The sequence below is a fragment of the Streptomyces sp. NPDC007901 genome, from assembly GCF_042959465.1.
Lineage (GTDB): Bacteria > Actinomycetota > Actinomycetes > Streptomycetales > Streptomycetaceae > Streptomyces.
In genome coordinates, this window is the sequence record NZ_JBIBKW010000019.1 from 1 (window position 1) to 57,235 (window position 57,235).

The 57,235-nt window shown below is 71.2% G+C and carries 47 protein-coding genes, 1 rRNA gene, 1 pseudogene and 1 riboswitch (1 of these 50 cut by a window edge); of the genes and pseudogenes, 35 read left to right on the plus strand and 14 right to left on the minus strand.

Annotated features, from left to right (window positions below; translation table 11 throughout):
- The 11 genes from rrf to ACFZDK_RS41735 form a co-directional block, all read left to right on the plus strand.
- Nucleotides 1-95: ribosomal RNA gene (gene rrf / locus ACFZDK_RS41685) — 5S ribosomal RNA — on the plus strand; the annotation flags it as partial.
- Between the two features lie 112 nt (nt 96-207).
- Nucleotides 208-816, plus strand: coding sequence for a CDP-alcohol phosphatidyltransferase family protein (locus tag ACFZDK_RS41690; RefSeq protein WP_390980709.1), 609 nt, complete (start codon nt 208-210; stop codon nt 814-816).
- A 126-nt stretch (nt 817-942) separates the two neighbouring features.
- Nucleotides 943-3,438: a sugar phosphate nucleotidyltransferase gene (locus ACFZDK_RS41695; protein ID WP_390980711.1), complete on the plus strand. Its 2,496-nt coding sequence runs from the start codon at nt 943-945 to the stop codon at nt 3,436-3,438.
- 106 nt (nt 3,439-3,544) lie between these two features.
- The gene (locus ACFZDK_RS41700; protein ID WP_390980713.1) at nt 3,545-4,456 is read left to right on the plus strand and encodes a DUF881 domain-containing protein; all 912 of its coding nucleotides are present in this window, start codon (nt 3,545-3,547) and stop codon (nt 4,454-4,456) included.
- On the plus strand, nt 4,453-4,785 hold the full coding sequence (locus ACFZDK_RS41705) for a small basic family protein (protein WP_046727248.1): 333 nt from the start codon (nt 4,453-4,455) through the stop codon (nt 4,783-4,785). The genes ACFZDK_RS41700 and ACFZDK_RS41705 overlap by 4 nt, the downstream gene beginning before the upstream one ends.
- A gap of 5 nt (nt 4,786-4,790) precedes the next feature.
- Nucleotides 4,791-5,627 carry a DUF881 domain-containing protein gene (locus ACFZDK_RS41710; RefSeq protein ID WP_390980715.1) on the plus strand — a complete coding sequence of 279 codons (837 nt, stop codon included), beginning with the start codon at nt 4,791-4,793 and terminating at the stop codon, nt 5,625-5,627.
- A 190-nt stretch (nt 5,628-5,817) separates the two neighbouring features.
- The gene (locus ACFZDK_RS41715) at nt 5,818-6,648 is read left to right on the plus strand and encodes an FHA domain-containing protein (RefSeq protein WP_390980717.1); all 831 of its coding nucleotides are present in this window, start codon (nt 5,818-5,820) and stop codon (nt 6,646-6,648) included.
- A gap of 41 nt (nt 6,649-6,689) precedes the next feature.
- Nucleotides 6,690-7,427 (plus strand): MerR family transcriptional regulator, encoded by a 738-nt coding sequence (locus tag ACFZDK_RS41720; protein ID WP_390980719.1) that lies wholly within the window; start codon nt 6,690-6,692, stop codon nt 7,425-7,427.
- A 91-nt stretch (nt 7,428-7,518) separates the two neighbouring features.
- On the plus strand, nt 7,519-7,992 hold the full coding sequence (locus ACFZDK_RS41725) for a bifunctional nuclease family protein (RefSeq protein WP_026253112.1): 474 nt from the start codon (nt 7,519-7,521) through the stop codon (nt 7,990-7,992).
- Between the two features lie 268 nt (nt 7,993-8,260).
- Entirely contained in the window at nt 8,261-8,905 is a 645-nt protein-coding gene (locus ACFZDK_RS41730; RefSeq protein ID WP_390980722.1) for a MerR family transcriptional regulator, read from the plus strand.
- Nucleotides 8,906-9,006: 101 nt separating this feature from the next.
- The gene (locus tag ACFZDK_RS41735) at nt 9,007-10,383 is read left to right on the plus strand and encodes a DNA polymerase IV (RefSeq protein WP_390980724.1); all 1,377 of its coding nucleotides are present in this window, start codon (nt 9,007-9,009) and stop codon (nt 10,381-10,383) included.
- A 141-nt stretch (nt 10,384-10,524) separates the two neighbouring features.
- Here the strand turns inward: ACFZDK_RS41735 and ACFZDK_RS41740 are convergent, their stop codons facing one another.
- Nucleotides 10,525-10,905, minus strand: a complete 381-nt coding sequence (locus ACFZDK_RS41740; RefSeq protein WP_390980726.1) for a PRC-barrel domain-containing protein — start codon at nt 10,903-10,905, stop codon at nt 10,525-10,527.
- Nucleotides 10,906-11,019: 114 nt separating this feature from the next.
- Nucleotides 11,020-11,114, plus strand: a riboswitch (glycine riboswitch).
- A 175-nt stretch (nt 11,115-11,289) separates the two neighbouring features.
- On the opposite strand from ACFZDK_RS41740, the gene gcvP reads away from it, so the two are divergent.
- On the plus strand, nt 11,290-14,175 hold the full coding sequence (gcvP, locus tag ACFZDK_RS41745) for an aminomethyl-transferring glycine dehydrogenase (protein ID WP_390980728.1): 2,886 nt from the start codon (nt 11,290-11,292) through the stop codon (nt 14,173-14,175).
- A 54-nt stretch (nt 14,176-14,229) separates the two neighbouring features.
- Here the strand turns inward: gcvP and ACFZDK_RS41750 are convergent, their stop codons facing one another.
- From ACFZDK_RS41750 to modA, 3 genes are read right to left on the minus strand one after another with little or no spacing between them, the layout of a single operon-like run.
- Nucleotides 14,230-15,444, minus strand: a complete 1,215-nt coding sequence (locus ACFZDK_RS41750; RefSeq protein ID WP_390980730.1) for an ATP-binding cassette domain-containing protein — start codon at nt 15,442-15,444, stop codon at nt 14,230-14,232.
- A 55-nt stretch (nt 15,445-15,499) separates the two neighbouring features.
- Nucleotides 15,500-16,348 (minus strand): ABC transporter permease, encoded by an 849-nt coding sequence (locus ACFZDK_RS41755; protein WP_390980732.1) that lies wholly within the window; start codon nt 16,346-16,348, stop codon nt 15,500-15,502.
- The gene (gene modA / locus ACFZDK_RS41760; protein ID WP_390980734.1) at nt 16,345-17,175 is read right to left on the minus strand and encodes a molybdate ABC transporter substrate-binding protein; all 831 of its coding nucleotides are present in this window, start codon (nt 17,173-17,175) and stop codon (nt 16,345-16,347) included. The genes ACFZDK_RS41755 and modA overlap by 4 nt, the downstream gene beginning before the upstream one ends.
- A 204-nt stretch (nt 17,176-17,379) precedes the next feature.
- On the opposite strand from modA, the pseudogene ACFZDK_RS41765 reads away from it, so the two are divergent.
- The 3 genes and pseudogenes from ACFZDK_RS41765 to ACFZDK_RS41775 form a co-directional block, all read left to right on the plus strand.
- Nucleotides 17,380-17,820 (plus strand): annotated as a pseudogene (locus ACFZDK_RS41765) (molybdopterin-dependent oxidoreductase); the annotation flags it as partial.
- 53 nt (nt 17,821-17,873) lie between these two features.
- A complete protein-coding gene (locus tag ACFZDK_RS41770; protein ID WP_390980736.1) occupies nt 17,874-18,407 on the plus strand; it encodes a hypothetical protein in 534 nt (177 codons plus the stop codon).
- Between the two features lie 346 nt (nt 18,408-18,753).
- Complete coding sequence (locus tag ACFZDK_RS41775) at nt 18,754-19,017, plus strand: helix-turn-helix domain-containing protein (RefSeq protein ID WP_390980738.1); 264 nt, start codon at nt 18,754-18,756, stop codon at nt 19,015-19,017.
- 30 nt (nt 19,018-19,047) lie between these two features.
- Here the strand turns inward: ACFZDK_RS41775 and ACFZDK_RS41780 are convergent, their stop codons facing one another.
- The 4 genes from ACFZDK_RS41780 to ACFZDK_RS41795 form a co-directional block, all read right to left on the minus strand.
- A complete protein-coding gene (locus ACFZDK_RS41780) occupies nt 19,048-19,443 on the minus strand; it encodes a helix-turn-helix transcriptional regulator (protein ID WP_355714591.1) in 396 nt (131 codons plus the stop codon).
- Nucleotides 19,444-19,492: 49 nt separating this feature from the next.
- A complete protein-coding gene (locus tag ACFZDK_RS41785; protein ID WP_390980741.1) occupies nt 19,493-20,014 on the minus strand; it encodes a hypothetical protein in 522 nt (173 codons plus the stop codon).
- Nucleotides 20,015-20,126: 112 nt separating this feature from the next.
- Entirely contained in the window at nt 20,127-22,082 is a 1,956-nt protein-coding gene (locus ACFZDK_RS41790) for an amino acid transporter (protein ID WP_390980743.1), read from the minus strand.
- A gap of 334 nt (nt 22,083-22,416) precedes the next feature.
- The gene (locus ACFZDK_RS41795; protein WP_390980745.1) at nt 22,417-23,985 is read right to left on the minus strand and encodes a Na+/H+ antiporter; all 1,569 of its coding nucleotides are present in this window, start codon (nt 23,983-23,985) and stop codon (nt 22,417-22,419) included.
- 183 nt (nt 23,986-24,168) lie between these two features.
- Here ACFZDK_RS41795 and ACFZDK_RS41800 point away from each other — a divergent pair, with 183 nt between their 5' ends.
- Both ACFZDK_RS41800 and ACFZDK_RS41805 read left to right on the plus strand, forming a co-directional pair.
- Nucleotides 24,169-26,667, plus strand: coding sequence for an ATP-binding protein (locus ACFZDK_RS41800; RefSeq protein WP_390980747.1), 2,499 nt, complete (start codon nt 24,169-24,171; stop codon nt 26,665-26,667).
- 172 nt (nt 26,668-26,839) lie between these two features.
- Entirely contained in the window at nt 26,840-28,660 is a 1,821-nt protein-coding gene (locus tag ACFZDK_RS41805; RefSeq protein WP_390980749.1) for an NAD-binding protein, read from the plus strand.
- Here ACFZDK_RS41805 and ACFZDK_RS41810 read toward each other — a convergent pair.
- Nucleotides 28,638-29,138, minus strand: coding sequence for a hypothetical protein (locus tag ACFZDK_RS41810; RefSeq protein WP_390980751.1), 501 nt, complete (start codon nt 29,136-29,138; stop codon nt 28,638-28,640). The two genes, ACFZDK_RS41805 and ACFZDK_RS41810, sit on opposite strands and share 23 nt — an antisense overlap.
- Nucleotides 29,139-29,370: 232 nt before the next feature.
- On the opposite strand from ACFZDK_RS41810, the gene ACFZDK_RS41815 reads away from it, so the two are divergent.
- The 7 genes from ACFZDK_RS41815 (at nt 29,371) to ACFZDK_RS41845 (ending at nt 39,138) form a co-directional block, all read left to right on the plus strand.
- Nucleotides 29,371-31,137 (plus strand): amino acid permease, encoded by a 1,767-nt coding sequence (locus ACFZDK_RS41815; protein WP_390980753.1) that lies wholly within the window; start codon nt 29,371-29,373, stop codon nt 31,135-31,137.
- A 241-nt stretch (nt 31,138-31,378) separates the two neighbouring features.
- A complete protein-coding gene (gene kdpF / locus ACFZDK_RS41820; protein WP_016434100.1) occupies nt 31,379-31,468 on the plus strand; it encodes a K(+)-transporting ATPase subunit F in 90 nt (29 codons plus the stop codon).
- Nucleotides 31,469-31,475: 7 nt separating this feature from the next.
- Nucleotides 31,476-33,140 (plus strand): potassium-transporting ATPase subunit KdpA, encoded by a 1,665-nt coding sequence (kdpA, locus tag ACFZDK_RS41825; RefSeq protein WP_390980755.1) that lies wholly within the window; start codon nt 31,476-31,478, stop codon nt 33,138-33,140.
- Complete coding sequence (gene kdpB, locus ACFZDK_RS41830; RefSeq protein WP_390980757.1) at nt 33,137-35,263, plus strand: potassium-transporting ATPase subunit KdpB; 2,127 nt, start codon at nt 33,137-33,139, stop codon at nt 35,261-35,263. Before kdpA ends, kdpB begins: the two co-directional genes overlap by 4 nt.
- Before the next feature lie 5 nt (nt 35,264-35,268).
- Nucleotides 35,269-35,901, plus strand: coding sequence for a potassium-transporting ATPase subunit C (locus tag ACFZDK_RS41835; RefSeq protein WP_390980759.1), 633 nt, complete (start codon nt 35,269-35,271; stop codon nt 35,899-35,901).
- Nucleotides 35,902-35,912: 11 nt separating this feature from the next.
- Nucleotides 35,913-36,596: a response regulator gene (locus tag ACFZDK_RS41840; RefSeq protein WP_390980761.1), complete on the plus strand. Its 684-nt coding sequence runs from the start codon at nt 35,913-35,915 to the stop codon at nt 36,594-36,596.
- 1 nt (nt 36,597) lies between these two features.
- Nucleotides 36,598-39,138: an ATP-binding protein gene (locus tag ACFZDK_RS41845; protein WP_390980763.1), complete on the plus strand. Its 2,541-nt coding sequence runs from the start codon at nt 36,598-36,600 to the stop codon at nt 39,136-39,138.
- A gap of 25 nt (nt 39,139-39,163) precedes the next feature.
- Here the strand turns inward: ACFZDK_RS41845 and ACFZDK_RS41850 are convergent, their stop codons facing one another.
- A complete protein-coding gene (locus ACFZDK_RS41850; RefSeq protein ID WP_390980765.1) occupies nt 39,164-39,700 on the minus strand; it encodes a universal stress protein in 537 nt (178 codons plus the stop codon).
- Between the two features lie 301 nt (nt 39,701-40,001).
- Here ACFZDK_RS41850 and ACFZDK_RS41855 point away from each other — a divergent pair, with 301 nt between their 5' ends.
- The 8 genes from ACFZDK_RS41855 to ACFZDK_RS41890 all read left to right on the plus strand — a co-directional run bounded on the left by ACFZDK_RS41855 (nt 40,002) and on the right by ACFZDK_RS41890 (nt 49,666).
- A complete protein-coding gene (locus ACFZDK_RS41855) occupies nt 40,002-40,349 on the plus strand; it encodes an SAV_915 family protein (protein ID WP_390980767.1) in 348 nt (115 codons plus the stop codon).
- Between the two features lie 38 nt (nt 40,350-40,387).
- Complete coding sequence (gene lysA / locus ACFZDK_RS41860; protein WP_390980769.1) at nt 40,388-41,758, plus strand: diaminopimelate decarboxylase; 1,371 nt, start codon at nt 40,388-40,390, stop codon at nt 41,756-41,758.
- Nucleotides 41,759-41,846: 88 nt separating this feature from the next.
- Nucleotides 41,847-43,664 carry an amino acid permease gene (locus ACFZDK_RS41865; protein ID WP_390980771.1) on the plus strand — a complete coding sequence of 606 codons (1,818 nt, stop codon included), beginning with the start codon at nt 41,847-41,849 and terminating at the stop codon, nt 43,662-43,664.
- A gap of 117 nt (nt 43,665-43,781) precedes the next feature.
- The gene (locus ACFZDK_RS41870; protein WP_390980772.1) at nt 43,782-45,281 is read left to right on the plus strand and encodes a family 43 glycosylhydrolase; all 1,500 of its coding nucleotides are present in this window, start codon (nt 43,782-43,784) and stop codon (nt 45,279-45,281) included.
- A gap of 158 nt (nt 45,282-45,439) precedes the next feature.
- Complete coding sequence (locus tag ACFZDK_RS41875; protein WP_390980774.1) at nt 45,440-46,735, plus strand: extracellular solute-binding protein; 1,296 nt, start codon at nt 45,440-45,442, stop codon at nt 46,733-46,735.
- An 8-nt stretch (nt 46,736-46,743) separates the two neighbouring features.
- A complete protein-coding gene (locus ACFZDK_RS41880) occupies nt 46,744-47,739 on the plus strand; it encodes an ABC transporter permease subunit (RefSeq protein WP_390980776.1) in 996 nt (331 codons plus the stop codon).
- On the plus strand, nt 47,736-48,572 hold the full coding sequence (locus ACFZDK_RS41885; RefSeq protein WP_390980778.1) for an ABC transporter permease subunit: 837 nt from the start codon (nt 47,736-47,738) through the stop codon (nt 48,570-48,572). Before ACFZDK_RS41880 ends, ACFZDK_RS41885 begins: the two co-directional genes overlap by 4 nt.
- A gap of 29 nt (nt 48,573-48,601) precedes the next feature.
- On the plus strand, nt 48,602-49,666 hold the full coding sequence (locus ACFZDK_RS41890) for an endo-1,4-beta-xylanase (protein WP_390980780.1): 1,065 nt from the start codon (nt 48,602-48,604) through the stop codon (nt 49,664-49,666).
- A 107-nt stretch (nt 49,667-49,773) separates the two neighbouring features.
- Here the strand turns inward: ACFZDK_RS41890 and ACFZDK_RS41895 are convergent, their stop codons facing one another.
- Together ACFZDK_RS41895 and ACFZDK_RS41900 are read right to left on the minus strand one after the other, a co-directional pair.
- Nucleotides 49,774-49,980 (minus strand): DUF5999 family protein, encoded by a 207-nt coding sequence (locus tag ACFZDK_RS41895; protein ID WP_355714643.1) that lies wholly within the window; start codon nt 49,978-49,980, stop codon nt 49,774-49,776.
- 398 nt (nt 49,981-50,378) lie between these two features.
- Nucleotides 50,379-50,963, minus strand: a complete 585-nt coding sequence (locus tag ACFZDK_RS41900) for a hypothetical protein (RefSeq protein ID WP_390980782.1) — start codon at nt 50,961-50,963, stop codon at nt 50,379-50,381.
- Between the two features lie 556 nt (nt 50,964-51,519).
- Between ACFZDK_RS41900 and ACFZDK_RS41905 the strand changes: the two genes are divergently transcribed.
- A complete protein-coding gene (locus tag ACFZDK_RS41905) occupies nt 51,520-53,040 on the plus strand; it encodes a glutamate--cysteine ligase (protein WP_390980784.1) in 1,521 nt (506 codons plus the stop codon).
- A gap of 127 nt (nt 53,041-53,167) precedes the next feature.
- Here ACFZDK_RS41905 and ACFZDK_RS41910 read toward each other — a convergent pair whose 3' ends face one another.
- Nucleotides 53,168-54,928 (minus strand): substrate-binding domain-containing protein, encoded by a 1,761-nt coding sequence (locus ACFZDK_RS41910; protein WP_390980786.1) that lies wholly within the window; start codon nt 54,926-54,928, stop codon nt 53,168-53,170.
- 120 nt (nt 54,929-55,048) lie between these two features.
- Between ACFZDK_RS41910 and ACFZDK_RS41915 the strand changes: the two genes are divergently transcribed.
- Nucleotides 55,049-55,849 carry a type II CAAX prenyl endopeptidase Rce1 family protein gene (locus ACFZDK_RS41915; protein WP_390980788.1) on the plus strand — a complete coding sequence of 267 codons (801 nt, stop codon included), beginning with the start codon at nt 55,049-55,051 and terminating at the stop codon, nt 55,847-55,849.
- On the opposite strand, the gene ACFZDK_RS41920 is transcribed toward ACFZDK_RS41915, so the two are convergent.
- Nucleotides 55,839-56,651, minus strand: a complete 813-nt coding sequence (locus ACFZDK_RS41920) for a PhzF family phenazine biosynthesis protein (RefSeq protein WP_390980790.1) — start codon at nt 56,649-56,651, stop codon at nt 55,839-55,841. The two genes, ACFZDK_RS41915 and ACFZDK_RS41920, sit on opposite strands and share 11 nt — an antisense overlap.
- 144 nt (nt 56,652-56,795) lie before the next feature.
- Between ACFZDK_RS41920 and ACFZDK_RS41925 the strand changes: the two genes are divergently transcribed.
- A protein-coding gene (locus ACFZDK_RS41925) for a phosphotransferase (protein WP_390980792.1) crosses the window boundary here: on the plus strand, nt 56,796-57,235 show its beginning. Its footprint extends 463 nt past the window's final position; only the first 440 of its 903 coding nucleotides appear in the window; the start codon lies at nt 56,796-56,798; the stop codon falls past the right edge of the window.

The following is a 57,235-nucleotide window of genomic DNA, read 5'->3' on the forward strand; positions in this document are numbered from 1 at the left end:
AAACGCCCGGTTACATTCCGAACCCGGAAGCTAAGCCTTACAGCGCCGATGGTACTGCAGGGGGGACCCTGTGGGAGAGTAGGACACCGCCGAACTCCTTTTAGAGCTCTGGCTCTTGGGCAACAAGCCCAAGAGCCAGAGCTTTTTTGCGTTGAGGTAGGGTCAGGGAGCAAAGTTGGCTCGTTTCCCACCACAGGAGGCCCCCGGGTGGAGGTCCAGGAGACGCGTGTCCAGACGGACCGGGTCCTCACCATCCCGAACATCCTCAGCATGGCGCGCCTGGTCGGCGTACCCGTCTTCCTGTGGTTGATCCTCAGGCCCGAGTTCGGCGGGCCGAAGAGCGACGGCTGGGCCCTGCTGGTGCTCCTCTTCAGCGGCGTCAGTGACTACCTGGACGGCAAGCTCGCCCGGCGCTGGAACCAGATCAGCAGCCTGGGCCGGATCCTCGACCCCGCCGCGGACCGGCTCTATGTGCTGTCGACGCTGGTCGGACTCACCTGGCGGGAGATTCTGCCGCTCTGGTTGACGGCAGCGCTCCTGCTGCGCGAACTGATGCTGTTGGTGATGGTGGGGATCCTCCGCCGGCACGGCTATCCGCCGCCGCAGGTGAACTTCCTTGGCAAGGCCGCCACGTTCAATCTGATGTACGCGTTCCCGCTCCTGCTGCTGAGTGACGGAAGCGGCTGGATCTCGTCACTCGCTGCTATTTTCGGATGGGCGTTCGCCGGATGGGGTACAACGCTGTATTGGTGGGCAGGAGTGCTCTACGTGGTGCAGGTCCGTCGCCTGGTTCGCGCGGACGCCACAGCCGATTGAGCTCGGCGATTGTCCGGACGTAGTGGCCCTCGATTGCTCTCGATGGCCCGCGGCGGAAAAGTGCGGGACAATCTGGACGGGTGAAGTCGGCTAGACCGTCGTCTCTTAGAGGAGGACGCTTCCGACATGAAGGCCGTCGTGATGGCCGGTGGTGAAGGCACACGCCTTCGCCCCATGACCTCAAGCATGCCCAAGCCGCTCCTTCCGGTGGTGAACCGCCCGATCATGGAGCACGTGCTACGGCTGCTCAAAAGGCATGGGCTCACCGAGACCGTTGTCACCGTTCAGTTCCTGGCATCACTGGTCAAGAACTACTTCGGGGACGGCGAGGAGCTCGGCATGGAGCTCACCTATGCCAACGAGGAGAAGCCACTCGGTACTGCCGGAAGCGTCAAGAACGCCGAAGAGGCGTTGAAGGACGATGCTTTCCTCGTCATCTCCGGCGATGCGCTGACCGACTTCGACCTCACCGAACTGATCAACTTCCACAAGGCGAAGGGCGCGCTCGTCACGGTCTGCCTGACGCGTGTGCCCAATCCCCTGGAATTCGGCATCACCATCGTCGACGAAGAGGGGAAGGTCGAGCGGTTCCTCGAGAAGCCGACCTGGGGGCAGGTCTTCTCCGACACGGTGAACACGGGCATCTATGTCATGGAGCCCGAGGTGTTCGACTATGTCGAGGCCGATGTTCCGGTCGACTGGTCCGGCGACGTCTTCCCGCAATTGATGAAGGAAGGCAAGCCGGTCTACGGCTATGTCGCCGAAGGCTACTGGGAGGACGTCGGTACCCACGAGTCGTATGTGAAGGCACAGGCCGATGTCCTGGAGGGCAAGGTCGACGTCGACATCGACGGCTTCGAGATATCCCCGGGCGTGTGGGTGGCCGAGGGCGCCGAGGTGCATGCGGACGCCGTGCTGCGCGGGCCGTTGTACATCGGCGACTACGCGAAGGTCGAGGCCGGCGCGGAAATCCGCGAGCACACCGTCGTCGGGTCCAATGTCGTCGTGAAGAGCGGCGCCTTCCTGCACCGGGCCGTCGTCCACGACAACGTGTACGTCGGGCAGCACAGCAACCTGCGGGGCTGTGTCGTCGGGAAGAACACCGACATCATGCGGGCCGCCCGGATCGAGGACGGCGCCGTCATCGGTGACGAGTGCCTGATCGGTGAAGAATCGATCGTTCAGGGCAATGTCCGGGTCTATCCCTTCAAGACCATCGAGGCCGGCGCGTTCGTCAACACGTCGGTGATCTGGGAGTCCCGCGGGCAGGCGCATCTGTTCGGTGCCCGGGGTGTGTCCGGGATCCTGAACGTCGAGATCACGCCGGAGCTGGCGGTGCGGCTGGCCGGTGCGTACGCGACCACGCTGAAGAAGGGCTCGACCGTCACGACGGCCCGTGACCACTCCCGTGGTGCCCGTGCGCTCAAGCGGGCGGTCATCTCCGCGCTCCAGGCCAGCGCGATCGACGTACGCGACCTGGAGAACGTGCCGTTGCCCGTGGCCCGGCAGCAGACCGCTCGGGGCAGCGCCGGCGGCATCATGATCCGGACCTCGCCGGGGGTGCCGGACTCCGTCGACATCATGTTCTTCGACGGGCAGGGCGCGGACCTCTCGCAGGCCAGCCAGCGCAAGCTGGACCGGATCTTCGCGCGGCAGGAGTACCGGCGCGCGTTCCCCGGCGAGATCGGCGACCTGTACTTCCCGGCCAGCGTCTTCGACTCCTACACCGGGTCGCTGCTGCGGAACGTCGACACGACCGGGATCGCCGATTCGGGCCTCAAGGTCGTCGTGGACGCCTCCAACGGCAGTGCCGGGCTCGTCCTGCCCAGCCTGCTGGGCAAGCTCGGGGTGGACTCGCTGACCGTCAACCCCGGTCTGAACGAGGCGAGGCCCACGGAGACGGCCGATCAGCGGCGATCCGGTCTGGTGCGCCTCGGCGAGATCGTGGCGTCCTCCCGGGCCGCCTTCGGCGTGCGGTTCGACCCGGTCGGCGAGCGGCTCTCGCTCGTCGACGAGAAGGGCCGCATCATCGAGGACGACCGGGCGCTGCTGGTGATGCTCGACCTGGTCGCCGCCGAGCGGCGCAGCGGCCGTGTGGCGCTTCCGGTCACCACGACCCGGATCGCCGAGCAGGTGGCCGCGTACCACGGCACCCAGGTGGAGTGGACGACCACCTCGCCCGACGACCTCACCCGCGTCGGGCGTGAGGAGGGCAGCATCTTCGGCGGTGACGGAAAGGGCGGTTTCATCGTCCCCGAGTTCAGCAGTGTGTACGACGGTACGGCGGCCTTCGTACGGCTCATCGGTCTGGTGGCGCGGACGCAGCTCACGCTCAGCCAGATCGACGCGAGGATCCCGCGGGCGCATGTCCTCAAGAAGGACCTGGCGACTCCCTGGGCTGTCAAGGGCCTGGTCATGAGGCGTGTCGTCGAGGCGGCCGGTGAGCGCTTCGTCGACACGACCGACGGAGTGAGGGTCGTGGAGACCGATGGGCGCTGGGTGATGGTGCTGCCCGACCCGGCGGAGGCGGTCACCCATCTGTGGGCGGAAGGGCCCGACGACGCCTCCGCGCAGGCGCTGTTGGACGAATGGTCGGCGATCGTGGACAGCGCCGGACGGTAAAACCGCTGCACGCGTGCGTGCCGGACAAGTGTCCCCCAGGGGGCCGGTCCGGCACGCCGGTGGGGCCATTCGGAGGTACCGGTCGCAACGTGCGACGATGTGCGGCATGCCGCAGCAACCCCCCGTTCGGAGCAGCGCCTCCCGGCCGTCGCGCCCGGACGCCTCCATGTCGTTGATCACCAACGTCATGGACCACAGCCTGGACGACGGGTACGCCGAGGCGGCCGCGCGCAAGCGGGCGCGGGGCGAGGACAGCGGCATGCCGAAGACCCTCCGGGCCAGGCTGGGCCTCGCCGGCGGTCTGGTGCTGGCGGCGCTCGTGGTGACCGTGGGAGCGGCGCAGGCGCGGGTCACGGCACCCGTCGTGGCCAAGGAGCGCCAGGAGCTCATCGACCGCATCGACCGCGAGACGGCGAGCGCCGACAAGCTGGAGACCAGCGTCGACAAGCTGCGTGACGACGTCAGCGCCCGCCAGCGCGCGGCACTGAAGGAGAGCGGCGGCAGCGGCCAGGCGGATCTGATGGGCATCCTGTCCGGCGCCACCGCGGTGCACGGCCCCGGGGTGAAGCTGGTCGTGAACGACGCCAAGGAGGCGTCCTCCGGCGGTGGCGGCACCAACCCTCGCGAGACCTCCGGTTTCTCCGACACGGGAAGGGTCCGTGACCACGACATGCAGCGCGTCGTGAACGGGCTGTGGGCCTCGGGCGCCGAGGCGATCTCCATCAACGGGCAGCGGCTGACGGCCCTGTCCGCGATCAGGGCCGCGGGAGACGCGATACTGGTCGACAACAGACCGCTGGTACCGCCGTACACGGTGCTGGCGGTGGGGGACGGGGAGAGGCTCGGCTCCAGGTTCCAGGACAGCCCGGACGGGCTCTACCTGCACGCTCTGGAGCAGAACTTCGACATCAGGGCGACGATCTCCACGGAGAGCGACGTCCGGCTGCCCGCCGCACCGAGTGTGATCGTACGTACGGCAGAGCCGTACACGGAGAAGACTGAGAAGGGCACATCGTGATCGCCGTACTTGGCCTCGTCGTGGGCGTCGTGGCCGGACTGTTGGTCCGTCCTGAGGTTCCGGCGGTCGTCGAGCCGTATCTGCCGATCGCCGTCGTCGCGGCGCTCGACGCCGTCTTCGGCGGGTTGCGGGCCATGCTCGACGGGATCTTCGACGACAAGGTATTCGTGGTGTCGTTCCTGTCGAACGTGGTGGTGGCCGCGCTGATCGTCTTCCTGGGCGACAAGTTGGGTGTGGGCTCGCAGCTGTCCACGGGGGTCGTCGTGGTCCTCGGTATCCGTATCTTCTCCAACGCCGCGGCGATCCGGCGACACGTCTTCCGGGCGTGAGCGGCATGAGCGAGCACGACGAGCGGCCGGAGAACGGGCTGCGCAGAGAACTTCCCGCCGAGGTGGCACCCGCGGCGCCGAACCCCGATGCCGCCGCCGAGGCGAAGCCGGACGCCGGGCTCACCGGCCGGCGCCGGCTGGTCCAGGGGCTGTGGCCGCCGCGGGTCAGCCGCGCGCAACTGATCGTCGCCGTGCTGCTGTTCGGGCTCGGATTCGGGCTCGCCGTGCAGGTGGCGTCGAACAGTGACAGCGACAGCGCGCTGCGCGGGGCCCGTCAGGAGGATCTTGTCCGCATTCTCGATGAACTGGATTCCCGTACTCAGCGTCTTGAGGACGAGAAGACAGGACTCGAGAAGCAGCGCCAGGAGTTGCAGAGCAGCTCCGACCAGGCGGCGGAGGCACGGAAGCAGACGGCCGAGAAGGAGAGGCAACTCGGCATTCTGGCGGGCACCGTCGCGGCGCAGGGTCCTGGCATCACGATGACGGTCGACGACCCGAAGGGCACGGTGCAGGCGGACATGCTGCTCGACGCGATCCAGGAACTGCGCGCGGCCGGCGCGGAGGCGATCCAGGTCAACGGGGTGCGAGTGATCGCCGGCACCTACCTCACCGACTCCGGGAAGAGTGTGAGCGTCGACGGGAACAAGATCACCCAACCGTTCGTTTTCAAGGTGATCGGCAAGCCGCAGGATCTCGAACCGGCTCTCAACATCCCCGGAGGCGTGGTGCAGACCCTCGAGAAGGAACAGGCGACTGTGAGCGTCGAGCGGTCGGCCAAGATCGTCGTGGATGCCTTGCGACCGGCGAAGCAGCCTGACTACGCTCGGTCGTCCTCACAGTGAACCGGCGGTGCATGGGGGACATCGGGCGGGGGCATGAGGATGCGGGGGGTCGGCGCACCGGGGAGCCGGTGCGTGGTGGAAACTGTCTGGTGGATACGGACGTTGTGTGGTTGTCCGGGTCGGCCGGTTTATTCAGTCAGGGTTCGTCCTGCCCCACGGGCGGGTCTGTTTCGGTCAAGGGGAATCGCCCGTGAAGTTGTTTGCGAAGTTGTTCGGCAAGAGCGCGCGAGAGGGTAGCGACAACGCGACCGCTCGCCATCGGGCACAGCCCGACGCGGAGGGCCAGCGCCCGCTGTTCCGGGACCAGGTGGCTGGTCCGGGGGGTGACATTTCGGGAGGTCAGGGCGCGCCGTCAGTTGACCCGTCCCAGTCCGGCGGCATAGGTTTCGGGCAACCGTCAACCTCAGGTGCGGGTGGAGGGTTTGCCTCCGACCCGTACGCGTCCAACGCCCCGGCGGGGCAGCCGCGGCAGGAGGATCCGTCCATGTCGGCCCTGGTTTGTACGAGGTGCGGTAACCGCAACGCGGAGAACGCCCGCTTCTGTTCCAACTGCGGTGCCCCGCTGCGCGCGGGTGCCGTCCCCGAGCGGGCGTCGGAGACGACGTCCACGATCTCGATTTCCGGCCTGGAGGCCTACGACGCCGAGGTCACCGGGCAGACCCAGATGCCGTCGCTCTCGCCCGAGGCGCAGGCCGCGGTCGACGCGCTGCCGCTGGGCTCTGCGCTGCTGGTCGTGCGCCGCGGTCCCAACTCGGGCAGCCGCTTCCTGCTGGACAGCGACCTGACCACGGCCGGCCGCCACCCGCAGAGCGACATCTTCCTGGACGACGTGACGGTCTCTCGTCGCCACGTGGAGTTCCGCCGCCAGCCGGACGGCTCGTTCACGGTGGCCGACGTGGGCAGCCTCAACGGCACGTACGTCAACCGGGAGCGCATCGACCAGGTCGCTCTGTCGAACGGCGACGAGGTCCAGATCGGTAAGTACCGGCTGGTCTTCTACGCGAGCCGGCAGGGCATCTGACCCTCCGGACCTCGTCCGGGGGATCCCAGGGAAGAAGGCCCATGCTGCACACGCCGAGCGGCGGTACCGGTCACGGCACCGCCGCCACGGAAACCGGGCTGATGAGTATCGGCACGGTGCTGAACGTGCTGCGCGACGAGTTCCCCGAAGTCACCATCTCCAAGATCCGCTTCCTGGAGTCGGAGGGGCTGATCGAGCCGCGCCGGACCCCTTCCGGGTACCGGAAGTTCAGCGCCAAGGACGTGGAACGCCTCGGACACGTCCTGCGGATGCAGCGGGACCACTATCTGCCGCTCAAGGTCATCCGGGAGCACCTGGACGCCATGGAGCGCGGTGAGGCCGCCCCGCTGCCCGTCGTGGGGCGGCAGCGGGACGGCGAGGCCGTGCCGATGGTTCCCGAGGTGCCGACGGTGGCGCGGATCGGGCGGGACGAGCTGCTCGCTGCCGCGGAGATCTCCGAGAGCTGTCTGGAGGAGTGGGAGTCGTACGGGCTGATCGCTCCCCTGGAGGACGGCGTGTACGACGCCGAGACGGTCACCGTGGCCGTGCTCGTCGCGGAGCTGGGCCGGTTCGGGATCGAACCGCGCCATCTGCGGGTGATGAAGGCCGCCGCCGACCGCGAGGCCGGGCTGGTGGACCAGGTGGTGGCGCCGCTCAAACGCCACCGCAACCCGCAGACCAGGGCCCATGCCGAGGCCCGCACGAAGGAGCTGGCGGCGCTCACGGTGAAGCTGCACGCCGCACTGGTGCAGACCGCACTCGGGGTGCGGCTGCCGTGAGTACCACGACAGGACCCGGGCTGAGGCCGGATCGGGCGCGCGTTCCGGGCCCGACTACCCAAACGTCCCGGGCACGGCCTAGGGTTGCTGTGTGAACGAGCTCGATGTCGTAGGTGTCCGGGTGGAAATGCCCTCCAACCAACCGATCGTGCTCCTGCGCGAAGTGGGAGGCGACCGTTACCTCCCCATCTGGATCGGGCCGGGGGAGGCGACGGCGATCGCCTTCGCCCAGCAGGGCATGGCCCCCGCGCGACCGCTGACCCACGACCTGTTCAAGGACGTGCTGGAGGCCGTCGGTCAGGAACTCACCGAAGTACGCATCACGGACCTGCGTGAGGGCGTCTTCTACGCGGAGCTGGTGTTCGCCAGCGGCGTCGAGGTGAGCGCCCGTCCGTCCGACGCGATAGCGCTGGCGCTGCGCACCGGAACGCCGATCTACGGCAGTGACACGGTGCTGGACGACGCGGGCATCGCGATCCCGGACGAGCAGGAGGACGAGGTGGAGAAGTTCCGCGAGTTCCTCGACCAGATCTCGCCCGAGGACTTCGGCACCAGCAGTCAGTGAGGCACCGGGAGCGGCCCGTTACCTACCGGAAGGTCGGTGACGGGCCGGTTCGTGACCGGTCAAAGCCGCGATTCATGGGCAATTGCCAGCGGCCATTGAGAGCGTCCTACGGCTTCCCGCCAGAGCATTCGGCTAGCCTTTCCCCGCGGTGGGGCACGGGAAACCACTCCTAGGGTGATTATCACTCGGCGTGCCGAGTGTGGCGATCGTTGACGCACCCCTGGTGACTGCCTACCGTCGAGAAGGCAGGTCAAGGACGGAGGTCGGCGTGAGAAGCAGCGGCGACGGTACGGCTGGGGGTGCCCCGGGGCACGGTCTCGGGGAGATTGGTCCGTACCCGCTTCACAGCAACACCGCCGGTCAAGCTCCGCAGCGGCCGACGGCAGTGCCGAGCGGCGGAGGGGCGGCGTCCATGGCGACCGAGGAGATCGGCTACCGCGGGCCCACGGCCTGTGCGGCGGCCGGCATCACCTACCGGCAACTCGACTACTGGGCCCGCACCGGCCTGGTCGAGCCCAGCGTGCGGCCGGCCTACGGGTCGGGTACGCAGCGTCTGTACAGCTTCCGGGACGTCGTCGTCCTGAAGATCGTCAAGCGGTTCCTGGACACCGGGGTGTCGCTCCAGAACATCCGCACCGCGGTCCAGCACCTGAGGGAACGCGGTTTCCGGGACCTGGAGCGCATGACCCTCATGAGCGACGGTGCCACGGTCTACGAGTGCACCTCCCCGGACGAGGTGCACGCGCTGCTCCAGGGCGGTCAGGGCATCTTCGGGATCGCGGTCGGCGTGGTGTGGCGGGACGTGGAGAGCGCTCTCTCCCAGCTGCACGGCGAGCGCGTCGACACCGGCGAGACGCTCGTCGGGCACAACCCCGCGGACGAGCTGGCCCGGCGGCGCAACCGGGCGGTCTGAAAGCCTGGCCCGAAGGCCCTTGGGCCCTCCGAGCCCCTTGTGATGCCCCGGCACGGGTCCGTGCCGGGGCATTGTCAGTGGCGTGGTGCAGCATCGGAGATGTGAGAAACGCGCCCACGATCCTGCATCTCGACATGGATGCCTTCTTCGCCTCGGTGGAGCAGGCGTCCAAGCCGAGCCTGCGCGGGAAGGCCGTGGTCGTGGGCGGGCTCGGACCACGCGGTGTGGTGGCCACCGCGTCGTACGAGGCCCGGGTGTTCGGGGTGCACTCCGCGATGCCCATGGCCCAGGCGCGGCGGCTGACGCCGAACGCCGCGTATCTGGTGCCCCGCTTCGCCCTCTACCGGTCGATCAGCGAGCAGGTGATGGGACTGCTGCGCGAGCTGTCGCCGCTGGTGGAGCCCTTGAGCCTGGACGAGGCGTTCGTGGACCTGGAGGCCGGTGAGGCGGCCTCGGACGCGGCGTCGGCACGCCTGGCGGGGGAGAGGCTGCGCGCGGACATACGGGCCGTCACAGGGCTCTCCGGGTCGGTCGGCCTAGCCGCCTCCAAGATGCTGGCGAAGATCGCCTCCGAGCAGGCCAAGCCGGACGGTCTGGTGCTGATCGAGCCCGGCACCGAGCGGGCCATGCTGGGGCCGATGCCGGTGCGGACCCTGCCGGGGGTGGGGCCGGCGACGGGGGACCATCTGCGGCGGGCCGGGATCACCACGGTCGAGGAACTCGCCGAGGCGGGGGAGGACGAGCTGGTACGGCTGCTGGGCAAGGCCCACGGGCACGCGCTGTACGCGATGGCGCTCGCGCACGACGAGCGGCCGGTGGTCGCGGAGCGGGAGACCAAGTCGGTGTCGGTCGAGGACACGTACGACGTCGACATCCATGACCGGGTGCGGGTGGGTCTTGAGGTGCAGCGGCTGGCCGACCGGTGCGTGCGGCGGCTGCGGGGGGCCGGGCTGTCCGGACGGACGATCGTGCTGAAGGTGCGGCGGTACGACTTCTCGACGCTGACCCGGTCCGAGACGCTCCGGGGGCCCACCGATGATCCGGCGGTGGTGCGGGAAGCGGCCGCCCGGCTGCTGGACTCGGTGGACACGACGGGGGGTGTGCGGTTGCTGGGGGTGGGGGTGTCGGGGCTGGCCGACTACACGCAGGAGGATCTGTTCGCGCAGGCGGCGGCCGGGGAGGCGGGGGAGCCGGTGATGGAGGAGGACGTCGCGGAGCCGGTCGCCGAGCACGAGGCGGCGGCCGAGCGGCGGTGGCCCGCGGGGCACGATGTGCGGCATGCCGAGTACGGGCACGGATGGGTGCAGGGGAGCGGCCTGGGGCGGGTGACGGTGCGGTTCGAGACGCCGACGTCGGTGGGGCCGGGGAGGGTGCGGACGTTTCGGGTCGACGATCCTGCGCTGGAGCCTGCGGAGGCGTTGCCGTTGGTGGCGGGAGGGGGGAGACGGGGGGTTGCGGTGGACGGGGTTGGTGCGTGACCCGGGTGGGGGGCTGGGGCGGGTGTTTCGCTTACCGGCGCTGGCAGGGTGCCCCCCATGCCCACCCGTGCCGCCCTGGGGGCACCTCCCAGGCCCTTCAGGCACTGGGGGAGGCGCGCATGCCCGCAGCCGGGTCTGCTCCTACGCGTCCGCGTCCTCCGTGCCTGCCAGTTTGCCGAAGTGGTGGTCGGGGTGGGGTGGGGGTGGGGTGGTCGTGTCGAGGCCGTAGTGGTGGTAGAGCTGGAGTTCCTGTTCGGGGGAGAGATGGCGGCCGACTCCGAAGTCGGGGGCGTCTTTGATCAGGGCGCGGTCGAAGGGGACCTGGAGGGTGCCCTCGACCAGTTCGCTGGGCTCCAGGGGCACGAAGGCGTCCCGGGAGAACAGGCCGGTGCGTATGGCCGCCCACTCCGGCACACCCGTCGCGTCGTCGAGGTACACCTCGTCGATCGTGCCGATCTTCGTGCCGTTGCGGTCGAACGCCTTGCGGCCGATCAGGTTGCGCGGATCGATGTCGGTCTGCACGGGCCCTCCACTTGGTCGCAACTCATCCGTAAGCACTACAAAAGAGCACATTCAAGGAGGCGGCCACTCGAAGGCCCCGGTGTTGCCCTCGCTGGTAGGCTGACAAGTGGCTGCTGACCCCGTGCGGGAGAGTCCTCCGGACATTCCGGGGGCGCCGAAGGAGCAACTCCTCCCCGGAATCTCTCAGGCTCACGTACCGCACGGACGAGGTCACTCTGGAAAGCAGGGCGGATGTCGACACGTTCGCTCTCACCGACGGTGAAAGCCGGGAGTCCGCAGGGCGCCCGGTGAAGCTCTCAGGTTGAGATGACAGAGGGGGAGGCCGTCGGGGTACCCGCGCCGGGGTACCCCTCGAAGGTCGCTTCAGACCAGGAGGCCTCCGCAATGACCGTCCACCGCCCTTCGCTCTCCGAACTCGAACAGGGGATTCCGTTCGAGCAGCGTCATATCGGGCCCGACCAGGAGGCGCGGGCCAAGATGCTCGCGCAGGTCGGGTACGGCTCGCTGGACGAGCTGACGGCCGCCGCCGTGCCGGACGTGATCAAGAACGCCGACCGCCTGGAGCTGCCGGGCGCCCGCACCGAGGCCGAGGTACTGGCCGAGCTGCGTTCGCTGGCCGATCACAATCAGGTGCTCGGCTCCATGATCGGACTGGGGTACCACGGCACCTTCACGCCGCCCGTCATCCTGCGCAACGTGATGGAGAACCCCGCCTGGTACACGGCCTACACGCCGTACCAGCCGGAGATCTCCCAGGGCCGCCTGGAAGCGCTGCTGAACTTCCAGACCGTGGTCGCCGACCTCACCGGGCTGCCCACCTCCGGCGCCTCGCTGCTCGACGAGGGCACGGCCGCCGCCGAGGCCATGGCCCTGTCGCTGCGCATGGGCAAGAACAAGAAGGGCGTCTTCGTCATCGACGCGGACGCCCTCCCGCAGACCATCGCCGTGATCCAGACGCGCGCGGAGCCGACCGGTGTGGAGGTCGTGGTCGCCGACCTCACCGACGGCATTCCGGCGGACCTCGCCGCGCGGGAGATCAACGGTGTGCTCGTCCAGTACCCGGGCGCCTCCGGGGCCGTACGCGACATCAAGGCGCTCGTCGAGCAGGCGCACGGGCTGGGCGCCCTGGTCACCGTCGCCGCCGACCTGCTCGCGCTGACCCTGCTGACCTCGCCGGGCGAGCTGGGCGCCGACATCGCCGTCGGCACCACCCAGCGGTTCGGTGTGCCGATGGGCTTCGGCGGGCCGCACGCCGGGTACATGGCGGTCCGCGAGAAGTTCGCCCGCAGCCTGCCCGGGCGGCTCGTGGGCGTGTCCGTGGACGCGGACGGGAACAAGGCGTACCGGCTGGCGCTGCAGACCCGTGAGCAGCACATCCGCCGGGAAAAGGCCACCAGCAACATCTGCACCGCGCAGGTCCTGCTCGCCGTGATGGCCGGCATGTACGCCGTCTACCACGGGCCCGAGGGGCTGCGGGCGATCGCGCAGCGGACCCACCGGTACGCCACGATCCTCGCCGCGGGACTGAAGGCCGGCGGGGTCGAGATCGTGCACGGCGCCTACTTCGACACCCTCACCGCGCGTGTGCCCGGCAAGGCCGCCGAGACCGTCGCCGCCGCCCGCGCGGGCGGTGTCAACCTGCGGCTCGTCGACGCCGACCACGTCTCCATGGCCTGCGACGAGACCACCACCCGCGCCCAGCTGGGTGCCGTGTGGACGGCCTTCGGAGTCGAGGGCGACGTCGAGGCGCTGGACGCGGTCGCCGAGGACACCCTGCCGGAGGCGCTGCTGCGCAGCGACGACTACCTCACCCATCCCGTCTTCCAGCAGCACCGCTCCGAGACCGCGATGCTGCGCTACCTGCGCCGGCTCGCCGACCGGGACTACGCCCTGGACCGGGGCATGATCCCGCTCGGATCCTGCACCATGAAGCTCAACGCGACCACCGAGATGGAGCCGGTCACCTGGCCCGAGTTCGGTCAGCTGCACCCCTTCGCGCCCGCCGAGCAGGCCGAGGGCTATCTGACCCTCATCCGTGAGCTGGAGGACCGGCTCGCCGAGGTCACCGGGTACGACAAGGTCTCGCTGCAGCCCAACGCCGGGTCACAGGGCGAGCTGGCCGGGCTGCTCGCCGTACGCGCGTACCACCGCGCCAACGGCGACGCGCAGCGGACCGTGTGTCTGATTCCGTCGTCCGCCCATGGCACCAACGCCGCCAGTGCGGTGATGGCGGGCATGAAGGTCGTCGTCGTGAAGACCGCCGAGGACGGCGAGATCGACGTCGAGGACCTGCGGGCGAAGATCGAGCAGCACCGGGACGAGCTGGCGGTGCTGATGATCACGTACCCGTCCACCCACGGGGTGTTCGAGGAGCACGTCGCGGACATCTGCGCTCAGGTGCACGAGGCCGGCGGCCAGGTGTACGTCGACGGCGCCAACCTCAACGCGCTGGTCGGACTGGCCAAGCCGGGGCACTTCGGCGGAGACGTCTCGCACCTCAACCTGCACAAGACCTTCTGCATCCCGCACGGCGGCGGTGGGCCGGGCGTCGGTCCGGTCGCGGTGCGCGCGCACCTGGCGCCGTACCTGCCGAACCACCCGCTGCAGCCCGCCGCCGGGCCGGAGACGGGCGTCGGGCCCATCTCGGCCGCGCCGTGGGGCTCCGCGGGGATCCTGCCGATCTCCTGGGCCTACGTCCGGCTCATGGGCGGCGAGGGGCTGAAGCGGGCCACGCAGGTGGCCGTGCTCAGCGCCAACTACGTCGCCAAGCGGCTGGAGCCGCACTTCCCCGTGCTCTACACCGGGCCCGGCGGGCTGGTCGCGCACGAGTGCATCATCGATCTGCGGCCGCTGACCAAGGCGACCGGGGTGAGCGTCGACGACGTCGCCAAGCGGCTCATCGACTACGGCTTCCACGCGCCGACGATGTCCTTCCCCGTGGCCGGCACGCTGATGATCGAGCCGACCGAGTCCGAGGACCTCGGCGAGCTGGACCGGTTCTGCGAGGCGATGATCGCCATCCGCGCGGAGATCGACAAGGTCGGGGCCGGGCAGTGGGACGCCGACGACAACCCGCTGCGGGGCGCGCCGCACACCGCGGCCGCGCTGGGCGGGGAGTGGAAGCACGCGTACACCCGTGAGGAGGCCGTCTTCCCGGGCGGGGTGTCCGCCGCCGACAAGTACTGGCCGCCGGTGCGCCGGATCGACCAGGCCTTCGGTGACCGGAACCTGGTCTGCTCCTGCCCGCCGCTGGACGCGTACGAGGACTGAGTCGCAGTACGGACGAACCGAGGAGGCCCCGCTTCGGCGGGGCCTCCCGTGCGTCTACGCCGGGTACGCGTGCGTCTGGGTCGCCTTCACCGTCGCCCAGACCGGGGCGCCCGGATGCAGGTCCAGGTCGGCGGCGGCGACCGTGGTGAGGTCGGCGGCGAGGGGGAGCTCGCCGGTCAGGTCGGCGCGGATCTGGTCGCCGTGGGTCTCCAGGCCCGCGACCTCGCAGCGCCAGAGGTTGCGGGCGCTGGCGCCGGTCGGGCGGTCCCGGAAGAGGGTGACGGCGCTCGGCGGGAACGCGACGAAGACCTCACCGGTGAGGTCTTCGGTGGTGGTGATCGCGGGGCCCGGGTCCAGCTTGACCGTGTGGCCCTCGGCCCGGCCCCGGTAGAGGTTCAGGCCGACCAGGTGGGCGATGTAGTCGGTGCGCGGGTGGCGGGCGATGTCGGCGGGGGTGCCCTCCTGGACGACCCGGCCCTCCTCGATGACGACCAGCCGGTCGGCCAGCACCATGGCGTCCAGCGGGTCGTGCGTGACCAGGACGGCCACGGCCTCGAACTCGGCCAGATGACGGCGGAGTTGGGACCGTACGTCCAGGCGGGTGCGGGCGTCGAGGGCCGCGAGGGGCTCGTCCAGGAGGAGGAGGCGAGGGCGGGTGGCCAGGGCGCGGGCCAGGGCTACGCGCTGGGCCTGGCCGCCGGAGAGGCGGCGGGGTTTGACGCCGACGTGCTCGGTGAGGCCCATGCGGTCCAGCCATATGGCCGCCTGGGCGCGGGACTCGGCCTTTGTCGCGCCGTGGCAGCGGGGGCCGAAGGCGACGTTGTCGAGGGCCGTGAGGTGGGGGAAGAGGAGGTAGTCCTGGAAGACGACGCCCACCGGGCGGGATTCGGGGGGTGTGCGGTCCAGGTCCGTGCCGTCGAGGTGGAGATGGCCGGCGGTGAGGTCGGTGAGGCCGGCCAGGGCGCGCAGGGCGGTGGTCTTGCCGGCGCCGTTGGGGCCGAGGAGGGCGACGACCTCGCCGGGGGCGGCGGTGAGGGTGATGTCGAGGCGGAAGGCGGGGCGGGTGACGACGAGGTGGGCGTGCAGGCCGGTGTGATTCGGGTGCGGGTGCGGGTGCGGGTGCGTGGGGTTGGGGTTCCCACCCGCACCGCACGTGGGGGTATCAGGGGCGGGTGGTGGCCCCTGTGGGGGCTGCGCGCCGTCGGCGGCCGCGGGTAGTGCGCGGGAAGGACGTGCGCCGTCGGGAGCTTCGGGCTCGGGGGGTGTCATCGGGGGGATGTCCAGCGGGAGGTCGTCGAGGGTGCCGTCGTCCGGCGGATCGTGCTCATGATGCCGTCATCCACCGGTCCCGCAGCCCCGCGAGGACCGCGATCGACACGGTTAGCAGGACCAGGCTGAGGGCGATGGCCGCCTCGGGGTCGTTCTGGAGGGCGAGGTAGACGGCGAGGGGCATGGTCTGGGTGCGGCCGGGGAAGTTGCCGGCGAAGGTGATGGTGGCGCCGAACTCGCCGAGGGCGCGGGCCCAGGCGAGGACCGCGCCGGCCGCGATGCCGGGGGCGATGAGGGGGAGCGTGACCCGGCGGAACGCCGTGAAGCGGGAGGCGCCCAGGGTGGTGGCCGCCTCCTCGTAGCGGGGGTCGGCGGCCCGGAGGGTGCCCTCGACGCTGATCACCAGGAAGGGCATGGCCACGAAGGACTCGGCGACCACCACACCGGCCGTGGTGAAGGGGAGGGTGATGCCGAACCAGGCGTCCAGCCACTGGCCGACCACCCCGTTGCGGCCCAGGGCGAGCAGCAGGGCCACGCCGCCGACCACCGGGGGGAGGACCAGGGGGAGGGTGACCAGGGCGCGGACGAAGCCCCGGCCGGGGAACTCCGTGCGGGCCAGCAGCCAGGCCAGGGGGACGCCCAGCACCAGGCTCACGGCCGTCGCCGCCGTCGCGCTGAACAGGGAAAGCTGGAGGGCCTGCCAGACTTCCGTGCTGGTCAGCAGGGACGGGAGGCTGCTCCAGGGGGCCCGTACCAGCAGGGCGACCAGCGGCAGCAGCAGGAACGCCAGAGCTGCCGCTCCGGGGAGGAGGAGCGGCAGCGGCACGGACGTGCGGACGCGCCGGCGCCGCGGGCCGCCCGTGAGGGTGTCGGCCGCGGCGCCGGGCGCGTCGTACTTCGTCACGGCTTGAGGAAGCCGGCGTCGGTCAGGACCTGCCGGCCCTCGGCGGACTGGACGAGGGCGACGAACGCCTTGGCCACGGCCGGGTTCGGGGCGTCCTTGAGGAGGGTGATCGGGTAGTCGTTGATGGCGTTCGCGGACTCGGGGAACTCCACGCCCGCGACCTTGCTGCCCGCGGCCTTCACGTCGGTCTTGTAGACGACGGCCGCGTCGGCCTCCTTGAGGACCACCTTGTTGAGGGCGGACTTCACGTCCTCCTCGTAGGAGACCGGGGTCAGCTTGAGCTTGCTGGCGTCCAGGGCCTTCTGGGCGGCGGCGCCGCACGGCACCGCCTTGTCGCACAGCACGACCTTCAACGAGGAGTTGGTGAGGTCCTTCAGGGAGGAGATCTTGTCGGGGTTGCCCGGCAGGGTGGCGATCTCCAGCTGGTTGCGGACGAAGGTGGCCGGGGTGGTGGCGTTGTCCTTCTTGTCCGTCACGATCGCCATGGTCTTGGGGCTCGCGGAGGCGAAGACGTCGGCCGGCGCACCGCTGGTGATCTGCGCGGCGAGGGTGTCACTGCCGCCGAAGCTGAAGTTGACCGTGGTGCCGGGGTGGGCCTTCTCGAAGTCGGCCTTCAGCGTGGTGAAGCTCTCCTTGAGGGAGGCCGCGGCGAACACGGTGATCGAGCCCGACAGCTTGGGCGACGCGGACGACGAGGTGTCCGACTTCGTCGTCGCGGACGAGTCGTCGCCGGAGGACGAGCAGGCGCTCAGGGCCAGCAGGGCCGCGACCGAGGCACCGGCCAGCTGGAGCGTCCGCCGGGTCCGGCGGACGGAACGGGTCGTCACGAGTGAACTCCTCTGAATCCATGGGGAAAAGCTGTCGCGCCCTGCTGCGACCTGTGTATCAGCCGCCAGGCGATGATACTGCCGCATTTGCCAGGCGTAAGTCTTCTGTCACATCGCATGAGCTGCATACTTATGACGTGGGCCTGGCATGTGCGTTTGTACGGTGAGGCGCGGTGGGTACCGTCATCCCGGAGGTGGCCGCACATGACGCTCGGGGAACTCGCGCTCACCGGAGATCTGGCCCGGCCGGCCCGGCTCACCGTGCCCGACCTCCTGCGCCGGCCCCAGCACCGGGTGCGGGTCAGCTTCGAGTGCGCCACCAGCGGCACCCAGCACCACGGCTTCACCGGACCGCGGCTGTACGACGTCCTCACCGACGCCGGCCCCGGCTTCGACCCCGTCCGGCGCAAGGACCGGCTGCGCTTCCTCATCGCGGTCACCGGCGCCGACGGGCACCACGCCCTGCTCTCCTGGGCCGAGATCGACCCCGATTTCGCCCATGCCCCGGTTCTGCTGGGCGTCAGCATCGACGACACCTCGCTGGACCGGGCGGCCCCGCAACTGGTCCTGCCGCAGGACCGCTGCGGGGCCCGGCACATCAGCGGCATCACGGCGATTCGGGTGGACGGGGCCTACGGCGGCTGGCATCCAGTGCCCGCCGCACCCGGTCGCGCGTCAGCGGCAGCTCCGCGCACATCATGTTCCGGGCGATCACGGACACCGTGTATCTGCGCCAGTGGGGCGAGCTGAGCCGGCGGCAGGCGCTGCCGGAGAACGCGCGGGTACGGCTGAGCCGGCTGCTGGCCCAGGAGGCGAGCCCGGCGGAGGTCCTCGCGGCGGCCTTCGCGCATCTGGACCGGATCGCCGCGTATGTGTTCACGGCGTCGGGGCGGACCGTGGCGGCCACGCCGGCCGCGGCGGGCCTGCCTTCGCGGGAGGCGGCGGCGCTGGTCGCGGACGGGCGCGGGATGACCGTGTCCGTGGCCGCCGACAGCGTCTCGCCGTACGAGCGCCGGCTGCTGTACCTGCCCGACCCCGACGGAGCGCCGGCCGGGATGCTGCACGAGGTGGCCGCCGCGCTGGGGCGCTCTCAGGAGACGGTGGTCCGGCTCCGGGCGGCCGAGCACCAGGCGGCCGACGAACTGGGCGCGCTGCTGGCCGGGCCGGGGAGGCGGCGGTCGAGGCCGCGGTGCGGGAGTGCGGGCTGCCGGGCGAGGGGCCCTACCGGGTGATCGTCGCCGACACCGGGGCGCGCCGGCCGGGGCTCGCCGAGGGGGCGCTGACGGAGGTCGCCGGGCATGCGGCGGCGACGGCGGCGGTGGGCCGGCCGCCCGACGGAACGGCCTTCGCCGCGCTGCCGGCGGGCGGCCTCGGTGACGTCTGGGCGCTGGTCGCCGGCGGTGAGCCCGGCGTCCCGCTGCACGGCGGTACCGGTACCGCGGCGGCCGGGACCGCCGGCCTGACCGGCCGCCGGCGCAGGCGCGTTACGCGCTCGCCTCCGCCCGCACCACCGCCCCGGACGCCTCCGCCCTCACCGACGCGGCCGCGCTCACCAGCCTGGAGGCGCTGCTCACCGGGGTGCCGGCCGATGTCCGCGAGGCCTACCGCCGTACCGTCCTCGGCCCGCTCCTCACCGGCGAACGGGCCGCCACCGCGGCGCTGTTGAGCACCCTGGAGACCTTCCTGGCCTGCGACGGCTCCTGGGCGCGGACCGCCGACGCGCTGCATCTGCACGTCAACACCGTGCACTACCGGATGCAGCGGGTGGCGCACTTCACCGGGTGCGACCTGTCCCGGCTGAGCGACCGGCTGGACCTGTGGGCGGCGCTGCTGTGCCGCTGAGTCACCCCGGTCGGACCTGGCGCGAAACGGTCAGACCCGGTCGATGTGCACGTTCGTGGACTTCACCCGGGCGGTGGCCTCCATGCCGACCTCCAGGCCCAGTTCCTCCACGGCCTCCCGGGTCAGCAGGGAGACCAGGCGGTGCGGGCCGGCCTGGATCTCGACCTGGGCGGCGACGTCGCCGAGCTTGATCGCGGTGACGATGCCCGGGAAGGCGTTGCGGACCGAGGTGTAGGAGGCGTCCTCCTCGCCCGAGCCCGCCTTGGCCAGTTCGACGGAGAACGCGGCGAGGTCCGTGCCGTCGATGAGCCGCCGGCCGCCCTCGTCACGGTGGGTGGCCATCCGGCCCGCGTCGGCCCAGCGGCGGGCGGTGTCCGGGCTGACGCCGAGCAGCCGTGCCGCCTGGCCGATCGTGTAGGAGGGCATGCGCTCACGATAGGGCCAGGTGGCGGGGGAGCAGGACGTGGGGCGGCGGTCAGGTGAGTCCGGACGCGTCGAGGACCGCGCGCGCGTTCGTGTCGTCGATCTCGTGGCCGAGCCGCGCCAGCACGTCGGCGCCCCGGCGCAGGGTGCCGCGCTCCACGGAGCGGCGGACGCCGGTGTCCAGCTCGTGCCAGAGCAGGGGATTGGCGTGCAGTACGCCCAGGTCGAGTTCCAGGCGGCTGCCGTGGGTGTCGCGCAGGACCAGATGCGCCGCGACGTCCCCGTACTGGCCGACGTAGACGAGCGAGTCGGTGCGGACGGTACGGCGGCGCAGCGGGCTGCGGACGGCCAGCCAGCCGGGGCCCGCCGTGACGCGGGCCGGCAGCAGCATGCTGAGAATCGCGGCCGACAGGGCGACCCAGAGCAGGGCGCGGGCCGGGGTGAGGGTGCCGGCGTCCCAGTCCACCAGGAGCGTCAGCCCGCCGAAGCCGAGGGCACAGCCGACGGCCAGACGTGCGCTGTCCCGCCAGGTGCGGTCGCCCGCCGCCCGGCCCCTGCGTCTTATGTCCTCCATGAGGCCGACGGTAGGGGCCGGTGGGCGCGCAGGACCGGCCGCTGACACGGTTCTTATGCGGACCCACCGGTTATTGACGGGATTCTTACGACGAGGACGGGCCCGCCAGCGCTCAGCCGGTGTGGACGCGTGGCCGCCGGGGGCGGTCCGGCTCCGCCTCGCGCAGCACCTCGCGGGTGACCGGGGCGACCTCGCCCTGGCCGAAGAGGAAGAAGCGCAGGAAGTTGGCGAACGGGTTGCCCTCGGTCCACTCGAAGTAGATGTGCGGGATGCAGCGGGTCTCGTCCCGGACGTGCAGCAGCAGTGCGGCCAGGGCGTTGGGGATGGAGGCCGACTCCAGGGTGAGGACGCGGTAGCGGTTGTGCAGGACCTCGCCGCGGACGGTCAGGCCCGCCTCGAACTCGGAGGGGTCGGTGAGCGTGACCTCGACGAAGACGAAGTCCTCCTGCTCGGGCATGTCGTTGTCGGCGCGGATCTGGTCGATCTTGTCGCGGTACTCGGCCTTGTCGCGGGCGTCCGGCTCGTTGGCGATGAACCGGATCTTGCGGCTGGCCATGTCGCGGACGAATCGTTCCGCCATGTCATCGAGCGTCACGCTCGTCACGCGCAGTTCGAAGGCGCGGGCCAGCCGGGAGAGGAGGGAGACCAGGATGATGCCGACGATGAAGCAGGCACCGATCTTCACACCGTCCGGGCGCTCGACGACGTTCGCGACGGTCACGTAGAGCAGGACCGCCGAGACGACCGCGAAGCCGATGGTCCACCCGCGTTGCGCGGCCCTGCGGGCGGCGATGGTCACCGCGATCGCGGCGGAGGACATCAGGACTAGCACGCCGGTGGCGTAGGCGCCGCCCTGTGCGTCGACGTTGGCGTCGAAGAGCCAGGTGACCAGGAAGGCGATCAGGGTGAAGACGATGACCATCGGGCGCACGGCGCGGGCCCAGTGCGGAGCCATTCCGTAGCGGGGCAGGTAGCGGGGCATGAGGTTGAGCAGGCCGGCCATCGCGGAGGCGCCGGCGAACCACAGGATGGCGATGGTCGAGAGGTCGTAGACCGTGCCGAAGGCGTTGCCCAGGTACTCGTGCGCGAGGTAGGCGAGCGCGCGCCCGTTGGCCTGGCCGCCGGGTTTGAACTCGTTCTCCGGGATGAGCACGGTCGTGATGAAGCTGGTGGCGATCAGGAAGACGCTCATGATCAGCGCGGCGGTGGTGAGCAGCTTTTTGGTGTCGCGGATGCGGCCCCTGGGGTTCTCCTCGGTGTCGTCCGGGTCGCCTTGGACGTGCGGCATCACGGCGACACCGGTCTCGAAGCCGGACAGGCCGAGGGCGAGCTTGGGGAAGACCAGCAGGGAGACGCCGATCATGGCGAAGATGTTGCCGTGCTCGGTGGTGAGGGCGCTGGTCCAGTCGGTGACCACGTGCCCGGCGGTGAGGACGTGCCACATGCCGACGATGACCACGATGGTGTTGAGCGCCAGGTAGGCGGCCACCAGGGCGACGGCGACGCCGATGGCCTCCAGGAAGCCCTTGAGGAAGACCGCGCCGAGCAAGGCCACCAGCAGCAGGGTGATGATCATCTGCTGGCCGTGCAGCGTGCTCGTCAGGTGCGGGTTCTCGATGAGGTGGGTGGAGGCGTCCGCAGCGGACAGCGTGATGGTGATCAGGAAGTCGGTGGCGGCGAAGCCGAGCAGGGTCAGCACGAAGAGCTTGCCCTGCCAGAAGGAGAGCAGCCGCTCCAGCATCGCGATGGAGCCCTCGCCGTGCGGGCTCTCCTCGGCGACGCGGCGGTAGACCGGCAGGGCGCCGGCCAGGGTGACGATCACGAGCACGATCGTCGCGATCGGCGACAGCAGACCGGCCGCGAGGGCGGCGATGCCCGGCTGGTAGCCGAGGGTCGAGAAGTAGTCCACACCGGTCAGGCACATCACCCGCCACCAGCGCTGGCCCTTGTGCGCGGCCTCGGGCTGTGCGTCGGGCCCGGTGTGACCGCCGCCCTTGCCCATGTCGGACAGCCCCTCCAGCATCCAGGCGCGCAGGCGGCTGGGAGGGGGATGTTCGGTCGTGGCCATGGGGTGGGCTCCTGGTGTCCGGCGCGGTCTGGGTGCGGCGCAGTTCGATTCCGGCCATCACGCGGACGGCGGCACCAGCGTAAGCAGAGAGTGACGCGTGGGCCCACGGATAGGCGCGGGCTGGGCGTCAAGCTTGCGTTAAGAACAGCCTGGCAGGCGGTGGCCGAGCATCGGGAAAGGGCGGCCCGGAGGACGTGACGAGGCGTTCGGCTGTACGGGGGACGGCGAGCGGGCGAGGGAAACCGGACACCGAGCGTTATCCCCTACGACGGTCATGTCCCGACCCTCGCACGGCCGCGCGCCCCGCCGTTCCCGCACGAACGGGTCGCCTCCGTCAGGCGTCCGCCAGCCGTGCCTCCTCCAGGTCCAGCGACCGCTGCAGCCGCCGTCGTGTCGTGTCGCTGATCGTGTGTTCGTCGTACAGCCGCCGCAGCTCCGCCGCCTCCACCGCGATCAGGTCGCGGCGCAGCTGCCGGTAGACCAGGTCGGCCGACTCGGTCGGCTCGGCCCTGCGGTCGGCCAGCCGGTCGCGGGCGTCGTCGAGGCGGGCGTGGAGACCGCGCCGGAGCCGGTCGAGGACCACGTCCGGTACCGCCTCCAGTTCGGACAGCTCCTCCAGACGCCGGATGCCCGCGTCGGCCAGCCGGCAGCGGGCGGCGGCCTCCTCGCGCTCGGTGTGGTCGGGCTCCAGGGCGATGCCGGAACGGCGCACGACGGAGGCCAGGGTGAAGCCCTGGACGACCAGGGTGACGACCACGACCGAGGTGGTGAGGACCAGGACGAGCGGGCGTTCGGTGAGCACGGAGCCGTCCTTCGCCGCCACCGGGATCGACAGCGCCGCCGCCAGCGGCACCACGCCCCGGGTGCCGGCCCAGGTCAGCACCACCGGCACCCGCCAGTTCGGCCGTTGGACGCCGCCCTTGCGCTGCACCACCGCCGACAGCGGCGCCAGCCACAGCAGCCGTACCGCGATCAGCGTGCTGGCCACGGCGAGGGCGTACAGCGGCCACGCCCGGTCGCCGTCGGACAGCGCCCGCACCTGGGCGGGCAGCGCGAGCCCTATCAGGCTGAAGACCACGCTCTCCAGCAGGAACACCACCGTTCCGTACACGGCGTGCAGCTGGAGCCTGATCCGGGCGTCGGTGAGCCGGTCGCCGCGGCCGCCCAGAACCACGCCCGCCACGACCACCGAGGTGACGCCCGAGGTGTGGGCCGCCTCCGCGAGGACGTAGGCCGCATACGGCGTCACCAGCGATATCACCGTCTCCAGGACCGGGTCCTCGGTGCGCCGCCTGATGACCGCGACGACGGCGGCGACGAGCCCGCCGATCAGCGTGCCGCCCCCGGCGAGCAGCAGGAACTCGCCCCCCGCGGCTCCCCAGTTCGCCGCCGCCGAGGCCACCGCCACGCTCACCGCGACCCGGTAGAGCACCAGGGAGGTCGCGTCGTTGAAGAGACTCTCCGCCTGCACCAGCATCTGCACCTTCGGCGGCAGCGCCAGCCGGCGGCCGAGCGCGGTCACGGCGACCGGGTCGGTGCTGGCCAGGATCGCGCCCAGGACCAGCGCCATCCGCCAGGACAGCGGGGTCACCAGGGAGGCCACCGCGCCGACGGCCGCCGCCGAGGCCAGCACCAGGCCGACGGCCAGCACCCCGACCGGCTTCCAGACCGCGCGCAGCTCGCGCCAGGAGAGTTCCTCGGCGCTGGCGTAGAGCAGCGGCGGGAGGACGACGAGGCCGATGACCTCGGGGCTGATCCGGATCTGCGGGGTGCCCGGCAGCAGGGCCACGGCCAGGCCCGCGACCACCAGGAGGGAGGGGGCCGGTATCCGCCACCTCCGGGCGAAGGTCGCCACCACCGTGGCCAGTACCACGAGAGCGAGAACCGTACCCACGCCGCGCATGCCGTCCCCCTGGGGTCCGACGGGAGCCACCCTGACTCCCGGCCGACCAGACTTCCCGGCACACCACCTTCACCCTATCCGGCCCAGGCGCCGTCAAGACAGTGTCAACGTCCTTGTCGGCGGCGCCAGAGACGCGTCAAGACGGCGTACCCGGGGCGGTGCCGCGCGCTTCTCTTTGGGGTGATGAACGACGTACCGCGCGGACGACTGAAGGTCTACCTCGGGGCCGCCCCAGGGGTCGGCAAGACCTACCGCATGCTCGACGAGGCCCAGCGCCGCGCGTCCCGGGGCGCGGACGTGGTGGTGGGGTTCGTGGAGTGCCACGGACGCCTGCGGACCGAGGCCATGACCGGCGGACTGGCGGCCGTGGGGCGGCTGCGCTGCGGCTACCGGGGCGGCGAGTTCGAGGAGATGGACGCCGCCGCCGTGCTGGCGCGCCGCCCTCAGGTGGCGATCGTCGACGAGTTCGCGCACACCAACATCCCCGGTGACGGCCGGCACCCCAAGCGCTGGCAGGACGTCGAGGACCTGCTCGCGGCCGGCATCGACGTGATCACCGCCGTCAACATCCAGCACCTGGAGTCCCTCAAGGACGTCGTCGAGAAGATCACCGGGGTGCCGCAGCACGAGACGGTGCCCGACGAGGTGGTCCGGCGGGCCGAGCAGATCGAGTTCGTCGACATCCCGCCCGAGGGCCTGCGCCGCCGCATGGCGCACGGCCACATCTACACCCCCGAGAAGATCGACGCGGCCCTCGCCAACTACTTCCGCCCCGGCAACCTCACCGCCCTGCGCCAGCTGGCCCTGCTCTGGGTCGCCGACCGGGTCGACGAGGCACTCCAGTCCTACCGCGCCGAACACGCCATCGGCGGGGTCTGGGAGACCCGGGAGCGGGTGGTGGTCGCGCTGACCGGCGGTCCCGAGGGCGACACCCTGGTACGACGGGCCGCGCGCATCGCCGACAGGTCGGCCGGCGGCGACCTGCTCGCCGTGCACGTGGCCCGCAGCAACGGCCTGGCCGCCGGTGTCTCGCACGCCTCGCTGACCCGGCAGCGCAGGCTGGTCGAGGACCTCGGCGGCAGCTACCACTCGGTGGTCGGCGACGACGTGGCCACCGCGCTGGTGGAGTTCGCGCGCGCCGAGAACGCCACCCAGCTCGTCCTCGGCACCAGCCGCCGGGGCCGCCTCGAACGCTTCCTGACCGGGCCGGGCACCGGGGAGACCGTGACCGCGCTCTCCGGGGACATCGACGTCCACCGGGTCACCCACGAACGCGCCGGACGCGGCACCCTGCTGCCCTCCCGCCGCCGGACCCTGTCGACCCGGCGCCTGATCGCCGGTCCGGTCGCCGGGCTCGTCCTCCCCGTGCTGCTCACCGTCGCCCTCGCCCAGGTCCGCGGCACCGTCAACCTGACCAGCGAGGCCCTGCTGTTCCTGCTCGCGGTGGTGGGCGTGGCCTGCATAGGCGGGGTGACCTCCGCCCTGATCGCCTCCGTCACCGCGTCCCTGCTGCTCAACTACTGGTTCATCCCGCCCATCGGCGCCTTCACCCTCGACGATCCCAACGCCCTGCTCGCGCTGGGGGTGTTCGCGGTGGTGGCCGCCACCGTCGCCGGGGTCGTCGACCGCTCGCTCAGGCTCTCCCGGCGGGCGGCGCGGGCCACCGCCGAGGCGGAGACCATGTCGTCGCTGGCCGGCAGCATCGTGCGCGGCGGCCAGACCATCCCGGCCCTGCTGGAACGCACCCGCGAGACCTTCGGCATGGACTCCGTCGAACTCGTCGACGCACCGCCGGACGGCGCCGACGCCACCGCGGTGCCCGCCGGACCCGGCAACCACCTGGTCCTGCGCGGCCGTACCCCCTCCGCCTCCGAACGGCGGGTGCTCGCCGCGTTCGCCGCGCACGTCGGCTCGGCCGTCGAACGGGCCCGGCTCGCCCAGGCAGCCGCCGAGGTCGAGCCGGTGCGCGCCGCCGACCGGATGCGCACCGCCCTGCTGCGCGCCGTCGGCCACGACCTGCGCACCCCGCTCGCGGCCGGCTGGGCCGCGGTCACCTCGCTGCGCAGCCGGGAGGTGGAGTTCACCCCGGAGGACCGCGACGAACTCCTCGCCACCGCCGAGGAGTCCATGGCCCGGCTGAGCCGGCTCGTCGACAACCTCCTCGACCTCAGCCGTCTGGAGGCCGGTGTCCTCACCCTCAACCTGCGGGCCACTGCCCTGGAGGAGGTGCTCCCGGCGGCACTGGCGGACACCCCGGCGGTGGAGGTGCACGGAGAGCCGGAGAACCTGCCACCGCTGCTGGCCGACCCGCCGCTGCTGGAGCGGGTGATCGCCAACCTGGTGGGCAACGCGGCCCGTTACAGCCCGCCCGGCACCCGGGTGCTGGTCACGGCGAGCGCGCTGGGCGACCGCGCGGAGCTGCGGGTCGTCGACCGGGGACCCGGGCTTCCGGCGAACGGCCGGGACCGGCTCTTCGAGCCCTTCCAGCGGCTCGGCGACACCGACAACACCACCGGTCTCGGCCTCGGACTCGCCCTCGCCCGCGGACTCACCGAGGCGATGGACGGCACCCTGACGCCCGAGGACACCCCGGGCGGGGGACTGACCATGGTCGTCTCGCTGCCGCTGGCCGACCGGACGCAACCCGTCCGGACACCGCAGCGGGTGGGAGGTGCCTGCTGAGCAGGGAATCCGGTTCCGCTCGTGGGGGCCGCGTCTTCTTGGCATGTTCTTGACGGATATTTGAACGGGTGTCAGGGGCCCGGCAGGAACCGGTGTCACAGCCGGTGCCGTTCTGGCTGATGTGACGTCAACCCTGCCCGTACCAGCGGTATCCGGAGAGCGCACCGGGCACATGGTGATCTGCGGCGACGACGGGCTCGCGCACCGGCTCGCCGTCGAACTGGACGCCGTGTGCGGGGAGGCCGTCACCGTCGTGCTGCCGTCCGCCGACGACGTGCACGGCGCCCAGGTCGCCGCCCTGCACCGCGACCCGGACTCCGCCGTCCGGCTCCATGTCTCCGCCCGCCCGGACGAGGCCACCCTGCGCGCGGCCGGCGTCGAACGGGCCGCCGCGCTCGCCCTCACCTACCGCGACGACCAGGTCAACGTGACCGCGGCCCTGCTGGCCCGCGCCGTCAACCCCTCCGTACGGCTGGTGGTGCGGATGTTCAACCGGGAGCGCGGCCGCCATCTGGAACGGCTCCTGGACCGGGCGGCGGGCCTGTGCGACGCGCCCGCGGCGGACACCTCCACCACCGTCCTCTCCGACGCCGACACCGCCGTACCGGAACTCGTCGCGGCCGCCGCCGTCGGCCACGGCCACACACTCCAGGTCGAGGGAAAGGTCTTCCGCGGGGTCGTCCGGCCGGCGGGCACCCCGCAGCACGCCACCGACCTCGCCACCCTCGCCGTGCTCTCCGGCGCCCACGAGGACGACCCGGCCAGCCAGGACAGCGCCGAGACGGCCGGCGAGGACGGGACCCAGCTGCTGCCGGACGACCACACGGCGTACCACCGGCAGTTCACCCACGGCCGGCTGGTGCTGGAGGAGGTCGTCCACCTCCACCCGGCCCAACCGGCCCGCCGCAGCTGGCGTTTCCGGCCGGTGCGCTGGGTGCGGGCGCGGTTCGCCCATCTGCCGTGGCGGGTCTTCCTCTCCCGCCAACTGGCCGCGGTCTACGGCTCGCTGGCGGCCGTGGTCGTCGCGCTGGCCACCGCCACCGCGCTCTTCGCCGACGAGCACCCCTGGTGGAAGAACGTCTACCTGCCGCTCCTGGACATCTTCACCATGGGCGACCCGGCCACCGAGGAGTCGCCCGCCCGCCGCATACTCCAGCTCGTCGCCGGCTTCGTCGGACTCGCCGTACTGCCCCTCGTCGTCGCGGCGACCATGAACGCCACCGAGGCGTTCCGCACCGCCTCCGCGAACCACCCGCCCGGCGAGGACGTCAGCGGCCATATCGTCCTGGTCGGCCTCGGCATGGTCGGCACGCGCGTCCTGGACCGGCTGCGCACCACCGGCCACCGGGTCGTCGCCGTCGAGCGCGACCCCCGCGCCCGGGGCGTCGCCCTCGCCCGCGAACTCGGCGTCCCGCTGATCCTGGAGGACGCGGCCGCCCCCGGCGTACTCGAACTCGCCCGGGTCCGGCAGTGCCGCTCCCTGCTCGTCCTCACCCGCGACGACGGCCAGAACCTCGACATCCTCATGGCCGTCAGGGAGTACAACCCCGGGGTACGGGTGGTGGCCCGGCTCTACGACGACGACTTCGCCGCGACCGTCCAGCGCACCCTGCGGGCGTCGTACCCGGACGCGCTGACCCGGAGCCGGAGCGTTTCCGCCCTGGCCGCGCCCTCGTTCGCCGCCGCCATGATGGGGCGCCATGTGCTGGGCGTGATGCCGGTGGAGCGGGGATCGCTGCTGTTCACCTGCGTGGACGTGGCCGGGCATCCGGAGCTGGAGGGGCGGTCCGTGCACCAGGCGTTCCGGCGGCGGGAGTGGCGGGTGCTGGCGGTCGGGCCGGTCGGCGGGGACGCGGGGGCCTCGGGGACGGGGGCCTTCGACTGGCGGCCGGCTCAGGGGCGGGTGCTGGCGGCGGGGGACCGGGTGGTGATGGCCACCACCCGGCGGGGGCTCGACGTGTTGACGGGGTCTACTCCAGGCCCGACGCCTTGAACACGCCCAGGGCGTTCTCGCGCTCGACCTGTTCGCCGAGGCGGCTGAGGGCGAGCGAGCCGCAGAGGAGGGTGCCGGCCGTGGCGGCCTTGCGGGCGCCCTCGTCCACGCGCAGCCAGAGTTCGGGGTTGTCGACGAGGACCTGGGGGTCGAGGGCGAGGCGGTCGCCGAAGGTGTCGTGGAACAGCAGCCGGGGGGAGATGCCGTCCAGGCGACGGACGGAGACGAGGCGGTCCGTGCGGACCCTGCGGGTGCACAGCAGCCGACGGGAGGTGAGCCAGCCGTCGCCGGCGCGGACCCTGGCGGGGCAGAGGACCGTGAAGAGGAGCAGGGCGAGGGTGGTCCAGAGGGTGCCGCGCCACCAGGTCAGCGTCCCCGACCCCACGTCGATGAGGAGGAGCAGGGCGAGGAGCGCGCCTGCGCAACGGGCCGATGCGGAGACGTCTTTGGACCAGCGGCGGTCCTCGGAGGGCGGCATGGGGTGACGGTAGGGAGCGGGGGCCTACGGCGTCAGCAGGGGTGGCGTGTCTTTGATGGGACTCTGACGGGTTGTGGGTCGCTGCGGGGCGGTGGGGGCTGGTCGCGCCCACGCGGCGGCAGCCGCACATCAGATACAGCCCCGCGCCCCTGACGGGGCGCTGTCGTCACCCACGTCAGGAAGGCATCAAAGTCGATGCCTCACGCGCGAAGAACGCGCAAGGAGTCGTCGGGTGTGGCCCGACAGTGGGGAACGGCATCGGCTCACCGCTGCCACCGGGCTTGCCGCGCGGTCGTTGGACGCGATGGCGTCGGTGGCGTACGGGCCGGAGGGCATCGTGCTGGTGCCGGCCGCGGCCGGTGCGCACGGGCTCGGCTACACGCTGCCCGTCACGCTCGCGATCGCTGCCCTGCCGGCGGTGCTCGTCGCCTCGTCCCGGCAGGTCATCGCGGCCTTCCCGGACGGGGGCGGGTCCTATGCGGTGGCCCGGACCCACCTCGGGGCCCGGACCAGCCTCGTGGCCGCCGCGTCCCTGGTGCTCGACCACGTCCTCAACGTCGCCGTCGCGGTCACCGCCGATGTCGCCGCGCTGACCTCCGCCCTCCCGGCACTGTACCCGGACCGGCTGTGGCTCTGTCTGGCCGTGCTGGTGCTGGTCACGGGCGTCAGCCTGCGCGGCATCGTGGAGTCGGCGAGGGCGTTCATCGTGCCGACGGCGGTGTTCGTCGGGTCGATCCTCGTGCTGATCGTCGTGGGGCTCTTCCGGTCCTCGCCGGCCAGTACCGTCACCGCCGCGGGGCATGCGTCCGTGCTCGCGGACAACGCCACCGGTGTCGAGGCCATCGCCAACGCCGTGCCCTCCTTCCGGGTGCCGCGCGTCAAACGCGCCCAGCATGCGGAGATCGCCCTCGGAGCCGTGCTCGGCGTGATGCTGGTCGGCCTGTCGGTACTGATCTCCCGGTTCCATCTGCAGCCGGTGGCGGGTGTGACCGTCCTGGCGCAGCTCGCCGACGCCTCCCTCGGCCACAACTGGGGTTTCTACGTCGTCCAGTTCGCGACGATGATCCTGCTGGCGCTGTCAGCGAACACGTCGTTCGGCGGACTGCCGGTGCTGCTGAAGCTGCCGGCGCGCGACAACTACCTGCCGCACGTGTTCGCCTTGAAGGCCGACCGTCAGGTGCACCGGCACGGTGTGCTCGCCCTGGCCGTGGTCTCGGCCGGGCTGCTGGTGTTCTCCGGCGGTGACACCAACACGCTGGTGCCGATGTTCGCCATCGGGGTCTTCGTCGGGTTCACCATCGCCCAGGTGGGCATGGTGCGGCACTGGCGGCTGGAGAGGGGTGCCGGGTGGCGGGGGAAGGCGCTGCTCAACGGGTTCGGGGCCGTGCTGACCGGGGTCGCCACCGTCGTCGTCACCGCCAGTAAGTTCACCGAGGGCGCCTGGCTCGTCGTCGTGATGCTGCCGCTGCTCGTGGCCGCGTTCGTCGCCGTGCGGCGCGCCTACGCGCGGATCGGGGAGCGGCTGGGGCTCGGGCGGATTCCCGAGCCGCCGCACCGGGAGCGGTCGGTCGTGCTCGTGCCGGTGTCGTCGCTGTCCCGGCTCACCTCCGAGGCGCTCTCCGCGGCCGCCTCCCTCGGCGACGAGGTCCGGGCCGTCACCGTCTGCCACCCCGACCCCGAGGACCGGGCCCAGCTGCACGCCCTGGAGCGCGCCTGGGCCGCGTGGGACCCCGGGGTGCCACTGGTCCGGGTGAGCTGCGAGCGGCGCTCCCTGGGCCGTCCCATCGCCGCGTACGTCCGTGAGGTGAGCGCGGCCGAGCCGGCCACCCGGGTGACCGTGCTGATCCCGGAGGCCGAGCCGGAGCGGCTCTGGCTGGGGGTCCCCCCGCGCGGAGCGTCGGGGAGGCTGCTGCAGAACCAGCGCGGTGCCCTCGTCGCACACGCCGTGCGGCGGGAGACCGACGCGGTGATCTGCCGGCTGCGGTTCCGGTTGTTCTGAGCCCGGCACGCCTCCGACCTGCGTGATCGTCCTGCCGTAAGAGTCCCGTCAAAGCCGTGTCCACGGCCGTAAGGGAGCCGTCAACGGCGGTCGAAACCGGCCACGAAGGCTGTTTGCTCTAACCGTCCGAGTCCGTTCCGCACCTCATCCAGGAGTTCACGATGGCCGATCTGGCCTTCGTCGTCACCGTGCTCGCGGGTTTCGCGCTGGTGGCGCTCGTCGCCAAGGGGGTGACGAAGCTGTGACCGCCGAGAACATCGTCGGCCTCGTCGTGGCCGTCGCCCTGCTGGGCTATCTCGTCCTCGCCCTGATCTTCCCGGAGAGGTTCTGAGACAGTCATGGGTCCCGTACTCGCAGGCGTGCTCCAGCTGCTCGCCCTGATAGGCGCGCTGGCGCTCTGCTACATCCCCTTCGGCACCTACATGGCGAAGGTCTACTCCTCCGACCGGCACTGGCGGGTCGAGAAGTGGATCTACAAGAGCATCGGAGCCAACCCCGACACCGAGATGCGCTGGCCCGCCTATCTGCGCGGTGTGCTGGCCTTCTCGCTCGTCGGCGTCCTCTTCCTCTACTTGCTGCAGCGGCTCCAGGGCGTCCTGCCCGGCTCGCTGGGGTTCTCGTCGGTGAACCCGGCGCAGTCGTTCAACACGGCCGTCTCCTTCGTGACCAACACGAACTGGCAGTCGTACTACGGCGAGCAGACCATGGGGCACGTCGTGCAGACCGCCGGTCTGGCCGTGCAGAACTTCGTGTCGGCGGCCGTCGGTATCGCCGTCGCGGTGGCGCTGGTGCGCGGGTTCGCGCGCTCGCGTACCGGGGAGATCGGCAACTTCTGGTCCGATCTGGTGCGGGGTGTCATCCGCATCCTGGTGCCGTTCGCCGCCGTCGCCGCCGTCATCCTGGTGGCCTGCGGGGCCATCCAGAACTTCTCCGGCATTCATGAAGTCGGGCAGTTCATGGGCGGTTCGCAGCAGTGGAACGGCGGGGCCGTGGCCTCGCAGGAGGCGATTAAGGAGCTGGGGACGAACGGTGGTGGTTACTTCAACGCCAACTCGGCCCACCCGTTCGAGAACCCGACGCCGTTCACGAACCTGTTCGAGATCTTCCTGATCCTGATCATTCCGTTCTCGCTGACCCGCACCTTCGGTGTGATGGTCGGCTCGGTGAAGCAGGGCTACGCGATCCTCGCGACGATGTTCACCATCTGGGTGGGCTTCGTGGCCCTGATGATGTGGACCGAGTTCGCCCACCACGGCCCCGCACTTCAGCTCGCGGGCGGCGCCTACGAGGGCAAGGAGGTCCGCTTCGGCATCGGCGGCTCGTCCATCTTCGCGGTGTCGACGACGTTGACGTCGACGGGTGCGGTGGACTCCTTCCACTCGTCCTTCACGGGTCTGGGCGGCGGGATCACGCTGCTGAGCATGATGCTGGGCGAGATCGCGCCCGGCGGCACCGGTTCCGGTCTCTACGGCATCCTGATCATGGCGATCATCGCGGTGTTCATCGCCGGTCTGATGGTGGGTCGTACGCCCGAGTACCTGGGCAAGAAGATCGGCGCCCGCGAGATCAAGCTGTCGGCGATCTACATCCTGATCACCCCGGCGCTCGCCCTGGTCTTCGCGGCCGCCTCCATGGCGCTGCCGACTCCGCCGCACTCGATGCTCAACCCCGGGGCGCACGGGTTCTCCGAGGTGCTGTACGCGTTCACCTCGGCGGCCAACAACAACGGTTCGGCCTTCGCGGGTCTGAACGCGAACACCGACTGGTTCAACACGATGACCGGTCTGGCGATGCTGTTCGGCCGCTTCCTGCCGATGGTGTTCGTGCTGGCGCTGGCCGGCTCGCTCGCCGAGCAGCGGCCCGTCCCGGCCACGGCTGGCACCCTGCGCACCGAGAAGCCGCTGTTCACCGGCCTGTTGGTGGGCGCGATCCTCATCATCACCGGTCTGACCTACTTCCCGGCCCTGGCGCTGGGTCCGCTGGCCGAGGGGCTGGCGTCATGACCACCCGAACGGAAGCCCACGAGGACACCATGTCCACTCCCACCCTTGCGCCCCACCAGGACGCGCCCACCGGGCACAAGCCGGCCGAAGGCCGTGTCGGCGCGGGCCTGTTCGACCCCAAGCAGCTGGTCAGGTCCCTCCCCGAGGCCTGCCGCAAGCTCGACCCGCGGGTGATGGTCAAGTCGCCCGTGATGTTCGTGGTGTGGGTCGGCTCGATCCTGACCACCGTCTTCTCCTTCAAGGACCCGGGCGACTGGTTCGGCTGGACCATCAGCGCCTGGCTCTGGCTCACCGTGATCTTCGCCAACCTCGCGGAGGCGGTCGCCGAGGGCCGCGGCAAGGCCCAGGCGGACACCCTGCGCAAGGCCAAGACCGACACGGTGGCCCGCCGCCTGGTGGGTGACACCGAGGAGCAGGTGCCCGGCACCGAACTGCGGATCGGTGACCTGGTCGTCTGCGAGGCCGGCGACATCATCCCCGGCGACGGTGACGTCGTCGAGGGCGTCGCCTCCGTCGACGAGTCGGCGATCACCGGTGAGTCGGCCCCGGTCATCCGGGAGTCCGGCGGTGACCGCTCCGCCGTGACCGGCGGTACGAAGGTGCTGTCCGACCGGATCGTCATCAAGATCACGACGAAGCCGGGCGAGACCTTCATCGACCGGATGATCAGCCTCGTCGAGGGCGCGGCCCGGCAGAAGACGCCGAACGAGATCGCGCTGAACATCCTGCTCGCCTCGCTGACGATCGTCTTCCTGCTGGCCGTCGCCACGCTGCCGCCGTTCGCCGACTACGCGGGCACCCACCTGACCATGGTGGTCCTGGTGGCGCTGCTGGTCTGCCTGATCCCGACCACCATCGGCGCGCTGCTGTCGGCGATCGGTATCGCCGGCATGGACCGGCTGGTGCAGCGCAATGTGCTCGCCATGTCCGGTCGTGCGGTCGAGGCCGCCGGTGACGTCTCCACACTGCTGCTGGACAAGACCGGCACCATCACCCTCGGCAACCGTCAGGCCTCCGAGTTCGTGCCGGTGCGGGGGGTCACCGAGGCCGAGGTGGCCGACGCGGCCCAGCTGTCGTCGCTGGCCGACGAGACGCCGGAGGGCCGCTCCATCGTCGTACTGGCGAAGGAGAAGTACGGGCTGCGGGAGCGGCACCAGGGCGAGCTGGCGCACGCCGAGTGGATCGCCTTCACCGCCCAGACCCGGATGTCGGGTGTGGACGTCGACGGGCGGAAGATCCGCAAGGGCGCGGCCGGTTCGGTCATCGCCTGGGTCCGCGAGCAGGGTGGCACGGTCGCCGAGGACGCGGACACCCTCGCGGCGGCCATCTCGCAGGCCGGCGGCACCCCGCTGCTGGTCGCGGTCGAGGATGCCGAGGGCGCCCGGATCCTGGGTGTCGTCCACCTCAAGGACGTCGTCAAGGACGGCATGCGGGAGCGGTTCGAGGAACTGCGCCGGATGGGCATCAAGACGGTCATGATCACGGGTGACAACCCGCTGACCGCCAAGGCGATCGCCGAGGAGGCGGGTGTCGACGACTTCCTCGCCGAGGCCACCCCCGAGGACAAGATGGCCCTCATCAAGCGGGAGCAGGCGGGCGGCAAGCTGGTCGCGATGACCGGTGACGGTACGAACGACGCACCTGCGCTGGCCCAGGCGGACGTCGGCGTGGCGATGAACACGGGTACGTCGGCCGCCAAGGAGGCCGGCAACATGGTCGACCTCGACTCCAACCCGACCAAGCTGATCGAGATCGTCGAGATCGGCAAGCAACTGCTGATCACGCGCGGTGCGCTGACCACGTTCTCCATCGCCAACGACGTGGCGAAGTACTTCGCGATCATCCCGGCCATGTTCGCCGTGGTCTACCCGGGCCTGGACAAGCTCAACATCATGGGCCTGTCCTCGCCCAGCTCCGCGATCCTGTCCGCGGTCATCTTCAACGCCCTGATCATCATCGCGCTGGTGCCGCTCTCCCTGAAGGGCGTGCAGTACCGGCCGGTCAGCGCCGACAAGATGCTCCGCCGCAACCTCGGGATCTACGGCCTCGGCGGGCTGATCGCCCCCTTCGTCGGCATCAAGATCATCGACCTGCTCATCTCCCTCATCCCCGGAATCGGTTGAGCGCCATGAACAACTCCGTAACCAACACCGCCCGGTTGCTCTGGGCGGGCCTGCGGGCCCTGCTGGTGCTGACCCTGGTGACGGGCGTCGTCTACCCCCTGGTCGTCACCGGCGTCGCCCAGGCCGCGTTCCACGGCAAGGCGAACGGCTCCGAGGTCAAGGCGGGGGGCAAGGTCGTCGGGTCGTCCCTGATCGGCCAACAGGGCTACGGCCTCGACTACTTCCAGGGCCGCCCGGCGGGCGGGCTCGGCACCAACAGCGTCAACACCCAGTACAAGCTGATCCTTTCGGGTGCGACGAACCTCGCCGCCGACAACAAGGTGCTCATCCAGCAGGTGAAGGACGCCCAGGCCGCCGTCGTCAAGGACAACTCGGTGCCCGGCTACACGGTCAGGGTGTCCGAGGTGCCCGCCGACGCGGTCACGTCGTCCGGCTCCGGTCTGGACCCGGACATCTCCCCGGCCTACGCCGAGCTCCAGGTCCACCGGGTCGCCGCGCGGAACGACCTGCCGGTCGCCCAGGTGGAGAAGCTGGTGAAGGACCACACCACGGGCCGCACCCTCGGCTTCATCGGGGAGCCCCGGGTGAACGTCCTCCAACTCAACATCGCGCTCAAGGAACTGACCAAGGGCAGCTGAGAGGCCGACCGATGACCCGAGTGCTGGTCGTGGAAGACGACCCCCAGCTCGTACGCGCACTCGTGATCAACATGCAGGCACGCCAGTACGGAGTGGACGCGGCGCCCGACGGCGCCACGGCCCTCCGGCTGGCGGCCGCGCGTCAGCCGGACGTGGTGATGCTCGACCTCGGACTGCCCGACATGGACGGGGTCGACGTCATCAGGGCGCTGCGCGGCTGGACCCGCGTACCGATCCTGGTGCTGTCCGCGCGGCAGGCCTCCGACGAGAAGGTCGCCGCGCTGGACGCGGGCGCCGACGACTACATCACCAAGCCGTTCAGCATGGACGAACTCCTCGCCCGGCTGCGCGCGGCGGTCCGCCGTACCGAGGACGTGCCGGCCGTGCCCGGGACCACCCGGGTGGAGACGGCCGACTTCACCATCGACCTGCTCGCGAAGAAGGCCGTACGGTCGGGCCACGACGTCCGGCTCACCCCCACCGAGTGGCATCTGCTGGAGATCCTGGTCACCAACCCCGGCCGGCTCGTCACGCAGAAGCACCTGCTGCGCGAGGTGTGGGGTGTCTCGCAGAGCAGCAAGACCAACTACCTGCGGGTCTACATGGCCCAGCTCCGCCGCAAACTCGAGGCGGACCCCTCACATCCCCGGTACCTGATCACCGAGCCCGGCATGGGCTACCGCTTCGAAGGATGACATGGCACGCGGCAGGCTCCGGATCTACCTCGGCGCGGCACCCGGCGTGGGCAAGACCTACGCCATGCTCTCCGAGGCCCACCGCAGGACCGAACGAGGCACGGACTGCGTCGTCGCCTTCGTCGAGCACCACGGGCGACCGCGCACCGAGGTGATGCTGCACGGCCTGGAGGAGATCCCGCGCAGGGAACTGGAGTACCGGGGCGCGGTGTTCACCGAGATGGACGTCGACGCCGTCCTCGCGCGCCGCCCCCGGGTCGCCCTCGTCGACGAACTCCCGCACACCAACATCCCGGGCTCCCGCAACGCCAAGCGCTGGCAGGACGTGGAGGAACTGCTGGCCGCCGGGATCGATGTCGTCTCGACGGTGAACATCCAGCATCTGGAGTCGCTGGGCGATGTCGTCGAGTCCATCACCGGCGTGCGCCAGCAGGAGACCGTGCCCGACGAGGTGGTCCGGCGCGCGGACCAGATCGAGCTGGTCGACATGTCCCCGCAGGCGCTGCGCCGGCGCATGGCGCACGGCAACATCTACCAGCCGGACAAGGTCGACGCGGCCCTGTCCAACTACTTCCGCCCCGGCAACCTCACCGCCCTGCGCGAACTCGCCCTGCTCTGGGTCGCGGACCGGGTCGACGAGTACCTGAACGCGTACCGCAGCGAGCACCGGGTCTCCGCCATCTGGGGCTCGCGGGAGCGGATCGTCGTCGGTCTGACCGGCGGTCCCGAGGGGCGGACGCTGATACGACGGGCCGCGCGGCTCGCCGAGAAGGGCGCCGGCGGCGAGGTGCTGGCCGTCTACATCGCGCGCAGCGACGGGTTGACCTCGGCCTCGCCGAAGGAACTCGCCGTCCAGCGCACGCTGGTGGAGGACCTCGGCGGCACCTTCCACCACGTCGTCGGCGAGGACGTCCCGGCGGCCCTGCTCGACTTCGCGCGCGGGGTCAACGCCACCCAGATCGTGCTCGGGGTCTCCCGGCGGCGGAGCTGGCAGTACGTCCTCGGACCCGGCGTCGGCGCCACGGTCGCCCGGGACTCCGGACCCGACCTGGACGTCCACCTCATCACGCACGACGAGGCCGGCAAGGGGCGGCTCCCGCTGGGGCGTTCGGCGCGGCTCGGCCGGTCCCGGATCATCTGGGGCTGGCTCGCCGGCGTGCTCGGCCCGGTCCTGCTCACCTGGCTGCTGACCGGCGCCGCACCCGAGGTGGGCCTGGCCAACGACATGCTGCTGTTCCTCGCCCTGACGGTCGCGTCGGCCCTGCTCGGCGGTCTGCTCCCGGCGCTCACCTCGGCGCTGGTCGGCTCCCTGCTGCTCAACTGGTTCTTCACCCCGCCGGTCCACACCCTCACCATCGCCGACCCCAAGAACATCGTCGCCATAGCGATCTTCGTCGGGGTCGCGGTGTCGGTGGCGTCGGTCGTGGACCTCGCGGCCCGGCGCACCCAGCAGGCGACCCGGCTGCGCGCCGAGTCGGAGATCCTGTCCTTCCTCGCGGGCAGCGTGCTGAGAGGGGAGACCAGCCTGGAGGCGCTCCTGGAACGGGTGCGCGAGACCTTCGGCATGGAGTCGGTGGCGCTGCTGGAGCGGGCGGACGACGTGGCGCCGTGGACCTGCGCGGGCAGCGTGGGGCCACGGCCGTGCCGGACGCCGGAGAACGCCGATGTCGACATGCCGGTCGGCGACCACCTGACCCTGGCGCTCTCCGGACGGGTGCTGCCCGCCTCCGACCGGCGCGTGCTCGCCGCGTTCGCGGCCCAGGCGGCCGTCGTCCTCGACCGGCAGCGGCTCCGGCAGGAGGCCGGCCGGGCGAAGGAGCTGGCCGAGGGCAACCGCATCCGCACCGCGCTGCTGGCCGCCGTCAGCCACGATCTGCGCACCCCGCTCGCCGGCATCAAGGCGTCGGTGTCCTCGCTGCGTTCGGACGACGTCGAGTGGTCCGAGGAGGACCGGGCGGAGCTCCTGGAGGCCATCGAGGCGGGCGCCGACCGGCTCGACCACCTGGTCGGGAACCTGCTCGACATGTCCCGGCTGCAGACCGGCACCGTCACGCCCATCGTCCGCGAGACCGACCTGGACGAGGTGGTGCCGATGGCGCTCGGCGGGGTTCCCGAGGACAGCGTCGAGCTGGACATCCCGGAGACGCTGCCCATGGTCGACGTCGACCGGGGGTTGCTGGAGCGGGTCGTCGCCAACGTGGTCGAGAACGCCGTCAAGTACAGCCCGGAGGGCACCCCCGTGCTGGTGAAGGCCAGTTCGCTGGCCGACCGGGTGGAGGTGCGGGTCGTGGACCGCGGTCCCGGCGTCCCCGACGAGGCCAAGGAGCGCATCTTCGAGCCGTTCCAGCGCCACGGTGACTCACCGCGCGGTGTCGGGGTCGGCCTGGGGCTGGCCGTGGCGCGCGGTTTCGCCGAGGCGACGGGTGGCACGCTCACCGCCGAGGACACCCCGGGCGGCGGCCTCACCATGGTGCTGAGCCTGCCGCCGGCGCGGGGGCGCGGACCGGAGCGGCCGGATCTGCCGGGCGCGGTGACGCGGTAGCCCTCAGGACGACAGTCGTTGCTCCTCAGGACGGCAACTGCCGTACGTCCAGAGGAAGATGCCAGGTGTTGCGGCGGTGCGCGGACGTCAGCGCGTCCGCCAGCGGAGACGGCGGCACCGCGAGGACCGGGCAGTGGGCGTGGGTCAGGCAGTAGCGGGTGACGCGGCCCGAGAAGGGCCGGTGCCAGCCGCGCCGGCCGGCGCCGACGACCAGGATGTCCTCGTCCCGGTCGGCGGTCTCCACCAGGGCCAGACCGGGGGTGGCGCGCACCACCACGCCGTGCAGCGGAATACCGGCGCCGGTGTCGCCGAAGACCTGGTCGAGCACGTCGGCCAGCTGCTCGCGGGCCATCTGTTGCCACTCCTGGACCAGCGGAGCCGGGGCCGGGGAGCGGCGCGCGGCCAGTTCGCCGCCCGGCGGTTCCCAGGCCAGCACCGGCCACAGCTCGGCCTCCCGGCGCCGGGCCTCCAGGGCCGCCCGGCGCAGGGCCGTGACGCTGCCCAGGGAGCCGCTCACACCGACGACGACCCGACCGGATGAGCAGGTGTCGTAACCGGACATGTATCCACCGTACTTCCGCGGCGGCCGCCGGGCGTCTCCCGGTGGCGGACCGCCTCCGTGACACCCCCGGGCCGGGGCACGGGCCAGCCCCGCGGCGGCTTCTTGGCACGCCTCTGACGTGCGAGACCTGCCTGGACGGCGCTCGCGTCAGCGTCCCGTCAACGTCGCCGCGATCACCGTCAGCGTCCCGTCATGAGGCATCTCGGGAGCGCCGGGAACGGGCATAGCGTCTGAGCAGAGCCCCGGTCGGCCTCCCCGCCGCCGGGGCGCTCCAGCTCCTTCCTGTGCCAGGAGGCACCCCATGTCAGAACTCCTCTGCGGCGACGATCCGGAGCCTTCCGATCGCTCCCCGGCCGGACCCCTGTTCGTACCGGTCCGGCCGGGACCCGTCGGGTACGCGGCCCGGTTGTTCCGCACCCCGCTCGGCGAACGCACCGCCGTCGCCTTCACCTCGGCCCGTCGACTCGCCGTCACGCTCGGCCCCGACCAGGCCTGGATCCGGCTCGCCGAACCCGTGCTGCGCACGCTGGCCGCACCGCTCGGCGTCACCACCGTCACGGTCGACCCCCAGCTGTCGGCGCCCGCCCCGACGCCGGTACCGCCGCTCGCGCCCGTCGCCGTGTCCCCGCGGACCGTCCGCACCGTCTGAGAGCGGACCGTCCGCATCGCCCGAGAGGGGAGTGCCCCATGACCACCCTGCACGAACCCGTCGTCACCGCCACACCCGCCGAGCTGTCGGTGTGGCCCGCCTCCACCACCGAGCCCCGGCCCGGCGCCCTGGCCGTGGGCGGAGTCCCGCTCGCCGAGGTCGCCGACCGCTTCGGTACCCCCGTCTACGTCCTCGACGAGAACGAGGTCCGCGAGCGCTGCCGCACCTACCGGCACGCCTTCCCGGACGCCGAAGTCCTCTACGCGGCCAAGGCGTTCCTGTGCCGGGCGATGGTCCACTGGACGGCACAGGAGGGCCTCGGCCTGGACGTCTGCTCGGCCGGCGAGCTGGAACTCGCGGTCACCACCGGGTTCCCGCCGGAGCGGATCGTGCTGCACGGCAACGCCAAGTCCCCGCGCGACCTGGAGACCGCGCTGCGGCTCGGCGTCGGGCGGATCGTCATCGACAGCCCGTCGGAGATCGCCCGGCTGGCCGCCGCCGTCGGACCGCACGGCCATCAGAAGGTCATGGTCCGGGCGGTGTCCGGGATCAGCGCGGGCGGCCACGAGAAGATCCGCACCGGAACGGACCACCAGAAGTTCGGGCTCTCCTCCCCCACTCTCGGCTTCGCTCGAGCGGGAGGTGCCCCCATCGACGGCTACGCCCAGCACGCCATCGCCCGGATACTGGACCAGCCGCAGCTCGAACTCACCGGCCTGCACTGCCACCTGGGCTCCCAGATCACCAGCGTGAAGCCCTACCTCGCCGCCGTGCGCCGGCTGGTCGGCCTCATGACCCGGCTGCACGAACAGCACGGACTGGTCCTGCCCGAGCTGGACCTCGGCGGCGGCCACGGCATCGCCTACCGGCCCGGCGAGCAGGCCCTCGACCTCACCGCCCTGGCCCGGCGGGTCCGCACCGAACTCTCCGACGCCTGCGCGATGGCCGGACTGCCGGTGCCCCGCCTGGTCATCGAGCCGGGCCGGGCGATCGTGGGGCCCGCGGGGATCGCCGTGTACCGGGTCCTCGCCGTCAAGCGGACCGGCGCGCACACCTTCGTCGCCGTGGACGGCGGGATGAGCGACAACCCGCGGCCCGCGCTGTACGGCGTCCGCTACGCACCCCGGCTCGTCGGCCGCGCGAGCGCCGCGCCGACCGCGCCGGTGACCGTCGTGGGCCGGCACTGCGAGGCGGGGGACGTGCTCGCGGCGGACGTGGAGCTGCCCTCCGACCTGCGCCCCGGCGACCTGCTCGCGGTGCCGGTGGCCGGCGCCTACCACCTCTCCATGGCCTCCGGCTACAACCTGGTCGGCCGCCCACCGGTCACCGCCGTCCGCGACGGCCACGCCCGGCTGCTGGTCCGCCGCGAGTCCCTGGAGGACATGCGCCGCCGGGACGTGGGGCTGTAGGACCGTGGGGCGGTCCGCGGGCTGCGCGGGACCGGTCGGCCCTTGAGACTGGTGGCGACCTGTCCCCCCCGGCCGTGATGAGGTCCCGATGGCGTATGGCCTGGCACGTCGTGAACTGCGACCGCGCGTCCCGCTACGCCCCGGTGAAGGCGAGAAGCACCATCTGACCAGCCTGGAAGGGCTGGCCGCGCTCTCCTTGGACGCGCTCAGCTCGGTGGCGTACGGTCCGGAGGCGATCGTGCTCGCCCTGGTGGTGGCCGGCACCGGGGCGCTGTCCGCCACCCTCCCCATCACGCTCGCGATCACCTTCCTGCTCGCGGCGCTCGTCGTGTCGTACGGCCAGGTCATCGCCGTTCACCCGGACGGCGGTGGCGCCTACGCCGTCGCCAAGGCCGATCTCGGGGCCACCGCGAGCCTGCTCGCCGCCGCCAGTCTGGTCGTCGACTACGTGCTCACCGTCGCCGTCAGCCTCGCCGCCGGCGCCGACGCGCTCGCCTCCGCGTTCCCCGTCTTCGCCCACGACAAGCTGATCGTCTGTCTGATCGCCCTGGCCCTGCTGACGGCGGTGAACCTGCGGGGCGTCTCCGACAGCGCCCGGGTGCTGATGCTGCCGACCGTCCTGTTCGTCGTCGCGATCCTCGGCGTCGTCCTGCTCGGCCTGCTGCGCCCGCACCCGGTCGCCGTCGTCGGCACCGCCCAGCCCGTGCACGCGACCGAGGCGCTGACCGCGCTGGTGATCCTCAAGGCGTTCTCGTCCGGTTGCTCCGCCCTGACCGGTGTGGAGGCCATCGCCAACGCCGTACCGACCTTCCGCACCCCGAGGGTCAGACGTGCCCAGCGCACGGAGCTGATGCTCGGCGCGCTGCTCGGGACCATGCTGGTCGGGCTCGCGGTCCTGATCCACCGCCACCATGTCGCCCCGCGCGGCGGGGTGACCGTCCTCGCCCAGCTCACCGCGGGCGCCTACGGCACCGGCTGGCCCTACTACGCCACCAACCTCCTCGTCACCCTCGTCCTGGGCCTCGCCGCCAACACCAGCTTCGGCGGCCTGCCCGTGCTGATGAGCCTGCTCGCCCGCGACCACCGGCTGCCCCACCTCTTCGGCCTGCGCGCCGAACGCCCCGTCTACCGCTACGGCGTGGTGGCCCTCGCCCTGCTGGCCGCGCTGCTGCTGCTGGCCACCGACGCCGACACCCACCGGCTGCTCCCGCTCTTCGCCATCGGCGTCTTCATCGGCTTCACCCTCAGCCAGGCCGGCCTGGTCCGGCACTGGGCGACCGGCCGGCCGGCCGGCTGGAAGCGCCGCGCGCTCATCAACGGCACCGGCGCCCTGCTCACCACCCTGGCCGGCGTCATCCTGCTGTTCACCAAGTTCCTGGAGGGCGCCTGGGTGGTGGTGATCGCCGTACCGCTGATGATGCTGCTGTTCGCCCGCATCCAGCGCTACTACACCGAGGTCGGCAAGGAACTGGGCCTCGGCCGGATCCCGGAGCCGCCGCCGCGGCGCACCACCAGCCTGGTGATCGTGCCGATCGGCGAGGTCAGCAAACTGGCCCGGCACGCCCTCGGCGCCGCCCTCGCCCTCGGCGACGAGGTGGTCGCGGTCGCGGTGCACGACGACCCCGGCACCTGCCGTGCGCTGGAGGAGGCCTGGCAGCGCTGGAACCCCGGCGTCCGCCTCGACGTCATCGACAGCCCGCACCGCTCCCTGGTCCAGCCGGTCGTCGACTACGTCCAGCGCGCCGCCGCGGACGGCCGCCAGGTCGCCGTCCTCATCCCCGAGGTGGAACCCCGGCACCGCCGTTACGAGATCCTCCAGAACCAGCGCGGCCTGCTCCTCGCGACCGTGCTGCGGGCCCGCACCGACGTCGTGGTGTGCATGCTGCCGTACCGGCTGAAGCTCTGACGGACGCCTTGTCGGGTCTCCGGCCGCCCCCTACAGTGCGCCCGTAAAGTTCGCCGAACTCGCCGAAACTTTCGGCGGCCTGCGTCGGCGAGTTCCTTCGGGGAGGGGCACACGCGCATGCGGACGTACGACAACCCGGTCATTCCCGGATTCCACCCCGACCCGAGCGTCTGCCGGGTGGGGGACGACTACTACCTGGTGTGCTCCAGCTTCGAATACGTCCCGGGCGTTCCGCTCTTCCACAGCCGTGACCTGGTGCACTGGCGGCAGCTCGGCAACGTCCTCGACCGGCCGCTGCCCGGGGACACACCGGCCTCGGGCGGGGTGTACGCCCCGACGATCCGGTACCACGACGGGCTCTTCCACGTCGTCACCACCGAGGTCGGCGGTGGCGGCAACCTGCTCGTCACCGCCGAGCGGCCCGAGGGGCCGTGGTCCGACCCGGTATGGATCGACCTGCCCGGCATCGACCCCGACCTGGCCTGGGACGAGAACGGCGACTGCTGGTGCGCCGTGGCGGGGGTCGCCGTCGCCCGGATCGACACCCGGAGCGGGAAGGTGCTGGAAGGGCCGCTGCCGATGTGGTCCGGGACCGGGCTGCGGGATCCGGAGGCACCGCATCTCTACCGGATCGGGGACTGGTGGTACCTGCTGGTCGCCGAGGGCGGCACCGCGCTCGGGCACGGGGTGTCCGTGGCCAGGGCCCGCTCCCCGCGCGGGCCCTGGGAACCGGGCCCCGGCAATCCGCTGCTCTCCCACCGGGGCACCTGGGAGCCGGTCCAGTGCACCGGGCACGCCGACCTCGTCCAGGCGGCCGACGGCAGCTGGTGGGCCGTACTGCTCGGCACCCGGCCGCGCGGCTGGTTCCCGGAGTTCCACGTCCTCGGCCGCGAGACCTTCCTGGTGCCGGTGGATTGGGTGGACGGCTGGCCGCGCACCGGATCGGTGCGGGACCGCCATCCGGCGCCGGCCGCCTGGCACCCGGTCGAACCGCCACCCGTCCGCGACGACTTCACCGCCCCCGTCCTCGCGCCGTACTGGATCTCCCCGCGCAGCCGGCCGGACGGCTCCTGGTCGCTGGCCGACCGGCCCGGATGGCTGACGCTCACGGCCACCGGGGACAGCCTCGACCGGCCCGGGCACACCTTCGTCGGCCGCCGCCAGCAGCACCCCGACTGCCGTGCAGCCGCGCTGCTCGACCCGGGCAAAGGACGCGCCGGCCTGTCGGTGCGCATCGACGAGGCCCACCACTACGACCTGGAGGTGAGCGGCGGAGTGGCGAGCGTGATCGCCCGGATCGGGCCGCTGCGGCAGCGCCTCGCCGCACACCCCGTGCCCCCGGGGCCGGTCACCCTCGTCGTCGAGATCCGTACGACCCCGGTGCCGCCGCCCACCGCCACCGCGCCCGGCGAGACGGTGCCGGGACTGCGCGCCGCCGGCCCCGATGCCGTGACCCTTTCGATCGAAACGCCCGAAAGTGTCGTCCGACTGGTCGAACTCGACGGCCGTTATCTCTCCACCCAGGTGGCCGGCGGCTTCACCGGCCGGGTCATCGGCATGTACGTCACCGAACACCGCGCCGCCTTCGACTGGTTCGACTACACGCCCATCAGCTGATGCGCGACACCTTGACGCTCCTGATCCGCCTTTCTAGAGTCGCCGTTCGGAACGTTCGATGAAAACACCGAATGTTTCGAACGCGCAGCAGACTCGGTTGATCCAACGGCGTGAAACCAGGACGGCGTCGGTCGTCCCGTAACCCCAAGGAGCGCATCATGGGCGACCCGGCACTGTCCCGTCGCGGGTTCCTGGCGGCCACCGCGGCCGCCGGTCTGGGCATGACCGCCCTCAGCGGCTGTGGCTCGGGTGACGGCGGGTCCTCGTCGTCGGGGAAGGTCACGGTCGAGTGGTGGAACATCTCCACCACCCAGCCGACCAAGAACGTCTGGGCGGGCCTGGCCAGGAAGTTCGAGGCTCAGAACCCGCACGTGAAGCTGAAGATCGTGCAGTTGGAGAACGACGCCTACAAATCCAAGATGACGGCGCTCATAGCCTCCGGCAAACTCCCGGACATCTTCCACACCTGGGGCGGCGGGGTCCTCAAGCAGCAGGTCGACGCCGGCCTCGTCGAGGACCTCACCCCCGGCACCAAGCCCTGGGCGGACGGGATGCTGTCGGTCGCCAAGCAGCCGTACCTCATCGACCAGAAGCTGTACGGCATTCCGTTCGACATCGGCATGATCGGCTTCTGGTACAACAAGGCACACTTCAAGAAGGCGGGGATCAGCGAACCTCCCACCACGTGGAGCGGATTCCTCGACGCCGTGCGGAAGCTCAAGGCCGCCGGCATCACCCCGCTCGCCCTCGCGGGCAAGGAGAGCTGGACAGGTATGTACTACTGGGCGTACCTGGCGATGCGCACGGCCGGTCTCGACGCCCTCCAGAAGGCAGACGAGGACAAGGACTTCACCGGCACCGGGTTCGTCCAGGCCGGACAGCACCTGAAGGACCTCGTCGATCTCCAGCCGTTCCAGAAGGGCTTCCTCGGTGCGGCCTACTCCGCGCCCACCGGCCAAGCGGCCGCCGTCGGCAACGGCAAGGCGGCCATGGAGCTGATGGGCCAGTGGGCCCCGGTGGTGGAGGCGGACGCGGGCAAGGGCCTCGGCTCGGACCTCGGCTTCTTCCCGTTCCCGGCGGTCGACGGCGGCAAGGGCGCCATCACCGAGGTCTTCGGCGGTGGCGGCGGGCATGCCCTGCGCAAGGGTGCTCCGAAGGAAGCCGTCGACTTCCTGAAGTTCTTCGCCTCCGAGACCACCGACCTGGTGCTCGTCGAGAAGACCAAGACTCTCCCGGTGGTCCCCGGCGCGGAGAAGGCGCTGAGCGACCCCAACACCAAGGCCGTACAGGCGCAGTTGAAGGGCGCCACCGGATTCCAGCTCTACCTCGACCAGGCGTATGCGCCCGCCGTCGGCCAGCAGATCAACGACAGCGTGGCCGGGCTGATCGCCGGCTCCAAGTCGCCGGAACAGGTCACCCAGGCGATCACCAAGACCGCGAAGGAAGAGCAGTAGGCCGCCCGATGACCTCGACCTACCTGCCCGGCACCCGGCCGGGCCCGGACACCGCGCCGCGGCCGGGCCCGGCCGCGGGCCGCGCGCGCTCCCGGCGCCGGCTGCTGCACTGGCTCACCGCGATGGGCTTCCAGCTGCCCGCCCTGGCCCTGTTCGGCGTCCTCGTCCTGCTGCCGATCCTGTTCGCGCTGTACGCCTCGTTCTTCCGCTGGGGCGGCTTCGGCATGCCCTCCGACTACACCGGCACCGACAACTTCACCCGGCTCTTCCAGGACGACGTCTTCCTCGGCGACCTGTGGCGCTGCCTGGTCCTGGTCGTGCTGTCGCTGGCGCTGCAACTGCCGTTCGCGCTCGCCATGGCGGTCCTCCTCAACCAGCGGATCCGCGGCCGGGCCGTCTACCGCATGCTGTTCTTCGCGCCGTACGTGCTCTCCGAGGCGATCACCGGTGTGCTGTTCGGCATGATCTTCGCGCCCGGCGACGGGCTCGCCGACCACCTGCTGAGCGACATCGGCCTGGGCGCGCTCGGCGGCAAGTGGTTCTCCGACCCCTCCACCGTCATGGCCACCCTCTTCCTGGTCATGACCTGGAAGTACTTCGGCTTCCACATGATGCTCTACCTGGCCGGACTCCAGTCCATCCCGGCCGAGTTGACGGAGGCGGCGACGGTCGACGGCGCGGGCGCCTGGCAGCGCTTCCGCCATGTCACCCTGCCGCTGCTCGCGCCCACCCTGCGGATCAGCGTCTTCCTGTCGGTGATCGGCTCCATCCAGCTCTTCGACCTGGTGTGGGTGGTCACCGCGGGCGGCCCCGACCACCACTCCGAGACCATGGCCGTGACCATGTTCCAGTACGGCTTCAAGCGCTACCAGGTCGGCTACGCCAGCGCCATCAGCGTGGCCATGTTCGCCGTCAGCCTCGTCTTCGCCCTCGCCTACCAGCGGTTCGTGCTCCGCCGCGACCTGGCCGGCGCCACCACCACCATGAGGGGAGACGGCGCATGAGCAGCAGCCGCAGGACGACCGTACGGAACCTTCCGCTGCACGTGATCCTCGTCGTGGTCGGCGCGGTCATGGTCGTACCCCTGCTCTACGCCCTGCTGTCCGGGTTCAAGACGACGGACGAGCTGTCCGGCAACCCGGTCGGGCTGCCCAGGTCCTGGGTGACCGCCAACTACACCGGCATCCTCGGCTCCGGCACGTTCTGGCGGCTGGTCGGCAACAGCACCCTCATCGCGGTGGCCACCACCGTGCTGGTGGTCGCGGTGTCGGCACTCGCCGCCTTCTCCTTCGCGCGGTTCGCCTTCCGTGGGCGTGAGGTGCTGTTCACGGTGTTCACGATGGGGCTGATGTTCCCCTTCGCGGTGGCCGCGCTGCCCCTCTTCCTGCTGCTGCGGTCGATGCACCTGCTGGACAACCCGCTGGGCGTGATCCTCCCGCAGGCCGCGTTCGGGCTGCCGATGACCATCATCATCCTGCGCGGTTTCTTCCGCGAGATCCCCGGGGAGCTGGAGGAGGCGGCCACGCTGGACGGCTGCGGGCCGTTCGGCTTCTTCTGGCGGATCCTGCTCCCGATGGCCCGGCCCGCGCTCGGCACGGTCTCCGTGCTCGCGGTCGTCACCAGCTGGAACAACTTCTTCCTGCCGCTGCTGGTGTTCACCGACTCCACCTGGTGGACCATCCCGATCGGCGTGCAGCAGTTCCAGGGCCAGTACTCCACCGACACCGCCCGGGTCTTCGCCTATCTGGTCCTTGCCATGGTTCCCGCCCTGGCCTTCTACACGGTCGCCGAACGTCAGCTGGTCGGCGGCCTCACCGCAGGCGCCACCAAGGGCTGAACACCCCTTCCACGAACAGGAGTCGCACGATGTCCCGCACACGTCTCAGACTCGCCGGAGCCCTCGCGGCCGTACTCGTGGCGGCCTCGGTCGCCGCCGGACCGGCCGCCCAGGCCCACGACCGGCAGCACCACGGTGGTGCCACCCTCGCCGAACTGGCCGAGCGCCACGGCCGCTACTTCGGCAGCGCCACCGACAACCCCGAACTCACCGACACCGCCTACACCGCGCTGCTCGGCGGCGAGTTCGACATGATCACGCCCGGCAACGGCATGAAGTGGTACGCCACCGAACCCCAACAGGGCGTCTTCGACTGGACCAACGGCGACCAGATCGTCGACCTCGCCCGCGCGAACCACCAGCAGGTCCGCGCCCACACCCTGGTCTGGCACAGCCAGCTGCCGGGCTGGCTCACCTCCCGGGACTGGACGGCCGGCGAACTGCGGGCGGTCCTGAAGAAGCACATCCAGACCGAGGTAAGGCACTACCGGGGCAAGGTCTACTCCTGGGACGTCGTCAACGAGGCGTTCAACGAGGACGGCAGCTACCGCGAGACCCTCTGGTACAAGACGCTCGGCCCCGGCTACATCGCCGATGCGCTGCGCTGGGCCCACCAGGCCGACCCGCACGCCAGGCTCTACCTCAACGACTACAACATCGAGTCGGTCGGAGCGAAGAGCGACGCCTACTACGCCCTCGCGAAGGAACTGAAGGCCGCGGGCGTCCCGCTGGACGGCATCGGCTTCCAGGCCCACCTCGCCCTCCAGTACGGCTATCCGGCCACCCTGGAGGAGAACCTCCGGCGCTTCTCCCGACTCGGCCTGGACACCGCGCTCACCGAGGTGGACGTCCGCATGCAGCTGCCGGCCACGGACGAGAAGCTGGCCGAGCAGGCGACCTGGTACGCCGACCTGACCAGGGCGTGCCTCGCGGTGCGCCGGTGCGTGGGCATCACGGTCTGGGACTACACGGACAAGTACTCGTGGATCCCGGCGTTCTTCCCCGGCGAGGGCGCGGCCCTGCCCTGGGACGAGCAGCTCGCTCCCAAACCGGCCTACTTCGCGCTGCGCGCAGCACTCGGCTACAGGGGGTGATCACCCCCGGACACACGTCGGGGCCGGTGCGCACCATGGGTGTGCGTCCGGCCCCTGCTGGTCACCGGGCGGAGCGGCGGGGCCGCCCGGGTACTGCGGGTGTTCGCTCAGGCGGCGGTCATCACGCTGCCGGCACCGACCGGGCGGTGCGGAGCGATGATCTGGCCGTCGGGCAGAAGCTCACCGGTGTCCTCGAAGAGGAGAACGCCGTTGCACAGCAGGCTCCATCCCTGCTCCGGGTGGTGCGCCATGAGGCGGGCGGACTCCCGGTCGGCGGATGAGGCTGTCGGACACGGCGGCTGGTGCTGGCACATGGGTGGGGTCTCTCGCTCGGTCGTGGTCATGTCGTCCCCCGTGATGATGAGTCGGTCGGAAACCAGTCTTGCCCTCCGGGCGTAGTTCCGCAGGGATTTCGCTGCACCGCTTCTCACAGGTTGGAGACGCGTCACCCGCGCGGACGGTTCATCCCGACCGGGTTGCCAATTCGGATGGTTTTCCATGGCCGGATAGGGCTAGTCCGCACGGCGGGAAACGGCAAAAGGGCTCTTAAGAGCGGTAAATTGCTCGTACGAGCGGACTCCGGTGCCCCGGGCAATGACTCACTTCCCGGGCGATGACTTTCTGCCCCGGACAATGACTCACGCAAACACGAACGCACCCCGTCACTCGTTCCCGGGTGACGGGGTGCGTTCGGTGACGGCCTCGGGCAGCCTCAGGCGGGCGTGATGAGCAAGGGGGCCGGGGTGACCCGGTGGGTGAGCACCGGAAGCAGGTCCTCCACCCGGTGCGGCCGGTGTGCGGCGATGCCGGGCGGGGCCGGTGCCAGCGGGATGAGGAGATCGGTGGCCGCCGGGTGCCCCTCGGCGCCGTCCGCGGTGCGGTCGCCGTGCAGCCACAGGGTGAGCATGTACAGGCCCGGCAGGGACAACAGGCGCGGCTGGTAGGGCTGTTGCAGGGCCTCGGCCTGGTGCAGGGCCCGCTCGGTGGAGGTGATGTAGGGCCCCTCGAAGAAGTGCGAGAAGGCCCAGCCGTCCGGGGTGAGCATCGTGTCGGCCGCGGCCACCACCCGTTCGCCGCAGCGGATCAGGAAACGCCAGCCGGCCAGTCGGGTGGCGGACATGCCCTCCGGGGTGATCCGGTCCAGTACGTGCACGGGCAACGGGAGTTCGGGGATCGCGGGTCCCTGGGCGGCGCGCAGGGAGGGGGTCCGGGCCTCACGGACCGCGGTGGGGGAACCGAGGGCGGTGAGGACGGAACGCAGTGCGGGCGCGGGGGCAGGAGGGACGTGCAGGGGCATGGTGGGTCGCCTCTCGTTCGACAGGCGCGGTGGCGCGAGGGCAGGGGCGGACGGCGCTGTCAGCTCACGGGGGGTCAGAGAGGCGGGGGCCCGGTCAGGTGAAGAGAGGTGCGGGCGTTGCCTGCCGCACGTCACTCAGACGGCAGGAACCAGGACCGTGGGCGCCAGCCTTCTGCCTTGTTCGCGGAGTTTATACGACGCCTGTTCAGCCGGTGTTTCACCGGGCCGCTTCACAGAACGGAACAAGGCGCAATTCAGCCGTCGATTCGCGGGGAATCCTCCCGGTTTCCCGCCTGCCGGAACCCCGCTGACCTCGGGATTCGAACCTGTCGGGGTCGGCCGAATGTCGTCGGCGTTTTTCACGAGGGGAACGGGGAACCCGAAGATGCGGCTGCTCCATGCCCCGTGAATGTGCCGCGGGACACATTCCAACAGAGTAGCGGGTGCCCGTCCCGCGCGCGACGTTATCGATCGCCGCGACGGGGCATCATCCCCGGTGGACCCGGGACACCGGCGGCCGGAACCTCGGTCCGCCCATTCGAGGAGGGACACTTCGATGGGGGAGAAGGTCGTGGCGGGCCGGTTCGACCTGTCCGATCCCCGGCGCTACCGCGAAAAGCTCCGCAGTTGTCTTGCGGGACTGGAGCGGTTGCTGGTGGAGAAGCGGTTCGACCGTCCCAAGAACCTCATGGGCGTCGAGATCGAATTGAATCTCGCCGGTGTCGACGGTATGCCGAGAATGTTGAACGGACAGGTTCTGGAACGTATCGCGAGCCGCGATTTCCAAACAGAACTCGCCATGTTCAATCTGGAAGTCAACATAGCTCCCCACCGGCTCGGCGGCCGGGTTTTCGACCGGCTCGACGAGGAACTGCGGACCTCGCTGGCGTACGCCGACCGCAAGGCGCGCGAGGTGGACGCCGGAATCGTGATGATCGGGATACTGCCCACCCTCGAGCGGGACGACCTGGTCTCCGCGAACCTCTCCGAGGTGGACCGCTACACCCTGCTCAACGACCAGATCGTGGCCGCCCGCGGGGAGGACTTCCAGCTGGACATCGAGGGCGTCGAGCACCTCGTGTGCACCTCCAAGTCGATCGTCCCCGAAGCCGCCTGCACCTCGGTGCAACTGCACCTCCAGGTCACCCCGGCCCGCTTCGCCGACGTGTGGAACGCGGCGCAGGCGGCGGTCGCCGCGCAGATCGCCGTCGGCGCGAACTCCCCGTTCCTCTTCGGCCGCGAACTGTGGCGGGAGTCCCGCCCCCCGCTGTTCCTCCAGGCCACCGACACCCGCCCGCCGGAACTCCAGGCCCAGGGGGTACGGCCGCGCACCTGGTTCGGCGAGCGCTGGATCAGTTCGGCGTACGAACTCTTCGAGGAGAACCTGCGCTTCTTCCCGGCGCTGCTGCCGATCTGCGACGAGGAGGACCCGCTGGCCGTCCTCGACGCGGGCGGGGTGCCGAAGCTGGCCGAACTCGTCCTGCACAACGGCACGGTGTACCGCTGGAACCGCCCGGTGTACGGCATCGCCGACGGCGTCCCCCATCTCCGCGTCGAGAACCGCGTCCTCCCCGCCGGACCGACCATCACCGATGTCATCGCGAACGCGGCGTTCTACTACGGCCTCGTCCGCGCGCTCGCCGAGGAGTCACGACCGGTGTGGACCCGGCTGCCGTTCGCCGTCGCCGAGGCCAACTTCGACGCGGCGTGCCGCGACGGCATCGACGCGCGCCTGGTCTGGCCGCGGCGGGCGCGGTACGGCGGCGGCACGGCGGAGGTGGACGCGGTCACTCTGGTCCGCGACGAGTTGCTGCCGCTGGCGGAGGCGGGGCTGGACGCGTGGGGCGTGGAGCCGGCCGACCGCGATTTCTATCTGGGCGTGATCGACGAGCGCTGCCGGCGGAGGGTCAACGGGGCGTCCTGGCAGGCGGCGACGTTCCACCGGGCGCTGGAGCAGGGGTTGTCGCGGGAGGCGGCGCTGGCCGCGATGACGCGGCGCTATGCGGAGCTGATGGCGGCGGGGGAGCCGGTGCATACGTGGCCGGTGGGGTTGTTGGAGCCGGTGTTGACGGGGTGAGTGCTGACGGGGTGCGTGGGGCGGTGTGTCGGGTGCGGCGGAGTGGGGGCTGGTCGCGCAGTTCCTCCCCCAGCCTTCGGCCGGGGGTACCCCCAGCGCCCCTTGGGGGCGCTGTCCAGTCGGGGCGTTATTCAGTCGCGCCCGCTGCCACGATCGCCTGGAGGATGACCGTGTGGATCTGGGACGGGTCGTCGACCTGGTGGCCGGAGCCGCCGGTGGCCTCGGCGATCTGTTGGGCCTCTTCCCTGGAGGCGTCAGGGCCGACGGCGATGACGATGAGGGGGACCGGTTTCTCCGGGTCGGCGAGTCGGCGGAGGTTCGCGATCAGAGCGGTGCGGGAGATGCTGCCGGGGTCCTGGTTCTCGCCGTCCGTGAGGATGACCAGGGCGTTGAACTTGCCCTTGGCGTAGGTGGACGTCGCTTCCTTGTAGGCGGCGAGTGTCGTGTCGTAGAGGCCCGTCGCGCCGTCGGGGACCGGCTGGAGGTTGCTGAACGCGGAGGAGAGGAGGTCGCGTTGGGTGCCGTTGGCCTTGCGGTCGCCGAGGCGTTCCGTGGGGACCAGGACGCGGTAGTCCTTGTCGCCGTCCAGTTTGGTGGAGAACTCCCAGAGGCCGATCTCGTCCTCCGGGGTGAAGGTCGCGAGCGCCTGGAGGAGGGACGCCTTGGTGACGTCCATGCGGGAGCGGCCCCCGGAGACCGGCTCGGACATCGACCCCGACGCGTCGACCACCGTGGTGATCCGGGCACTCTGCACGGTGATCGTCCAGGTACCGAGCGCGTCCCGGACGGCCGTGTCCGAGGCCGGTTCCACGGCCGGCTCGGCGTACGGCTGCGGGCTGCTGCCCCCGGCCGCCTCGACCAGCGTGTCCGACGCGGTCTCCTCGTCCGTGCGGAAACCGGCCTTGGCGAGCAGCTTCCGCTGCGCCGGCTGCTGCACGTACGTCATGAACCGCAGCGCGGCCCGGCTCTCGTCGGTGCTCAACTCCGGCTCGTCGACGAGGGCGTAGGGGTAGTCGAGGGCCGGTGAGCCGTCCTTCGGGTAGAAGAGGTCGAGGCGGCGGTCGGAGCCGGCCGTCGCGTTGTACGCGTACGCCGCCTGTTCCGTGAGGACCAGCGCCTGGTTGCGCTTGGGGTTGCCCTGTTCCGTGCCGGAGGAGTCGCGCGGCAGGGTGTCGACGACCTGGGCGTCCGTGTCGGAGACGCGCTGCGAGAGCGTCTTCATCATCGCGGCGGCCTGGGTGGACCCGCCCTTCACCTTCGCCGCGGCCGTACCGAGCTGGGTGAGCGCGAGCAGCCCGGCCGCACTGCGCGCCGGATCCGCCGCGCCCAGCTTCAGCGAGTCGCCCTGCATCGCGGCCCCGACCAGCTCCAGCCAGCTGTACGTCTTGTCGGGCCACCCCAGCGACTTGGCGGCGGCCGGCACCATCGCGACGGCGACCGGTGTCTCGGCCACCTGGCCCACCGAGGTCACCTGGGCCGCCGAACCGTCCGCCGCGACCCGGTCCAGCCACAGCGACGAGTCCGGCACCCACACCTGCGCGTCCGGCTTCCGGCCCGCCTGGAGGGTGTCGGTGACCTTGTACGACTCCTGCGCGCTGACCGTGACCGCGATGCACCGCCCGTCGGAGGTGACGTCCTCGGCCCGCGCCTGCTTCGCCGCTGCCGTCAGCGTGGGCGCCAGGTCGGGGGAGGCGACGACGGTCACCCGTACCGGGTCCTCCTGGCAGGAGGCGCCGAAGGAGAGCAGACCGCTCTGCACGGCCGCCGCCGTGCCTCCCGCGACGACCAGGACGAGGACGGTCGTGACGGCCACCGTGCGGCGGCGGGCACGGGGACGGGGGTCGGCCGCGCCCGCCCCATGATGATCGGGCAAGCTGTGACGTCCCATGACGGTGGTGCCCCTCCCTGTCCCCCCGACAGCCCGGCGCGCACGGTTTTCGTAACTGCTTTCGAGACACTAGCGGCGCGAAGATGGGCATGGGGCGGGATTGTCCAACTGGAGGCAGGAGTGCAGGTGGAGGCGGATCAGGTGGCCGGTGCATATCCACTGGAGCGGCCCTCGCAACGTATGTTCAGGGACGAGACGCTGCTCGTTCTGGGGCTTTCGCTCGGTGCGAGCGGAGTGTCCGCCCTGATCAGCTTTGTCGGATCGGTCACCAAACCGGGCGGCCTGAAGGACCAGGCGGCGACGCTCAACGCGTCGGCCGCGCCCGGCCGCCCCTGGCTGGATCTCGCCTGGCAGCTGTTCGGTATCGCGTCCGCGCTCGTCCCCGTACTGCTGGTCGCGCACCTCCTCCTCCGCGAGGGCGCGAGCCTGCGCACGCTCGGCTTCGACCGCACCCGCCCGTGGCCCGACCTCGGGCGCGGAGCGGGGGTCGCGGCGGTGATCGGCAGCACCGGGATCGCCTTCTACCTGGCCGCACGCGGCCTCGGCTTCAACCTCACGGTGGTGCCGGAGGCGCTGCCCGACGTGTGGTGGAAGTACCCCGTGCTGATCCTCTCCGCGATGCAGAACGCGATCCTCGAAGAGGTCGTCGTCGTCGGCTATCTGCTGCGCCGGCTCGACCAGTTGGGGTGGACCGCGGGGACGGCGCTGGTGGCCAGTTCCGTACTGCGCGGGTCGTACCACCTGTACCAGGGGATCGGCGGCTTCGTCGGCAACATGGTGATGGGCGTCGTCTTCGTCTACCTGTACCGGCGGTGGGGGCGGGTCGGTCCCCTGGTGGTGGCGCATTCCCTCCTCGACATCGGCGCGTTCGTCGGCTACGCGCTGCTCGCCGGCAAGGTGGGCTGGCTGCCTACGGCGTGAGCAGTTCCCCGTCGATCACGGTGACCGCGCGCCCGCTCAGCAGGGTGCGGTCGCCGCGCAGCGAGGTGCGGACCAGTCCGCCGCGGCGGGAGGCCTGGAGCCCCGTCAGGTCGTCGCTGCCGAGCCGTCCGGACCAGTGCGGGGCGAGGGCGGTGTGGGCGCTCCCCGTCACCGGGTCCTCGTCGATGCCGACGTTGGGGAAGAAGCAGCGGGAGACGTAGTCGTAGCCCTTGGCCGGGTCCTGGGCGCGGGCGGTGGCGATGATCCCGCGCGTGGAGTAGGTGCCGAGGGCCCGGTGGTCGGGGGAGAGGCCGAGCACGGTCTTCTCGTCGGCGAGTTCGAGGAGCAGGTCGCCGACGTTCGGCCCGGTGTCGAAGCCGGCGACGGGCTCGGCACCGAGCGCCTCGGCGACCCCGTCGGGCACGTCGACGCGGGTGAGCGGGGCGGTCGGGAAGTCCAGGGTGAGCACCCCGTCCGCGCCCGGCGAGGCGATCAGCACCCCGCTCCGCGTGGCGAACCGCACGGGCCCTTTGCGTGCCCCCGTCGTACTCAGCACATGGGCGGTGGCGAGGGTGGCGTGCCCGCACATCGCGACCTCCGCGACCGGGGTGAACCACCGCAACGCCCAGTCGGCGTCCCCGCCCGCGGGCAGGGGGTGCGCGAACGCGGTCTCGGCGTGGTTCACCTCCATGGCCACGTTCTGCATCCAGTCGTCCTCGGGAAAGGCGTCGAGCAGCACGACGCCGGCCGGGTTCCCGGAGAAGGCGCGCTCGGCGAAGGCATCGACGATTCGAATCCGCATACCCGAGACGCTAGGCCCCCCACTCGCCCCCCGGCCCGGTCCAATCCCGGAGTCCTGGCCCGATTTCCACCCTCTGGGCTCAGGGGGGGGCGGCCCGGAAAGGCGTTTGACGCCCGTCGCCCTCCGCTGCTCGGATCAACCCCCATGACCACAGGACAGATGCACCCCGACATGCATCCCGTCGACGACGATCTCGTACGACGGCTGATCGCCGCCCAGTTCCCCCGGTGGGCCGGGCTGACGGTGGCGCGGTGCCCGTCCGGCGGCACGGTCAACGCCATGTTCCGGCTCGGCGACGACATGGTCGTCAGGCTGCCGCTGGTGCGAAGCGGGGCGCCGGACGTGTCCAGGGAACAGGAGTGGCTGCCACGCCTCGCCCCCCACCTGCCCGTGCGCATCCCCGAGGTGCTCGGCGCCGGGAAGCCGGGCGAGGGGTATCCGTGGCCGTGGTCGGTGTACCGCTGGTTGCCGGGACGGCCCGCCGAAGCGGGCGCGCTGACCCGGCCGGTAGCGCTGGCCGAGGACCTGGCCGCGTTCGTGACCGCGATGCGGAGCGTCACCCTGCCGGCGGCGCCGCCCGCCTA

What these genes read in the sequence shown, in the direction of transcription:
- ACFZDK_RS41695 (WP_390980711.1), top strand. Translation starts at nt 943, where the DNA reads ATGAAGGCCGTCGTGATGGCCGGTGGTGAAGGCACACGCCTTCGCCCC.
- ACFZDK_RS41700 (WP_390980713.1), top strand. Translation starts at nt 3,545, where the DNA reads ATGCCGCAGCAACCCCCCGTTCGGAGCAGCGCCTCCCGGCCGTCGCGC.
- ACFZDK_RS41710 (WP_390980715.1), top strand. Translation starts at nt 4,791, where the DNA reads ATGAGCGAGCACGACGAGCGGCCGGAGAACGGGCTGCGCAGAGAACTT.
- ACFZDK_RS41720 (WP_390980719.1), top strand. Translation starts at nt 6,690, where the DNA reads ATGCTGCACACGCCGAGCGGCGGTACCGGTCACGGCACCGCCGCCACG.
- gcvP (WP_390980728.1), top strand. Translation starts at nt 11,290, where the DNA reads ATGACCGTCCACCGCCCTTCGCTCTCCGAACTCGAACAGGGGATTCCG.
- ACFZDK_RS41750 (WP_390980730.1), bottom strand. Translation starts at nt 15,444, where the DNA reads ATGACACCCCCCGAGCCCGAAGCTCCCGACGGCGCACGTCCTTCCCGC.
- ACFZDK_RS41770 (WP_390980736.1), top strand. Translation starts at nt 17,874, where the DNA reads ATGTTCCGGGCGATCACGGACACCGTGTATCTGCGCCAGTGGGGCGAG.
- ACFZDK_RS41780 (WP_355714591.1), bottom strand. Translation starts at nt 19,443, where the DNA reads ATGCCCTCCTACACGATCGGCCAGGCGGCACGGCTGCTCGGCGTCAGC.
- ACFZDK_RS41785 (WP_390980741.1), bottom strand. Translation starts at nt 20,014, where the DNA reads ATGGAGGACATAAGACGCAGGGGCCGGGCGGCGGGCGACCGCACCTGG.
- ACFZDK_RS41790 (WP_390980743.1), bottom strand. Translation starts at nt 22,082, where the DNA reads ATGGCCACGACCGAACATCCCCCTCCCAGCCGCCTGCGCGCCTGGATG.
- ACFZDK_RS41795 (WP_390980745.1), bottom strand. Translation starts at nt 23,985, where the DNA reads ATGCGCGGCGTGGGTACGGTTCTCGCTCTCGTGGTACTGGCCACGGTG.
- ACFZDK_RS41800 (WP_390980747.1), top strand. Translation starts at nt 24,169, where the DNA reads ATGAACGACGTACCGCGCGGACGACTGAAGGTCTACCTCGGGGCCGCC.
- ACFZDK_RS41805 (WP_390980749.1), top strand. Translation starts at nt 26,840, where the DNA reads ATGGTGATCTGCGGCGACGACGGGCTCGCGCACCGGCTCGCCGTCGAA.
- ACFZDK_RS41810 (WP_390980751.1), bottom strand. Translation starts at nt 29,138, where the DNA reads ATGCCGCCCTCCGAGGACCGCCGCTGGTCCAAAGACGTCTCCGCATCG.
- kdpA (WP_390980755.1), top strand. Translation starts at nt 31,476, where the DNA reads ATGGGTCCCGTACTCGCAGGCGTGCTCCAGCTGCTCGCCCTGATAGGC.
- kdpB (WP_390980757.1), top strand. Translation starts at nt 33,137, where the DNA reads ATGACCACCCGAACGGAAGCCCACGAGGACACCATGTCCACTCCCACC.
- ACFZDK_RS41835 (WP_390980759.1), top strand. Translation starts at nt 35,269, where the DNA reads ATGAACAACTCCGTAACCAACACCGCCCGGTTGCTCTGGGCGGGCCTG.
- ACFZDK_RS41840 (WP_390980761.1), top strand. Translation starts at nt 35,913, where the DNA reads ATGACCCGAGTGCTGGTCGTGGAAGACGACCCCCAGCTCGTACGCGCA.
- ACFZDK_RS41845 (WP_390980763.1), top strand. Translation starts at nt 36,598, where the DNA reads ATGGCACGCGGCAGGCTCCGGATCTACCTCGGCGCGGCACCCGGCGTG.
- ACFZDK_RS41850 (WP_390980765.1), bottom strand. Translation starts at nt 39,700, where the DNA reads ATGTCCGGTTACGACACCTGCTCATCCGGTCGGGTCGTCGTCGGTGTG.
- ACFZDK_RS41855 (WP_390980767.1), top strand. Translation starts at nt 40,002, where the DNA reads ATGTCAGAACTCCTCTGCGGCGACGATCCGGAGCCTTCCGATCGCTCC.
- lysA (WP_390980769.1), top strand. Translation starts at nt 40,388, where the DNA reads ATGACCACCCTGCACGAACCCGTCGTCACCGCCACACCCGCCGAGCTG.
- ACFZDK_RS41865 (WP_390980771.1), top strand. Translation starts at nt 41,847, where the DNA reads ATGGCGTATGGCCTGGCACGTCGTGAACTGCGACCGCGCGTCCCGCTA.
- ACFZDK_RS41870 (WP_390980772.1), top strand. Translation starts at nt 43,782, where the DNA reads ATGCGGACGTACGACAACCCGGTCATTCCCGGATTCCACCCCGACCCG.
- ACFZDK_RS41875 (WP_390980774.1), top strand. Translation starts at nt 45,440, where the DNA reads ATGGGCGACCCGGCACTGTCCCGTCGCGGGTTCCTGGCGGCCACCGCG.
- ACFZDK_RS41880 (WP_390980776.1), top strand. Translation starts at nt 46,744, where the DNA reads ATGACCTCGACCTACCTGCCCGGCACCCGGCCGGGCCCGGACACCGCG.
- ACFZDK_RS41885 (WP_390980778.1), top strand. Translation starts at nt 47,736, where the DNA reads ATGAGCAGCAGCCGCAGGACGACCGTACGGAACCTTCCGCTGCACGTG.
- ACFZDK_RS41890 (WP_390980780.1), top strand. Translation starts at nt 48,602, where the DNA reads ATGTCCCGCACACGTCTCAGACTCGCCGGAGCCCTCGCGGCCGTACTC.
- ACFZDK_RS41895 (WP_355714643.1), bottom strand. Translation starts at nt 49,980, where the DNA reads ATGTGCCAGCACCAGCCGCCGTGTCCGACAGCCTCATCCGCCGACCGG.
- ACFZDK_RS41900 (WP_390980782.1), bottom strand. Translation starts at nt 50,963, where the DNA reads ATGCCCCTGCACGTCCCTCCTGCCCCCGCGCCCGCACTGCGTTCCGTC.
- ACFZDK_RS41905 (WP_390980784.1), top strand. Translation starts at nt 51,520, where the DNA reads ATGGGGGAGAAGGTCGTGGCGGGCCGGTTCGACCTGTCCGATCCCCGG.
- ACFZDK_RS41910 (WP_390980786.1), bottom strand. Translation starts at nt 54,928, where the DNA reads ATGGGACGTCACAGCTTGCCCGATCATCATGGGGCGGGCGCGGCCGAC.
- ACFZDK_RS41920 (WP_390980790.1), bottom strand. Translation starts at nt 56,651, where the DNA reads ATGCGGATTCGAATCGTCGATGCCTTCGCCGAGCGCGCCTTCTCCGGG.